Annotated in this window: 46 protein-coding genes and 1 pseudogene; 27 read left to right on the forward strand and 20 right to left on the reverse strand. The window is 60.1% G+C overall.

Annotated features, from left to right (window positions below; translation table 11 throughout):
- On the reverse strand, window positions 1-1,697 hold a 1,697-nt coding region (locus BBA01S_RS35300; protein ID WP_027820547.1), incomplete at its 3' end, for a P-loop NTPase fold protein.
- 294 nt (window positions 1,698-1,991) lie between these two features.
- On the reverse strand, window positions 1,992-2,885 hold the full coding sequence (locus tag BBA01S_RS35305; RefSeq protein WP_027820548.1) for a LysR family transcriptional regulator: 894 nt from the start codon (window positions 2,883-2,885) through the stop codon (window positions 1,992-1,994).
- Between the two features lie 209 nt (window positions 2,886-3,094).
- Here BBA01S_RS35305 and BBA01S_RS35310 point away from each other — a divergent pair, with 209 nt between their 5' ends.
- The 6 genes and pseudogenes from BBA01S_RS35310 to BBA01S_RS45380 all read left to right on the forward strand — a co-directional run bounded on the left by BBA01S_RS35310 (window position 3,095) and on the right by BBA01S_RS45380 (window position 8,405).
- The gene (locus BBA01S_RS35310) at window positions 3,095-4,222 is read left to right on the forward strand and encodes an MFS transporter (protein ID WP_218004273.1); all 1,128 of its coding nucleotides are present in this window, start codon (window positions 3,095-3,097) and stop codon (window positions 4,220-4,222) included.
- Between the two features lie 140 nt (window positions 4,223-4,362).
- On the forward strand, window positions 4,363-5,379 hold the full coding sequence (locus BBA01S_RS35315; protein WP_027820550.1) for an alpha/beta hydrolase: 1,017 nt from the start codon (window positions 4,363-4,365) through the stop codon (window positions 5,377-5,379).
- 15 nt (window positions 5,380-5,394) lie between these two features.
- A pseudogene (locus BBA01S_RS44195) lies at window positions 5,395-5,798 on the forward strand ((R)-mandelonitrile lyase).
- Window positions 5,795-6,538 carry an SDR family oxidoreductase gene (locus BBA01S_RS35325; RefSeq protein WP_027820551.1) on the forward strand — a complete coding sequence of 248 codons (744 nt, stop codon included), beginning with the start codon at window positions 5,795-5,797 and terminating at the stop codon, window positions 6,536-6,538. The pseudogene BBA01S_RS44195 and the gene BBA01S_RS35325 overlap by 4 nt, the downstream one beginning before the upstream one ends.
- Window positions 6,539-6,564: 26 nt before the next feature.
- On the forward strand, window positions 6,565-7,020 hold the full coding sequence (locus BBA01S_RS35330; RefSeq protein ID WP_245641685.1) for a cyclophilin-like fold protein: 456 nt from the start codon (window positions 6,565-6,567) through the stop codon (window positions 7,018-7,020).
- Between the two features lie 155 nt (window positions 7,021-7,175).
- Window positions 7,176-8,405 (forward strand): hypothetical protein, encoded by a 1,230-nt coding sequence (locus tag BBA01S_RS45380; RefSeq protein ID WP_245641686.1) that lies wholly within the window; start codon window positions 7,176-7,178, stop codon window positions 8,403-8,405.
- Between the two features lie 293 nt (window positions 8,406-8,698).
- Here the strand turns inward: BBA01S_RS45380 and BBA01S_RS48295 are convergent, their stop codons facing one another.
- Window positions 8,699-8,842: an H-NS family nucleoid-associated regulatory protein gene (locus BBA01S_RS48295; protein WP_167336077.1), complete on the reverse strand. Its 144-nt coding sequence runs from the start codon at window positions 8,840-8,842 to the stop codon at window positions 8,699-8,701.
- 195 nt (window positions 8,843-9,037) lie between these two features.
- Window positions 9,038-10,231: a lysozyme inhibitor LprI family protein gene (locus tag BBA01S_RS35340; RefSeq protein WP_156966190.1), complete on the reverse strand. Its 1,194-nt coding sequence runs from the start codon at window positions 10,229-10,231 to the stop codon at window positions 9,038-9,040.
- 585 nt (window positions 10,232-10,816) lie between these two features.
- Between BBA01S_RS35340 and BBA01S_RS35350 the strand changes: the two genes are divergently transcribed.
- Window positions 10,817-11,842, forward strand: a complete 1,026-nt coding sequence (locus BBA01S_RS35350) for an IS110 family RNA-guided transposase (RefSeq protein ID WP_027820556.1) — start codon at window positions 10,817-10,819, stop codon at window positions 11,840-11,842.
- A 524-nt stretch (window positions 11,843-12,366) separates the two neighbouring features.
- Here BBA01S_RS35350 and BBA01S_RS35355 read toward each other — a convergent pair.
- Together BBA01S_RS35355 and BBA01S_RS35360 are read right to left on the reverse strand one after the other, a co-directional pair.
- Complete coding sequence (locus BBA01S_RS35355) at window positions 12,367-12,972, reverse strand: TetR/AcrR family transcriptional regulator (RefSeq protein WP_027820557.1); 606 nt, start codon at window positions 12,970-12,972, stop codon at window positions 12,367-12,369.
- A gap of 476 nt (window positions 12,973-13,448) precedes the next feature.
- Entirely contained in the window at window positions 13,449-14,288 is an 840-nt protein-coding gene (locus BBA01S_RS35360; RefSeq protein WP_027820558.1) for an alpha/beta fold hydrolase, read from the reverse strand.
- A gap of 867 nt (window positions 14,289-15,155) precedes the next feature.
- Between BBA01S_RS35360 and BBA01S_RS35365 the strand changes: the two genes are divergently transcribed.
- The 8 genes from BBA01S_RS35365 (at window position 15,156) to BBA01S_RS35400 (ending at window position 22,825) form a co-directional block, all read left to right on the forward strand.
- Window positions 15,156-16,625 (forward strand): catalase, encoded by a 1,470-nt coding sequence (locus tag BBA01S_RS35365; protein WP_027820559.1) that lies wholly within the window; start codon window positions 15,156-15,158, stop codon window positions 16,623-16,625.
- Window positions 16,626-16,691: 66 nt separating this feature from the next.
- Window positions 16,692-17,333: an HD domain-containing protein gene (locus tag BBA01S_RS35370; RefSeq protein WP_027820560.1), complete on the forward strand. Its 642-nt coding sequence runs from the start codon at window positions 16,692-16,694 to the stop codon at window positions 17,331-17,333.
- A gap of 171 nt (window positions 17,334-17,504) precedes the next feature.
- Window positions 17,505-18,251, forward strand: a complete 747-nt coding sequence (locus BBA01S_RS35375) for a glucose 1-dehydrogenase (protein ID WP_027820561.1) — start codon at window positions 17,505-17,507, stop codon at window positions 18,249-18,251.
- A gap of 990 nt (window positions 18,252-19,241) precedes the next feature.
- Window positions 19,242-19,556 (forward strand): helix-turn-helix transcriptional regulator, encoded by a 315-nt coding sequence (locus BBA01S_RS48690; protein WP_407668365.1) that lies wholly within the window; start codon window positions 19,242-19,244, stop codon window positions 19,554-19,556.
- A 236-nt stretch (window positions 19,557-19,792) separates the two neighbouring features.
- The gene (locus tag BBA01S_RS35390) at window positions 19,793-20,614 is read left to right on the forward strand and encodes an alpha/beta fold hydrolase (RefSeq protein ID WP_027820562.1); all 822 of its coding nucleotides are present in this window, start codon (window positions 19,793-19,795) and stop codon (window positions 20,612-20,614) included.
- Between the two features lie 195 nt (window positions 20,615-20,809).
- Window positions 20,810-21,142, forward strand: coding sequence for a DUF3331 domain-containing protein (locus tag BBA01S_RS48695; RefSeq protein ID WP_407668366.1), 333 nt, complete (start codon window positions 20,810-20,812; stop codon window positions 21,140-21,142).
- A 155-nt stretch (window positions 21,143-21,297) separates the two neighbouring features.
- Complete coding sequence (locus tag BBA01S_RS35395; protein ID WP_027820563.1) at window positions 21,298-22,221, forward strand: MBL fold metallo-hydrolase; 924 nt, start codon at window positions 21,298-21,300, stop codon at window positions 22,219-22,221.
- Window positions 22,222-22,273: 52 nt separating this feature from the next.
- Entirely contained in the window at window positions 22,274-22,825 is a 552-nt protein-coding gene (locus tag BBA01S_RS35400; RefSeq protein WP_027820564.1) for a carbonic anhydrase, read from the forward strand.
- Window positions 22,826-23,535: 710 nt separating this feature from the next.
- Here BBA01S_RS35400 and guaB read toward each other — a convergent pair.
- From guaB to BBA01S_RS35420, 4 genes are all read right to left on the reverse strand, one after another.
- Window positions 23,536-24,993, reverse strand: coding sequence for an IMP dehydrogenase (gene guaB, locus BBA01S_RS35405; RefSeq protein ID WP_027820565.1), 1,458 nt, complete (start codon window positions 24,991-24,993; stop codon window positions 23,536-23,538).
- Window positions 24,994-25,206: 213 nt separating this feature from the next.
- Window positions 25,207-28,311: an efflux RND transporter permease subunit gene (locus BBA01S_RS35410; RefSeq protein ID WP_027820566.1), complete on the reverse strand. Its 3,105-nt coding sequence runs from the start codon at window positions 28,309-28,311 to the stop codon at window positions 25,207-25,209.
- The gene (locus BBA01S_RS35415) at window positions 28,308-29,423 is read right to left on the reverse strand and encodes an efflux RND transporter periplasmic adaptor subunit (RefSeq protein ID WP_027820567.1); all 1,116 of its coding nucleotides are present in this window, start codon (window positions 29,421-29,423) and stop codon (window positions 28,308-28,310) included. Before BBA01S_RS35415 ends, BBA01S_RS35410 begins: the two co-directional genes overlap by 4 nt.
- A 78-nt stretch (window positions 29,424-29,501) precedes the next feature.
- The gene (locus tag BBA01S_RS35420) at window positions 29,502-30,119 is read right to left on the reverse strand and encodes a TetR/AcrR family transcriptional regulator (RefSeq protein WP_027820568.1); all 618 of its coding nucleotides are present in this window, start codon (window positions 30,117-30,119) and stop codon (window positions 29,502-29,504) included.
- A gap of 87 nt (window positions 30,120-30,206) precedes the next feature.
- On the opposite strand from BBA01S_RS35420, the gene BBA01S_RS35425 reads away from it, so the two are divergent.
- Together BBA01S_RS35425 and BBA01S_RS47245 are read left to right on the forward strand one after the other, a co-directional pair.
- Window positions 30,207-31,709, forward strand: coding sequence for an efflux transporter outer membrane subunit (locus BBA01S_RS35425; RefSeq protein WP_027820569.1), 1,503 nt, complete (start codon window positions 30,207-30,209; stop codon window positions 31,707-31,709).
- 163 nt (window positions 31,710-31,872) lie between these two features.
- Window positions 31,873-32,205 (forward strand): hypothetical protein, encoded by a 333-nt coding sequence (locus BBA01S_RS47245; protein ID WP_156966191.1) that lies wholly within the window; start codon window positions 31,873-31,875, stop codon window positions 32,203-32,205.
- Between the two features lie 124 nt (window positions 32,206-32,329).
- Here BBA01S_RS47245 and BBA01S_RS44215 read toward each other — a convergent pair whose 3' ends face one another.
- A complete protein-coding gene (locus BBA01S_RS44215) occupies window positions 32,330-33,016 on the reverse strand; it encodes a TetR/AcrR family transcriptional regulator (protein WP_052392034.1) in 687 nt (228 codons plus the stop codon).
- 304 nt (window positions 33,017-33,320) lie between these two features.
- Between BBA01S_RS44215 and BBA01S_RS35440 the strand changes: the two genes are divergently transcribed.
- The 3 genes from BBA01S_RS35440 (at window position 33,321) to BBA01S_RS47250 (ending at window position 35,311) form a co-directional block, all read left to right on the forward strand.
- Window positions 33,321-34,061, forward strand: a complete 741-nt coding sequence (locus BBA01S_RS35440; RefSeq protein ID WP_027820571.1) for an SDR family NAD(P)-dependent oxidoreductase — start codon at window positions 33,321-33,323, stop codon at window positions 34,059-34,061.
- A 33-nt stretch (window positions 34,062-34,094) separates the two neighbouring features.
- A complete protein-coding gene (locus BBA01S_RS35445) occupies window positions 34,095-34,910 on the forward strand; it encodes an oxidoreductase (RefSeq protein WP_042298423.1) in 816 nt (271 codons plus the stop codon).
- 146 nt (window positions 34,911-35,056) lie between these two features.
- Window positions 35,057-35,311, forward strand: coding sequence for a hypothetical protein (locus BBA01S_RS47250; RefSeq protein WP_156966192.1), 255 nt, complete (start codon window positions 35,057-35,059; stop codon window positions 35,309-35,311).
- A 266-nt stretch (window positions 35,312-35,577) separates the two neighbouring features.
- Here the strand turns inward: BBA01S_RS47250 and BBA01S_RS47255 are convergent, their stop codons facing one another.
- Entirely contained in the window at window positions 35,578-35,901 is a 324-nt protein-coding gene (locus tag BBA01S_RS47255) for a hypothetical protein (protein WP_156966193.1), read from the reverse strand.
- Between the two features lie 199 nt (window positions 35,902-36,100).
- Here BBA01S_RS47255 and BBA01S_RS35450 point away from each other — a divergent pair, with 199 nt between their 5' ends.
- From BBA01S_RS35450 to BBA01S_RS44230, 7 genes are all read left to right on the forward strand, one after another.
- On the forward strand, window positions 36,101-37,114 hold the full coding sequence (locus tag BBA01S_RS35450) for a CobW family GTP-binding protein (protein WP_052392035.1): 1,014 nt from the start codon (window positions 36,101-36,103) through the stop codon (window positions 37,112-37,114).
- A 42-nt stretch (window positions 37,115-37,156) separates the two neighbouring features.
- Complete coding sequence (locus BBA01S_RS35455; RefSeq protein ID WP_027820574.1) at window positions 37,157-37,660, forward strand: DUF1097 domain-containing protein; 504 nt, start codon at window positions 37,157-37,159, stop codon at window positions 37,658-37,660.
- Window positions 37,661-37,696: 36 nt separating this feature from the next.
- The gene (gene nthB / locus BBA01S_RS35460; RefSeq protein ID WP_027820575.1) at window positions 37,697-38,440 is read left to right on the forward strand and encodes a nitrile hydratase subunit beta; all 744 of its coding nucleotides are present in this window, start codon (window positions 37,697-37,699) and stop codon (window positions 38,438-38,440) included.
- Window positions 38,441-38,502: 62 nt separating this feature from the next.
- Window positions 38,503-39,141: a nitrile hydratase subunit alpha gene (gene nthA, locus BBA01S_RS35465; protein WP_027820576.1), complete on the forward strand. Its 639-nt coding sequence runs from the start codon at window positions 38,503-38,505 to the stop codon at window positions 39,139-39,141.
- A 2-nt stretch (window positions 39,142-39,143) separates the two neighbouring features.
- Window positions 39,144-39,530 carry a nitrile hydratase accessory protein gene (locus BBA01S_RS44220; protein ID WP_042298424.1) on the forward strand — a complete coding sequence of 129 codons (387 nt, stop codon included), beginning with the start codon at window positions 39,144-39,146 and terminating at the stop codon, window positions 39,528-39,530.
- Window positions 39,527-40,564, forward strand: coding sequence for a HoxN/HupN/NixA family nickel/cobalt transporter (locus BBA01S_RS44225; RefSeq protein WP_042298425.1), 1,038 nt, complete (start codon window positions 39,527-39,529; stop codon window positions 40,562-40,564). The genes BBA01S_RS44220 and BBA01S_RS44225 overlap by 4 nt, the downstream gene beginning before the upstream one ends.
- 31 nt (window positions 40,565-40,595) lie before the next feature.
- Window positions 40,596-41,624, forward strand: a complete 1,029-nt coding sequence (locus BBA01S_RS44230; RefSeq protein ID WP_042298426.1) for a GlxA family transcriptional regulator — start codon at window positions 40,596-40,598, stop codon at window positions 41,622-41,624.
- A gap of 622 nt (window positions 41,625-42,246) precedes the next feature.
- On the opposite strand, the gene BBA01S_RS35490 is transcribed toward BBA01S_RS44230, so the two are convergent.
- The 8 genes from BBA01S_RS35490 to BBA01S_RS35525 all read right to left on the reverse strand — a co-directional run bounded on the left by BBA01S_RS35490 (window position 42,247) and on the right by BBA01S_RS35525 (window position 52,718).
- Window positions 42,247-43,605, reverse strand: coding sequence for an MFS transporter (locus tag BBA01S_RS35490; RefSeq protein WP_027820579.1), 1,359 nt, complete (start codon window positions 43,603-43,605; stop codon window positions 42,247-42,249).
- 83 nt (window positions 43,606-43,688) lie between these two features.
- Complete coding sequence (locus BBA01S_RS35495; RefSeq protein ID WP_027820580.1) at window positions 43,689-45,263, reverse strand: AMP-binding protein; 1,575 nt, start codon at window positions 45,261-45,263, stop codon at window positions 43,689-43,691.
- A complete protein-coding gene (locus BBA01S_RS35500) occupies window positions 45,256-45,849 on the reverse strand; it encodes a (2Fe-2S)-binding protein (protein WP_407668364.1) in 594 nt (197 codons plus the stop codon). The genes BBA01S_RS35495 and BBA01S_RS35500 overlap by 8 nt, the downstream gene beginning before the upstream one ends.
- Complete coding sequence (locus BBA01S_RS35505; protein WP_027820582.1) at window positions 45,822-46,643, reverse strand: FAD binding domain-containing protein; 822 nt, start codon at window positions 46,641-46,643, stop codon at window positions 45,822-45,824. Before BBA01S_RS35505 ends, BBA01S_RS35500 begins: the two co-directional genes overlap by 28 nt.
- Window positions 46,640-49,666 carry a xanthine dehydrogenase family protein molybdopterin-binding subunit gene (locus BBA01S_RS35510; RefSeq protein WP_042298431.1) on the reverse strand — a complete coding sequence of 1,009 codons (3,027 nt, stop codon included), beginning with the start codon at window positions 49,664-49,666 and terminating at the stop codon, window positions 46,640-46,642. Before BBA01S_RS35510 ends, BBA01S_RS35505 begins: the two co-directional genes overlap by 4 nt.
- 258 nt (window positions 49,667-49,924) lie before the next feature.
- Window positions 49,925-50,932: an XdhC family protein gene (locus BBA01S_RS35515; RefSeq protein WP_027820584.1), complete on the reverse strand. Its 1,008-nt coding sequence runs from the start codon at window positions 50,930-50,932 to the stop codon at window positions 49,925-49,927.
- A gap of 24 nt (window positions 50,933-50,956) precedes the next feature.
- Window positions 50,957-51,769 (reverse strand): helix-turn-helix transcriptional regulator, encoded by an 813-nt coding sequence (locus tag BBA01S_RS35520; RefSeq protein WP_245641688.1) that lies wholly within the window; start codon window positions 51,767-51,769, stop codon window positions 50,957-50,959.
- 142 nt (window positions 51,770-51,911) lie between these two features.
- Window positions 51,912-52,718, reverse strand: coding sequence for an enoyl-CoA hydratase/isomerase family protein (locus BBA01S_RS35525; RefSeq protein ID WP_027820586.1), 807 nt, complete (start codon window positions 52,716-52,718; stop codon window positions 51,912-51,914).
- Between the last annotated feature and the right edge of the window lie 555 nt (window positions 52,719-53,273).

Consider the following 53,273-nt stretch of genomic DNA (forward strand, 5'->3'; position numbering starts at 1 on the left):
GGCGTTCCTGCCACGACTCGACGAATCAAGCGCGCGAGTCGATCGGAAGCCGGGGCGCTCAGGATCGCTCGACATGCATCCACGAATCGTTGGGTCGCGTTGCCGAAGTGAGAGTCGTAGTTTCGCCGCTCGTTTCGCATGCGAATCATGTGCCGCAAGAAAAAGCTGCGATCCTCCATATTTGCCCCGCGAATTGTCGCCTCGAAGTCAAGTGCGGTAGCCTTCCTCATCGCAAACTCTTCGTTTGCGCCCCACCCGCTCTGCTTGACGATACGTCGAACCACCTCAAGTAGCGACGCCGTTGCCCTCTCTGCTTGATGCGCTTGATGCGCTTGATCAGCCTTGATCTCCGCCACGATGGCCGGGTGAAGATTATCAAAATCGTCGTCGTAATTGCCTCTGGACTTCTCCCTCGTCCGGAATTCCTTTATCCAAGCCTGCACGAACGCCTCTCCCACCTCGTTGCCACCCTGCAGAGCCGCAAGTTCGTTGAAAAGAATGGTCACAAGGTAAGCATCCCAGTGCTTCGCATACGGGATCGATTTCCTAGCGTCGTCAACAAGCTGCTTCTCGCTGGCGTCGGCGTCCCAGTACAAGCGCCGACTTAACGCCTGTCCGGTCTCTTTCGCGAGCAACTGGTCGGCTTCTCGCTCGTAGCGGTCAAGAATCTTCGTCACCCCACTAGCGTCGAACTGACCATCTTTTAGGAAAGCGATCAGGAGCTCCTCGAACTCGTCGCAATTGTTGATGCCAAGCTCGCTTAGCAGCTCCCGCCACTTCGCACGCTGCGTTGCAATCGCGTTGCTTTTCCCCTCTCCTTTTTGCCTTTCGACCTCGTCTCTGACATCGTCCCAACTGCCCGTGTTCAACACAAAATCGAAGTCGGGAGCGTCGTCCATGCCGTGATAATGAATCGTACTCAGCAGCGCGATCGAGGGTATCGTGCGATGGAGGATTTCCGGCGCAAGTGCTCGTCCGGCCAAGACCCGGTTGACATTGCGAATGATCTTGCGGATGACGCGGATGTTGTCCACGCCCAGCGTGTCAACGGCCGACTTAGTGCGAGCCGCGTAGCCGTCCGGCGTTTTGGTCTGTGCCCGCGCGATCTCGAACGACTCTTGCGGCGTTGTGATCAGCCGTACCTCTTGATCGATGACCTTTTCTCGAAGCGTGGCCCAGGCGTCATTCGCAGCTTCGTCGAGCTTGTCATCGTTCAGAATCAGTACGAAGCGAGCATCATGCTGCTGCGTAAGTTCGTCGATAAAACCAAGGATTTCGTCAACCGATAGCTTTGGATGCTTCCGCTCAATGTCGTCAAGCACAACGATGCGGCCGCGGAGAAATTGCGGCGCCATCAATAGGGCCAGCTCATCGAGAGCGCCGAACGCCCGGTTGATCGATTTCAAAACCTCTGATCCTGCTTTCGCGATCCTGCGGATGCGCTCCGCCCAAGCCGAATTGTCAGCGGCTACAGGCACCGCCGCGCGCAACGCTTTGAGTTGTAGTTGATTGATATCCGAGACGCCGAAGACAGAGACATAAGCCGCGCGCCCGATCTCATCATCCTCACTATCCTCCTTGACGTCGCGCCATAAATGGCTCTTTCCAGTGCCCCATTTCCCCGACAGAGCAATGACACGGTTTTCTTGATCCTGCAACGCCGCAATCAAATGTTTCTTCGTGTCTTCCAGCGACATGCTTGCCTCGTATGTGTGTCTTGCAAACCGTCTATGATTATCGTAGACCGTATTAAAAGTGACACCGTTGCGACTATAAATGTGTCACAACGCGGCGGACACCCGGCCCGGTGCCGAAAGATTAGCTCTGAGGCGACCCCAGCAAGCACATCGCCGCTCTCTGCGAACTTCCGATATCGACCCTTCTGAGACAATCAACGCGCTGCTTGCTGGACGGCCGGTCAATTACGCGAACCGGCCGTTGTAGACGGACCGCAACCTACTGTCGCACTTCGTTTTTCGGGTTCGATGACATCACCCGCGAAAGCGCAATGCGTCCACGACTAACGAGAACGCCGGAGAAGGCTGCCGTCGACTCGGGTAATAGAGGTGGTATCCGGCAAATTTCGGGCACCAGTCTTCCAGCACGCGCACCAGCCGCCCGGCGCTGACATGTGGCATCACCTCGTCTTCGGGCAGCAGGGCGATGCCCAGGCCGGCGAGCGCCGCTTCCACTTGCGGCGGCGTGGTGTTGAAGACGAGGGGCCCGTCCACGCGCACGTTGAACTTGCGGCCGCGCCGTTCGAAGTCCCACACGTACAGGCCGCCGGAAGTCGGCATGCGCTGGTTGATGCAACGATGTTTCGTCAGGTCGCGGGGCTGCTTCGGCGCGGTGCAGGCTGCGAAATACCCAGGTGATGCGACCACCGCCAAGCGCAGCGCTGGCCCGATCGCGACTGCGATCATGTCCTTGTCGATCGTACTGCCAATGCGCACGCCGGCATCAAAGCGGTCGGCCACGATGTCACGGAACCCGTAGTTCACGTCGAACTCCACCGTGACGTCAGGATATTCCCGCAGCAAGGGCGCGAGCCGGGGCAGCAGGATGCTTTGCAGTACGTGATCGCCGCAGGTCATGCGGACCGTGCCGGCCGGCTTGTCCCGCAGTTCGGTCAATGCATCGAGTTCGGATTCAATCTCGTCAAAGCGCTGCCCGATCGCCAGCATCAGGCGCTCGCCGGCTGCCGTCGTTGACACGCTGCGCGTCGTCCGAGTCAACAGTCGGATCTGCAGTCGCTCCTCCAGCCCGCGGATGGATTGGCTCAACGCCGACTGTGTAACCCCCAGACTCGCCGCCGCGCGTGTGAAGCTGCCCTCGCGGGCGACGGTCACGAAGCCCAGCAGATCGTTCAGATTCCTCCTTGCCACGGTCCCATCCTCCCATTCATTAGCCAAGCTACTAAATGTATTCACGTTTCATTATCTAGTAGCGCCCGCGGGTCGTCACCATAATTTGAGGCATGACCAAAGCACCCTCGCCCATCTGCCCTCAACTTTGCAGCAAGCCGCTGTCAACGCAATCGCCTGCCGCTGCTGCGAGAGGCCCACAACCGAGCTACTGGAGTGGCGTGTTCGCCATGGCGCTGTGCGTCTTCGCACTGATTGCATCGGAGTTCATGCCGGTCAGCCTGCTCACGCCGATCGCGACGGACCTGCGCGTGAGCGAGGGCGTGGCTGGTCAGGCGATTGCCGTGTCCGGCGCCTTCGCTGTCTTGACTAGTCTCCTGCTTCCGGCGTTGGCGCGGCGGATAGATCGCAAGACCATCCTGCTCTGTATGACCGCTTCCATGGCCGTGTCCGGTGCCCTGATCGCTTCGGCGCAGGGTCTTGTGATGTACATGATGGGCCGCGTCCTGATCGGGGTGTCCGTCGGCGGCTTCTGGTCCATGTCCGCCGCTACGGCTATTCGGCTCGTGCCGGCGTCGAAGGTCCCGCGCGCGCTGGCGATCTTCAACGGCGGCAATGCGCTCGCCACGGTCATCGCCGCACCGCTGGGCAGTTTCATCGGCTCGCTGGTCGGATGGCGTGGTGCCTTCTTCGGTCTCGTGCCCGTCGCAGTGCTCGCCCTCGCCTGGCAATGGGCGAGCCTGCCGTCGATGCGGGGAGACGCACCAGTTCCCGGATCCCGCAACGCACTGCGCCTGCTGGCGGATCCGCTGGTGCTGCTGGGGATGTCTGCAGTCGGCCTTTTCTTCATGGGGCAGTTCGCGCTCTTCACCTATGTGCGCCCCTTCCTGGAAACGACGACGAACGCCAACGCCTCGACCCTCTCGCTGGTACTGCTCACGATTGGGGCGGCGGGCTTCATCGGCACCGTGGTCATCGGCTGGTTCCTCTCCCGCAACCTGTACCTGACCCTCGTCGCCATCCCGCTCGCGATGGCTGCGGTGGCCGCGGCGCTGGTTCTGTTCGGAGAGCAAACCGCCGCCGCCGTTGGGCTGCTTGCCGTGTGGGGGTTGCTCGCAACCGCCGCACCCGTCGGCTGGTGGAGCTGGCTGGCAACGACGCTGCCGGAAAGTGCCGAGGCAGGCGGCGGGCTGATGGTGGCCGTGGTCCAGTTGGCCATTGCACTGGGCTCGACGATCGGAGGGGTGCTATTCGATGCCAGCGGTTACGCCAGCACCTTCGGCTTTAGTGCACTCCTCCTCGTATCTGCGGCAGCCCTCGCATTGACGACGGCATATCGCAGCCGCCGGGTAGCGTGAACAACTCATCGAAAGGAAAGTACATGGATTTCTCGAATTCCCGTCGGCGTGCACTGCAAGGCGCCCTCGCTCTCGGAGCGGCCGCAGTGACGGCTGCGCCCGCACTGGCCAGCGATCGCAAACCTCCAGGCGGAGGTCGCATGGAATCGACCGGTCGATGGGACAAGGTGTTCGCGCAAAGCAATCGCGTGACCCATCGGAAGGTGACGTTCAGGAACCGCTTCGGGATCGTTCTCGCCGGCGACCTGTACAGGCCGAAGAATCCCGGCACCGGCAAGCTGCCAGCGCTGGTGCTAAGCGGCCCGTTTGGAGCGGTGAAGGAACAATCGTCCGGCCTTTACGCCCAGACGTTCGCGGAACGCGGCTTCGTCACGCTGGCATTCGATCCGTCGTTCACTGGCGAGAGCGGTGGCGAGGTGCGCAACGTGGCGTCGCCGGATATCTTCACCGAGGACTTCAGCGCCGCGGTCGATCAGATCGGCCTGTTGCCGGATGTGGACCGCGAGTGCATTGGCGCCATGGCGATCTGCGGCCTGAGCGGCATGGCGTTGACGGCCGCCGGCGGCGATTCGCGGATCAAGGCGGTGGCCACGGCTTCGATGTACGACATGTCCCGCAGCATGAGCCGCGGCTACAAGGACGGCTACACCCTCGAACAGCAGCACAAGGTGATCGAGTATCTGAGCCAGCAACGCTGGATCGATGCCGGGAAGGGAGCGTTCGCGCTGGGTTTTCACGAAGTGCCCTTCGACGCGAACGGCCAGCTCCTGAAGGGCAACCGAGTACTGCCGGAAAAGCTGCCGGCCAATCCCGACCCCGTGCTAGCCGCGTTCTTCGACTACTACCGTACGCCGCGCGGCTTCCATCAGCGCTCGATCAACTCCACCACGGCGTGGACGGCCACGACGCCGATGTCGTTTTTCGAGTTCCCGCTGGCCGCGAACATCGCCATGATCGCGCCACGACCGATCATGCTGGTCGCTGGCGCGAATGCCCACTCGAGGTACTACTCTGAAGACGCCTACAAGGCCGCATCCGGTCCGAAAGAGCTTGTGATCGTCCCGGACGCGGACCACGTCGACCTTTATGACCGCCTGGAGAAGATTCCTTTCGACAGGCTGGAAGCCTTCTTCAGGCAGAACCTGAAGCAGGCGTGATGTGAAGGAGCTGCCATGGAACTGAAACGCCCAAGAACGCAACCGTCCATCAAGGGGCCTGTCGAGTGATTTACGGGCAGCGTTCGCATTGATCCCTTGAGCAACCCTCCGGCACCCGCTCGTCACTCGTGCGCGCCGTGACTTTAGAGCCGGGGGCACGCACGAACTGGCACACGCACCCGCTCGGGCAGACGCTCAACTTCACAGCGGGATGCGGCTGGACGCAGTGCGAAGGCGAGGAAAAGGTGGAGATCGGTGCCGGCGACGTGATCTGGGGCCCACCGAACCACAAGCACTGGCACGGCCCCATGTCGACGACAGCAAGGACACACATCGCCGTTCACGAGGCACTCGACGGAAAGCCGGTGGAGTGGCTGGAGCCCGTTTCCGACAAACAGTATTTGGGAGAGAAGTCATGATCAGGGACAAGGTTGTCATCATCACGGGCGCATCGTCGGGCATCGGTGCAGCCACCGCAAGGCTGCTCGCGGCCAGGGGCGCCAAGGTGGTGCTGGGCGCCCGCCGCGAAAAGGAACTGAAGCAACTCGCGGACGAGATTGAGAAGGCTGGCGGCAAAGCCGTGTGTCACCCGCTCGACGTAACCAGCCAATCCGACAACGACGACATCGTCAACCTCGCGAAGCAGACGTTCGGGCGCGTCGATGTCATGTTCCTGAACGCCGGCCTCATGCCCAACTCGCCCCTCTCGGCGCTGAAAACAGACGACTGGCACCGCATGATCGATGTGAACGTCAAGGGCGTCCTCAACGGCGTGGCCGCCGTGTTGCCCTCGTTCATCGCACAGAAGTCCGGCCACGTCATCGCGACGTCGTCCGTGGCAGGCCTGAAGGCCTATCCCGGCGGGGCCGTGTACGGCGGCACCAAGTGGTTCGTGCGCGACTTCATGGAGGTTTTGCGCATGGAGTCTGCGATGGAGGGCACCAAAGTGCGGACGGCGACCATCTATCCGGCGGCCATCAACACCGAGTTGCTGGACACCATCAGCGACAAGGCGTCGGCCGACAGCATGCATGCCATCTACCGGCAATACGGCATCAGCGCGGACCGGGTCGCCGAGGTCGTGGCGTTCGCCATCGATCTGCCCGACGACACGACCGTCAACGAGTTTACTGTGGGGCCCTCCAACCAGCCCTGGTAAGACGGCGAAACACGAGGTGCGAGACCATGAAGATCAAATCCGTTGCGGCCGCTGCGCTTTGCATGAACCTGATGCACGCCTACGCCGTTCCGCCGGGAGCTGCTGCCGGTTCCAACGCGAACACCAAAGTCGAACGCCGCATCTGGATGGCGGTCGGTGAACGCCGCTTTTCGATCACGCTCGCAGACACCGAAGCGGCTCGTGCATTCGCGGCCCAGTTGCCGCTCACCTTGGACATGCCGGACCTGAACGGCAACGAGAAGCACGCAAAGCTTCCGAAGGCTCTGGCGGCCAGGGAAAGCCAACCCGGAACGATCCGCGTTGGCGATCTGATGCTGTGGCGCGCAGACACGCTGGTCGTCTTCTATCTCACGTTCAATTCGCCGTACTCGTACACGCGGCTGGGTAGCATTGACCAACCGGCGTCGCTCCCGGACGTGCTCGGCCGGGGGACGGTGCGGATCGTGTTCACGAGGGAGTAACTGCGACGGTAGGTTACGGCCGTGCGACCGGGGGACATTCCTTTCCCGCAATCGAAAGGCTGATTACGGGCGGGAAGCTGTCGCCAGAGTTCCGGATCGACGACGGACGCGAACGGCCGGTTGTGGCCGCACGCTGACGCTCGCGAACGTGCGACATGTCTTCGGTCTCTTCCCTATCACCGGAGATGGAAAAGCCGATCCATTCTTCTCAACGACTGCTTCGACTTGGCAACGTCGTCTGGCATGATGGTCGCTCAATAAAACAAGGTGGTGGGGATATAAAGGTGGAAGAGCACTACGAGGTCGTGACAGATGTCGCCGAAATCGCGCGATTGAACAAGCAACTTGCGAAGCACTTGCGCGCGGCTCTCCCCTACAAGGAGAGCCGTGAGATAACCTACCCATCCGGCCACCAAACCGGCATGGTGTACTTCGAGGCGCAGACTGGCACTCGTCTTCGAGCTTGGTCAGCGGGCTCCGATTCCGACAAGCTCATGAATTTATTGCTTTCCGCCGATCCGGGCAGCACAAAGTGGATCGAGATAGCAGTGCAATTGAATTTTCCGGCGGGTACCTATAACCGGCGCATAGCCGGCGCTTTTATCAGGGATGCCGACGGCGAGATTTTCGTGGCGCACCGGGGCAAGCTGACAAAAGGTCGGGCGGGACTTCCGAAGGACAAAGTGTTCCGCGAGTTTGCGGCCACGACCGTCGAAGCGGCTGATCATCGCAAGAAGACCTCGAGGGTCATCTTGATCGCCGGGCTAAACCACCCTGAACTGGTCGACCGGTTATGGGAATTCGCTGAGGAAGCCCGAGAAGTCGCGACCCGCCTAGGAGAAGAGTTGCATGGAGATGGCGAAAACGAGTCTGTCAGCACTGCACCTCGTGACCCCAACGGTCCTAACGGGTCAAACGGGGGAAAAGCGAGCGACCCAGCCCCCACTTCTCCCGCCGAGCGCCTTCTGAAACTGCGGGCCTATTTCGACGAGTATTCCGGCGAGGTGCGCACCAAGGGACATGGCGGCGGCAAACGCACCGTCGAGCACGGCGCGATTGTCCGAGCCCTGGAAGCACGACTGAGAGGCGGGGGGGATAGCCAGAAAGCGCAAGCCATTGATCTGGCTATCGTCGCGACGTCTAGTGTCGATCTATTCGAGGTCAAGACTTCGGCTTGGACGACGGATGTGTACACGGGTGTAGGGCAGTTGTTGATCCACGGCGAGTGCATTATGGACGAGCTCGGGATCGCAGTGAACCGCTACCTAGTCCTCCCGGAAAAGCCGAAGGCCAGTCATAGCAAAGCGATTTCAGGCAAGCCAGGTATCAAGGTCGTCACTTACCAGAAGGTCGGTTCAACGTACGAATTCAACGGTTTGAGCTGACTGACCGCGTCGCAGTCGCGTCGTAGGCAGAAATCTTTCCACCAACTTTCGCGAGTACGTGATTCAGCGAGTTCGGCCGCCGCCCCGTCCGGGAAAGCGCGTATCAGTAACGACTACATGAAAGGCCGCTCTTCGGCTGCAACTGCCGTTCGAACGGCCATGTGCTCACCGTTGCGAACGTCCCATAGTGGCATCGCCCGAGACCGGTCATTTTGCTCGCGCTGATCGAGCCGCTGGAATTCCGGGAAGCCCTGCTGAGATGCGACGGGGCCGCCTCATTCCTCGCCGAGCCACTAGGCCTGCGGTTGCGGCGCGTCGATCGAGTAGTCCTCCAGACGCTTGCCTACAAGCCAGCGCGGGCGTTTGCCCTTCCCAGACCACTTGCTGCCGGTGACCGGATCGTAGTAATTTCGCGGGCAGCCGGGCGGCCCGGTCATAACCCAGCGCGCGCCGCACTTCCTGTCCGCACCTGACGATCGCTACGCAGGCCGACACGGTCACGCTTTTGAAGCAGACAGCGGATGGCTGGGCTTGCGTCGATTGCGCCAATGTCGCTGGCCGCCACTAGGTGCGATGGGTCAGGGCCGACCAACTGCCGTTATCGCCGTGACCCCAACGCGAGGAATTGGCACTCAGGGCATCAGACGCAGCACTTCGCGCTCGGACGGACACACCTGATTGCGGCGTGACTCAATGGGCTTGGGCGGATGCTGCTTGTCGGCGGGGTTATTCGTGTAATAGCGCAATTCTGTGACATCGGCGGGCAGCTTTGGCGACGCTGCCTTCGCGGATGACGACCAGAGACCCACCCACAGGTGAGCGCTGGTGTCATAGATCACGACTGCCTTCATATCGCACGCGAGCCCCTGCACGAACGTATCGACGACAATCGTGCCCGGCGCGGTGGACTCCGAGGGACTCTCATTGACGGCTCCCGCCGTGGCGGCAAGCACATCGTAGTCGCTACCCAGCAGACTCCGAATCGCGCGGTCCTGTGCGCCGGTCTTGACAATACCTAACGTGACCAGATCAGGCTTTCGGTTAGGGGCGCGCGCCGCCCGCACATACGTACCGTCGTAAGTCACGCCCATGCCCGCGCCGCACGCAGAGAAGTCGCCTTGCTGCTCAATCTCGATGCGATTAACCGCGCGCCTGAAATTCAGCACGCAACGCTGCGAAGCATCGCCGCTGACGTAGTGCGCGACGCCGTTTGAATCGAATCGCGCCTTGCCGTCGAGTTCGCCTTGATTGGCACCCGCGCTCGCTTCGAGATGAAACCGCACCCCTTGGGCCGTTAAATCGCTCAGGCCGAGCTGCCCACCATATTGCCCGCTCGCGTCGACGCGCCACCATGTGCCCTGCCAATGAAACGGGCCAGCGCCATGCTCGAGCACCGTCACGCGCTCGTGATACGCGCCTTGCAGACAACTCGTATCGGAACACTGGTCACGCTTGCGCAGCCAGGCCCGCTGATCCGTGCGCCATGCATCGGCATCACTACCGGCTGTATGCTGTCGGAAAAGCACGCTTATCTGTTCGTCCAGCTTCTGCAATTCAGGCGAAGCGCAAATCTGCCGATCGGTCGCCGAAACGGCCTTGCTGCAATCGAATGATGCAGCCGATGCCATGCCCGACACACCAAGCGCGACGATCAAGGAAATTGAATGCACTCGCGGAATACGGAATATCGAAGGCATATTGATCTGAATGCGAACACCGCTAGAAAGAATCCGGCGCGACTGCGCCCAAGGACGCGAAACGCTATCGGACATCGCGAACGGCAAAATACACGTGTCCGGTTTTTTCGTCCAGCATGTATCCACCATGGATATTCTGGAGCGACCCACTGCGACCCAAACCATCAAACTCAAACGCGACGCAGAAGTATCGCTGGCTGCTTTTTTGCGCCTCGCTCCAGATGGCCAGACCCGGATCGAAATCCGAAGGCGCAATGCTGTGGTTGTCTCCCACGGGCACAGCCTTCGAAAGTCGATATATCTGACCGCGATAGATTAAAGCCGGAGCCGATTTGCTGAGCGCGTAGCCGGCATCCGAACGTCGATACGTGAACAGGTATTTCGCGTCGAACCCATGCTTGTATCAGTCCTTTGGAGACTCCTGAATCCAATGCGGCGTGGTGTGCCACGCCCGACGAGTCACTGATTAAAAGTTGCCTTCGCGCCGATTCAGTTGATCCAGCGGTGAGCTGGCGCGCACGCCTAACTTCGTCGCCATGCAGGTACAGTGATGTGGTGGCGATCGAGGCGTGACGCAGGTTGTCGCGCACCATCACCAGTTGCGCGGCGCTCGACGAAGGTTTTGAGGTCCGATAGACACAACTAATGACATGGTCCGCCCCGCCTCACCGGGTGGGGTACTCTGACCGAGCTCACTCGTAACTGGAGACCATCATGGATCATGCGACGCTCGTTGGGATTGATCTTGGCAAGCACAGTTTTCACGTCCACGGTCAGGACAGCAAGGGCAAGGCTGTATTTCGGAGGAAACTGGGGCGCAAGCAACTGATCGAGTTCTTCGCGACCTATGCTACCTGCACCGTCGTCATGGAGGCGTGTGCCGGTTCTCACTACATGGCACGCAAGCTGGCCACGTTCGGTCACGAAGTCAGACTGATCTCACCGCAATTTGTGCGGCCATTCGTCAAGTCAAACAAGAACGACTTCGTCGATGCCGAAGCAATCTGCGAAGCCGCATCGCGTCCGGCCATGCGGTTTGTGACACCGAAGACCGAGTCGCAGCAAACACTTTCGGTACTACATCGCGTTCGTGAAACGATGGTGCGGGATCGAACGAGAACGATCAACCAGATGCATGGTTTCCTGCTTGAGTTCGGCGTCAGCCTGCCGACCGGCAAGACCGGCGTTGTGCGACTGCCGGAGCTTCTCAGCTTCCACGCTTTGCCGCCCCGGCTTGTCGCTATCCTTGAGCGGCTGCACGAGCATTTCAAGTATCTCCAGCAGCAGATCACCGAGCTCGATCGCGAGCTGGCGCATCAGCTTGCCGATGACGACGTCGGGCAAAGACTGATGAGCATTCCCGGTATCGGGCCGATCACTGCAAGCGTACTTGCCTCAGAGATGGGCGACGGCAAGCAGTACAGATGCAGTCGCGATTTCGCGGCCTCGCTCGGTCTTGTTCCCCGCCAGTACAGTACGGGCGGTAGATCCAACCTTCTAGGAATCAGTCGGCGTGGCGACAAGAACATCCGAAGTCTCCTCGTCCAATGCGCCCGGGCCTACATGCGATGTCTGGAGAAGCGAACCGGTCATCTAGCGGACTGGACGCGTGCGCTTCTGACGCGGCGCCACTCGAACGTGGTGGCATGCGCGCTGGCTAACAAGCTGGCTCGCACCGCCTGGGCGATCGTTGCCCGTCATACCACCTTTGATTCAGGGCGTGCGACAGCGTCGGCTTGAACGAACGCGGACTCTCCATCCTCTTCTCTGCTTTTGCGACGACTGAAACGTGATGACGTGAACGGCATACCGGCCTGTGGAACACCCCGGCAAGCAAAGAGGCTCTTGAAGCCGCACAACTTTATGGGGACCGCAGGCGCGAACTTCATCGTGGCGCGGGGAGCAGTCCCCACTTCGACGCCGGATAGATTTGAGCAAGCCAACACTGCATCAAGCGTCAGGGGTTGCAAAACTGGGGCGGACCATAGATTTGCTTGAACTCGTTGCAAGCAATTTTGTATCCGATGGTCGTGGGAGCCGCGAGTATTCGGCCGTCTAGTGGTAACAAAATTCCTTGCGCCGACGGATGAGGCCTGCCGCCAGGTGCGGCTTAACTTCTCCCATCTGTGCTGTTCTTGCGTTGGTCTTTGCAGCCATGCCGCGGACTTGAACGGTTCGGTTCGCACAGGGGATATCGTACACGGTACCCATTTTATCCGGCGTCCCAAGCGGGGCCGATTTATGGAGTCAGGAGCTTCCCGCTGTTAGCCGATGCCTCCGTCGTGTTTACTTGGCATCGCGTCGGCCACATCGTCGAGCGCTCCGGCGAGACAGGTCCTCAAAATTTCGTGTGCAAGCGGATCGTTCGCCGGCACCGCGCGCGCCATTACGACAGCGCCCACCGCTTTCGCAAGCAGGTTCAGAGCAAGGGCGCGCCGGGCGTCGCGGGACTGCGGCGCGTGGTCACCGAGCGCGGCATCGTAGCTCCTGATCATTCCCTTGATGCCTTCGCCAAATGCATCTCTCACTTCCTCCGTCTGACGCGCAGCGTCGCTACCCAATGCAGCGGTCGGACAAGACCCGCCAAGATCCTTCAGATGCTCGTCCGACAAGTACTTGCTCAGAATTTTCTCGATGCCGTCGTCTGGTCCGACTTGTTCTCCACGGTGCCTGTAAGCGAAGTTCGCGGCCTTAACGGCCAACGCCTCCTTAGAAGGAAAATGGTTATAAAAGCCACCGTGCGTAAAGCCCGCGGTTTTCATCAACTCAGCTACGCCGACGCCGTCGAACCCTCGCTCTCGGAACAGACGCGCCGCAATCTCAACTACCCGATCATGATTTTCCTGTGCTTGCTCTTTGCTTATCTTCATCGCTTTTCCCTTTGTTTTCAGGATGAGTTCACCCCGCGCCGATATACACCGTAAATGCACCTTTTCCGAGCCTGAGACACGATCAAACTATTCATGTCGATCCGTGCCGCTGTAATCAACGGCCACACCGGCTGTGTAGACCGCGACGGTGAGCTGTGTGTAGAGGGAATGGAGACATTATCGTCAGCGGTGGGTGACGCATTATTCGGTCGACATCGTATCGGTTCTATACCTAAATCGGGGGGCTGCAGCCGCTGGGCGCGTTGACGTCCAGCGGCATGAGATAACACTGAAGCTGGTTGCGTTCGGGAAAGTCCAAGGACACCATAAATCATGCTCATCGGATAGTCATCCCAAAGTATGGAAACGGAGCGATTAGTTCAGCCCTGCCAACGTCAGCCCACCTGTGGATCAGATGATGCCTGATCCGACTTTGTCCTAGTTCTACGCCCCCTCGACCGGAGCTCTAATCCGTATTACTCATCGAGGAACTGGATTGCATGCTTGAGAAAGCGCTCCGGGTATTGAAAGTGCGCGCCGTGACCGGCGTCCGGATACAGGATGACCTGTGCATTCGGAATATTCTGTCCAAGATAGAGGGAGTTGACCGTGGCGATCATAATGTCTTCGATGCCATTCACGACCAAGGTCGGCTGTTTCAGGGCATTCAGGTGGGCGTACGGCTTATCGCTGCCCACCGGCACCATGTAAGCCTGATACAGTTCCCATTGGGCTTTGGCGACTTCGGGAGAAGTCGCCAGATCCTGGTCTTGGCGCAAGTGGCGACGTGCCCAGAATGCACGACCGGCCTGCTTTGCCTCTTCAGAGCGGCCAAAAAACAGGAACAGGAAATCGTCGACTCCCAATTCGGCCTTAGGAGCGACTTCGGCCATCTTGGGGTCAATCCACGGGTCGCCGCCACGCGGACCGGTGCCGAGCAGTATCACCTTACGCACCAGTACGGGGTGGCGCAGCGCCAATTCCTGAGCCTGGAAGCCACCGATTGAGAAGCCGACCACATCGATCTTGGGAATTCCCAGTGCGCGTACGACCGACGCGATGTCATCCGCCATATCTTCAGCGCGATTACGCGGAGTACCCGACGAACTCGCTACGCCGCGGCCGTCGATCAGGATTACTTCGCGGCCTTCTGCCAAGCCATCCGTCATGATTGGATCCCAATGGTCCATTCCGCCGCGATAGTGGATGATGAACACGAGCGGGATGCTGTTTTTCCTGCCCCAACGGCGATAGGCGTAGTTGACGCCGTCGACTTCGATGAACTGGGTGGGCGCGGTGGAATGCAAGTCAGACACGATTGAGCTCCTTCAGGAATGAATGGCCATGAGTACATGGCACAATGATGACGATCATCATCGTTGAGTTGTATAATGATGATGATCGTCATTGACGTCAAGGTTTTTTTTGCGCATCGCTGAAAGGCACTTTTCGCGAGGGTTTATGGAGCCGGATGGGCGGTGCCGCGCCAGACCGCACGGCGATCTGTGAGCGGGGAGATTTACAAAGATTGGCAGCGATCTTGACGTTCAAGGCGCTCGGCGGCGGCTGGGACCCGGCTTCGCCTCAGACGCCCACGTCGCTGTCCTTACGCTGACAACGTCGCCCAGTGCAGAAGGCAGCGACGAAATCTGCTCACATTCCGGGTTCGCGCAGACGGGTACCGCGCCATTTATGGCGAGTGACCGCCGCGACGGATACGTCCAGCACATAGCGACACTGATCAGTGTTTTCGCACCTCAAATGATGCGGGCCGAAAGATGGCGCCAGCAGAACCCATAGCGTCCGGCATGCTTGGGCGTCGTTATCGATGCATTGGCGCCTGCTCGATTTTTATCGGCACATAATTCGCCCGATTCCTCTGCCCTTCGCAAATCAGCGATTGCCTCTGGTTCACACAACCGCCCACGATTCGTCCATTGAATCGTTGTTTTATCCAAGATCGGTCTGACACCCAACAGGTACGCTCTCTTCACATCGACAAGTCGATGCCTCCGCCCCTCATCTCGCATTGATCGAGTGGCTATCGCAGCGCGGTGGCGGGCTTCGTCCGTCACGCCTGCAGAAAAAAACACACTGATTTGCCCATAAAGCCTCGCGCATCCACCAGCCCGGAACGCTACGGTGCTGCGCCGGTACCGCACAACCTTCCCTGGAGTCGTGGCATGACAAATCGCAATACGTCTACGCGTCTTGATCACGCAACGGGTGCACCCGTTGTCGACAACCTGAACATCGAAACGGCCGGGCCGCGCGGTCCCGCGCTGCTGCAGGATATCTGGCTGATAGAGAAACTCGCTCATTTTGACCGCGAGGTCATTCCCGAACGGCGCATGCACGCCAAAGGGTCGGGTGCCCACGGCACCTTCACGGTGACGCACGACATCACACGCTATACCAAAGCCAAGCTCTTTTCGGAAATCGGCAAGACCACGCCGGTATTCCTGCGCTTTTCGACCGTGGCAGGCGAGCGCGGCGCCGCCGATGCCGAGCGCGACATCCGGGGCTTCGCGGTGAAGTTCTACACCGAAGAAGGAAACTGGGACATCGTGGGCAATAACACGCCCGTGTTCTTTTTCCGCGATCCGCTGCGCTTTCCCGATCTCAACCATGCGATCAAACGCGACCCGCGCACGGGACTGCGCAGCGCGAACAGTAACTGGGACTTCTGGACGCTGTTGCCGGAAGCGCTGCATCAGGTCACGATCGTCATGAGCGATCGCGGCATTCCGCGCAGCTATCGCCACATGCACGGATTCGGCAGCCATACGTTCAGTCTTATCGATGCCGACAATCGCCGGACGTGGGTGAAGTTTCACCTTCGTACGCAGCAAGGCATCGAGAATCTGACCGATAGCGAGGCCGAACACCTCGTCGGAAAGGACCGTGAAACGCACGGCCGCGATCTTTACGAGAGCATCGAGCGCGGCGAGTTTCCGCGCTGGACGCTCTTCATTCAGGTGATGACCGACGATGAAGCCAGGTCGCTGCCATTCAATCCGTTCGATCTCACCAAGGTCTGGCCGAAACGCGATTTCCCGTTGATCGAGGTTGGCGTCCTCGAATTGAACCGCAATCCCGGCAATTTTTTCGCCGAGGTCGAGCAGGCAGCCTTCTCGCCCGCGAATGTGGTGCCCGGCATTGGCTTCTCGCCGGACAAGATGCTGCAGGCGCGCCTTTTCTCTTACGGCGACACGCAACGGTATCGGCTCGGCGTGAACTTCAATCACATTCCCGTCAATGCGCCGAAGTGCCCCGTGCACAGCTACCACCGGGACGGCGCCATGCGCACCGACGACAACCTTGGCGGCACGCCCTCTTACTACCCGAACAGTGCCGGCGAATGGGAAGTGCGGCCCGAGCTTCACGAGCCGCCGCTGCGCATCGAAGGCGACGCCGCTCATTGGGACCATCGCGTGGACGTGGATCACTTCGCTCAGCCGGGCGATCTGTTTCGTCTGATGAGCAAGGCGCAACAGCAAGTGCTGTTCGATAACACCGCTCGCCAGATGGCCTCCGTTCAGGCGTCTATCCAGGAACGCCACATTCTCAATTGCTCGAAGGCTGACCCCCTGTATGGCGCGGGCGTTCGCGAGGCGCTGGCCCGACTCGCGGCGACGACTGAAACGAAATAGCACGCCATTCGCGCGCGGCGTCTGCCTCGATGCCGACGCCCGCTCACCTCTCTATGGAGAAACGTCATGTCACAGTTCGTTCAGGATGTCGCCGTCCCCGATAGTCTGCTTGCACGGGAAATTACCGAGTTCGTGCGCGACACGTCCAGCCCGCTGCTCTTTCATCATTCGAGCCGCGTGTATTTGTTCGGTGCACTGGAGGGCGCGCGCCGCGGCCTGAAATTCGATCCTGAACTCCTGTACGCGGGCGCCATGTTTCATGACGTAGGCCTTGCCGGTGCGTACAGCAGCGCCACCGAACGATTCGAAGTCGACGGTGCCAATGCGGCCCGCGATTTTCTCTCGACGCGGGGCATTACCGCGGCCGACATCGATCTCGTCTGGACGGCCATCGCGTTGCACACCACGCCCGGCATTCCGCGCCATATGCACCCGATCGTCGCGCTGGTGACGGCCGGTGTCGAGATGGACGTGCTCGGCCTCTCCTACCACGATTTTTCCCACGAGGAACGCGAAGCCGTGACGCATGCGCATCCGCGCCCGCCACGCTTCAAGGAGGAGATCATTCAAGCCTTCTATGACGGCATCAAACACAAACCGGAGACCACCTTCGGCAACGTGAAAGCCGACGTGATCGCCGACAAGGAGCCGCATTTCCATCGCGGCAATTTTTGTTCCGTGATCCGCAATTCGCCGTGGCCGGGCTGAAGCAAAAGTCCTGCGGGACGATACGCGTCGATTCGTCGTGCGCCCGGCGATCGTCGCTCCGACTTCGCGACGGCGCACCAGCCCGGGGTGGCAGAAAGCATTGGCGATTGCATCGTGCGCGACGCGACGTCGGTTTCTATCAGCGGATTCACTCACACTGAGGTGAAAATCATGAGCAAACTTGCAGGGAAAGTGGCAGTCGTCACCGGCGCGTCGAAAGGCATCGGCGCGGCCATCGCGAAGGCACTTGCGGCAGAGGGCGCATCGGTTGTCGTGAACTATGCGAGCAGCAAGACCGGCGCGGACGCCGTTGTGTCCGTAATCACAGCAACCGGAGGCAAGGCGATTGCCGTGGGCGGCGACGTGTCGAAGGCCGCCGACGCAAAGGGCATCGTCGATGCGGCGATCGAAACCTATGGCCGCCTCGACATCCTCGTGAACAACTCCGGCGTCTACGAGTTCGCGCCCATCGACGCGTTCACGGAGGCGCAATACCGCAGGCAGTTCGACATCAACGTGCTTGGCGTTCTGCTCACCACGCAGGCGGCGCTCCAGCACCTTGGCGAGGGCGCCAGCATCATCAATGTCAGCTCGGTCGTTTCGACGCTCACGCCGGCAACGACCGCCGTTTATAGCGGCACGAAAGGCGCGGTCGATTCCATCACCGGCGCACTCGCTCGCGAACTCGGGCCGCGAAAGATTCGCGTGAACACGATCAATCCGGGCGTAATCGTGACCGAAGGCGCAGAGACCGCCGGGGTGATTGGATCGGAGTTCGAGAGTTCGGCGGTCAGCCAGACGCCGCTAGGGCGTGTAGGCAGACCTGACGATGTGGCGTCGATTGCGGTTTTCCTCTCCTCCGACGATGCAAAGTGGTTGACGGGTGAACATATCATCGCCAGTGGCGGAATGCGATAGTGGGGAATCGCGCCCGCATGATCAGCCACCTCGGGGCCCGTGAACAAACGTCATGATTGTTTCGGGTTTTCGGCGTCATAGTGTGCCGCTACGCCTAATTGAAGCGTGACAACCAGGCGTCACGAAGCAAATGGCCGTGCACGCACTTCTTCACGGTGACCCGCAGTCGCGGGTCATGCCTGTCCGCCTGGTCAATGATCGCAAACCTTGCAGCGACTTCCCGCGCCAACTGGCAACCATCGCAGATAACGATGGCCAGCGCGCGCAGCAGTAATAAAATTCAGTTAGATTTGCGATTCAGGCTTTTCCCCCCGGCCATCCGGCAAGGGTAGGACCATTGGAACGGCCCCTTCGCGAGCGAGATGAATGAACGAGAGAAGTCCCGTGGATCTGGACCTGCCGTCGCTGGAGGCAACGATCGCCAGGCAGTTCAACCTGCTGGAAGCACCGACCGTGCGCGCAGGTATTGTTTCGCAGGGTCCGCCAATCTCGTTCTCAAGGTTAACAAACGACCGGCCGCAACCTGGACGCTCTCTGGCGCCACGTCCCGAAGAAGCGTTTGTCTTCCAGATTCCGCTGATCATGTGTCCGGATTCCGACGTTCGTTATTCCGGGGGGCGTTTCAACGAACCGACATCGTGCATACCAGGCCATAGCTATCTTTTCGACCTGCGCACGGGTCCGACGCGTCGGCTGGATTTTCCGTTCGATAACATCCGGCTCTATCTTTCCCAAAGCACCCTCGAGGAATTTGCCTATCAAAAAGGGCGGCGGCGCATCGGAGGTCTCATGCAACGAGGCTTCGGCGCCAGCGATCCAGTCCTGTTCCGCCTTTCGCAAACATTGCAGACAGTACTGGAACAGTCAGAGACCGTTGGCTCATTGCTTGTCGATTACATTGCCCTCGCTTTCTGCGAGCATGTGGTCATGCGGTATGGCAACGCCAATACGCCCAATCGCGCTCGCCGAGCCGGACTCGCTCCATGGCAGATGCGACGCGTCAACGAGTTCTTCGAAGCTCATCTGCACGGCAATCCGTCCATTCTCGACCTCGCGGGCCAGTGCGGTCTTTCCTCAAGCTATTTTTCCGAGGCATTCAAACAGACCACCGGGCTCACGCCCCATCAGTGGTTGCTCAAGCAGAGAATCGAACGGGCTAAAACCCAATTACGTGAGACCGACGCGAGCCTTGCAACTATCGCGTCCAACTGTGGATTTTTCGATCAGAGCCATTTCTCGCGCGTGTTTTCGCGGCTGGAAGGGTGCGGGCCGAAAGATTGGCGTTTGCACAATCGTCGGCGCTAGCTTCACGCAAGCGTTGCCGTCGACGCTTCGAAACCTGATGCCTGCATCCTTGCAGCGAACGCCCATGATTTTTCCATCGTGCCGTTGCTTTGTCCAAGATCGCAATGGCTTCATGCGTTACGCTGGGAATCAAGAGTGCCAGTCCGGCAAACGAATCCCAAACGCCGTTCCAGTTTGATCGCCGCATGGCCCTTTCCGAAAAATTTCATCGAGAACCAATCAATCAGGAATCCATAATGAGCTACTTCAAGTCGACGGATGGTACTGAAATTTTCTACAAAGACTGGGGTACTGGAACGCCTGTCGTTTTTTCCCACGGATGGCCGCTCTGCGCCGACGCCTGGGATGCACAGATGCTGTTTCTAGGAACCCGGGGCTATCGCGTCATTGCGCATGATCGTCGCGGACACGGCCGCTCTGGCCAGCCGTGGGACGGCAACAACATGGATCAGTACGCCGACGACCTCGCAGCGCTTTTGAATCATCTCGATGTACAAGGGGCCGTACTGGTTGGACACTCAACCGGCGGTGGCGAGGTCGCCCATTACATTGGCCGACACGGAACCGGGCGCGTCGCAAAGGCGGTACTGATCGGCGCCGTCCCGCCGATCATGCTGAAAACCGCAGAGAATCCCGGTGGCTTGCCGCTGGAGGTATTCGATGGACTTCGCACAGGCGTGGTCAACAACCGCTCGCAGCTCTACAAGGATCTGGCGACTCCCTTCTACAACTTCAACCGGGCAAGCGCGGAAGTCTCGCAGGGTACGATCGACGCTTTCCAGGCTCAAGGGCTGATGGGTTCGATCAAAGGACAATTCGATTGCATCCGTGAATTCTCCGAGGTCGACTATACCGAAGATCTGAAAAAAATCGACGTGCCCCTGCTGATTCTGCATGGCGACGACGATCAGATCGTCCCCATCGACGCATCGGCGCGGCGTTCCGTCGAGATCGCACCGAATGCAAGGCTCAAGGTCTACCCCGGCGGCTCGCACGGCATGGCCACGATAAACGCGAATGCAATCAACCTGGATCTGCTCGATTTCCTGCAAAGCTGACAATGTGCCTGCAATTAGCCTGTATGCCGCTCCATGCAGGCGATCGGAAAAGGCGCACGCTCAGCAACGCTGTTTCCCCCGCTACGCTCCTTACCAAATGGCGGTAATCAAACTATGGAAAGCACTCCCCGTATCGAAGGCGTCACAAAGGCTGTCGATTGGCATCGCTGGGGCAGGATTCTCGACTCTCTACGAATGTCTCCACCTGTACCTCCCTTCCTACGAGGGGACGAGCGTTTCGCCAGTGACAACTTAAACCCCGAGATCGTCCACATAGTGATTCTTGACCGCCCGTCACCCGATACCGTGCTCGTCTCGTGGAGCAGTTCGATCGGGTGTCGATATGGGGAACAGACATGGCGGAAAGTCGTTGCCCGAAAAAGCGGAGTCTGCATACTGTCGGGCCACTTGATTGTACGGGGGGATCCGGTCTTTCGTCCAAAACGCACGCGAAACGCGATGTGCAGCAACTCGACGGCGATGATCAAGGCGTCATCTGTAGATCGGTCGCAGGACCGGGTCGGGTAGACATCAGTCAGGTTCGTCGCAGAATCAAATGTCCCACTGCAAAACCGGCTCCGCCATCGGGGCGCAGATGCTGTTGCTCCGGAGAACCGCATTCCGCTCAGGTATTCCTGAAGTGTGAATCAGAAACAGTCGTGGCAAGACAAAGGAGACGTCGCGTGGATCAACCACTCGAACACGCCATCGCGAACATTGTTCAGACCCGCGCTGGTCAATATCCGACTCCGATTATCCGTGCATTTTTTGATGAGGCCACGTTTAGCGCAAGCTATGTCGTTCATGATCCTGTCTCACTTGCGGCGGCGGTCATCGATCCTGTGCTCGACTTCGACGCGCCGACCTGCCGATATTCGTCGACGTCTGCCCAGGCCATCGTTGCGTATATTGAATCCGAGGGCCTCTCGACTGAATGGTTACTTGAGACCCATGCGCATGCAGACCACCTGACCGCCGCGCCTGTTCTGCAGGCGTACGTCGGCGGTAGGCTTGCAGTCGGGCGCGCCATAATGACGGTCCAGACAATTTTTGGTGAGCTGTTCAATGCCGGACCGGAGTTCCCGCGAGACGGCTCGCAGTTCGATCATCTGTTCGATGACGGGGAGGAATTCAAAATCGGCGCGATCGAGTGCAGGGTGCTAAACGCCCCTGGCCATACGCCAGCCGGTGTCGCCTATGTCATCGGCGACTCAGTGTTCTGCGGCAACACGATCTTCATGCCGGACTACGGGACTGCAAGGACCGACTTGCCCGGCGGAGACGCGCGGCAGCTTTACCGCTCCATACGGCGACTACTGCGCCTTCCCGACGAAGCAAGATTGTTCCTGAGCCACGACTACAAGGCCGCCGGGCGCGACACCTACGCCTGGGAAACAACCATCGGGGCCGAACGCACCGCGAACGTACATATTCGTGACGGTATAACGGAGAGCGCGTTTATAGCGGCGCGCACTGCGCGAGACCAGACACTGGCCTTACCGAAGCTGATTCTTCATGCGATGCAGGTGAACATGCGGGCCGGTGCCTTTCCACCGGCGGACGACAACGGCAAGTGCTACCTCAGAATCCCGCTGAACACGCTCTGATGCAGTCGCCTGATGCTCAAAAGCGTCATATTTCATTTGCGAGGAGAACGTCATGGACTACATCGATACGCTGATGCGTCGTAATGTCGAGTTTGCCGAAAATGGATTCGATCCGCGCCTTCGGATGATGCCGACAAGCAAAGCGTTAATCATTGGATGCGTGGACCCGCGCGTCGATCCCATGGATCTGTTCAAGCTCGCTTCCGGCGAGGCAGGAATCTTCCGTAACGTCGGCGGCCGCGTGAATCCTGCTGTCTTTGAAACGCTAGGTATTCTGCGCACAGTAGCGATTGCTGCAGGTGGAGACATCGGACCCGAGTGGAACCTCATCGTTTTGCACCATACCGACTGCGGCATCAAGCGGTGCTACTGTCATGAACCGCGCCTCCTGGCAAAACATATGGGAGTGACGCTAGCTGAACTCGACACCCTGGAATTCAACGACCCGTATAAAGCAGTCGCGCTCGACGTGGCGGCCCTGCGTGCGAACGCCGATATCGTCGGAGGTTATACGGTCTCGGGCCTGGTCTATGACGTTGAGACGGGCAACGTCGAGATGGTCGTTCCGCCTTCTAAAACACTTTCCAACGTGCTCTCAAGTTGATACAGAGTCGGCCCGTATCGGCTATCCGGGCTCACTCATGTACGTCTGCACATTCAGTTCCGGCGTGAGGCAAGTTCTCGCCACGCAGGCGCTCGTCAGTCGCTGTGAAGCGCGAGAGTTGCGCGCTGACGTCCCTGAGGAATCCACTCGAACAAGAAGGATCAGTGTCCCGGATTGCCCACGATAAGACAACCGCATTTACCCAAGCAGCTACCGTGGTCACCGCTGTCGCCTGGCCTTGGGCCTCACCGCCCGTCCCCAGCGTTTGGGCAATCAACCTCACATAGCGCTGGGGGCCGTCGCGGAAGGCTTCGTGCGTGCCGGCAGCTTATCGCCGTACGTCGCTTACGAGTGCCGCGTAGGTGCAGGCGCATTCGGGGTGGTCCCGGTGAGCATCAGACGGACGATTGGGATGCCTAGGACCCGAATGCCGGCTGTACGACTGGAGCCTTTGGCGCGCGCCTTTCATCAGGGAGCACTGTCTGCCCGACCGATGTTCGTATTTAGACACGCGGTCCTTGTACCTCGAACCCACAGCGACATACGCAACGTACGCCGGTCTTCGGATCGCCACCTTTCAACCGTGTCGCAGTCGGCCCGATAGGTTAGTGCTCGCTTAGATTGGGGAAGTCTTTGTAGAGAATACGAAGATGGCGGTCGACAAGGTCCACAAAGGCAACGGCCGCCTCTGGCTTCGGATATCGTTTCCGTTATCCCATCCGATAGTTCGGAGCCTCCTTGGTGATCTGAACATCATGTACATGAGACTCACGAAGTCCCGCGCCGGTTATGCTGACAAACTCAGCGTGCTTCTGGAATTCCGGGACATTTGCGCAGCCGCAGTAGCCCATGCTAGCCCGTAGGCCGCCCGCCATCTGGAACAGGATCGGCGCCACCGGACCTTTGTATGCAACGCGTGCCTCGATACCCTCAGGTACAAGCTTGTCGAGATTTGCAGAGTTATCCTGGAAGTACCGGTCTGCCGAGCCCTCCTTCATCGCACCGATAGAACCCATCCCGCGATACGCCTTGAATTGACGGCCTTCGTAAAGAAATACATCACCCGGGGACTCTTCTGTCCCCGCAATGAGGCTACCCATCATTACACTGTCCGCGCCTGCCGCCAATGCCTTGCTGGCATCGCCGGAATATCTGACTCCACCGTCGGAAATCACGGGAACGCCCGAGCCACGAATTGCGTCTGCCACCCACGACACAGCGGACACCTGGGGGACACCAACGCCTGCAACGACACGCGTAGTACAGATCGAGCCCGGCCCGATTCCCACCTTGACCGCATCGGCACCAGCATCCACCAGAGCCTTTGCAGCCGCAGCGGTAGCGATATTGCCAGCCACAACATCGACGTGTGCGTATTGACTCTTGACCCAGCGCAGCCTGTCAATAACACCTTTGGAATGACCGTGTGCCGTGTCGATAACTATCAGATCAACACCCGCCTCTACAAGGAGATCCACCCGGTCGATATCGGCGTCAGACACGCCAACCGCCGCACCCACACGGAGCCTTCCCTCAGAATCCTTCGTCGCGAGGGGGAAATCTCGCGTCAGCGAAAGATCCTTTGCTGTTACGAGGCCTCTCAGCTCAAATTCGCTCGAGACAACGAGGACGCGCTCAATCCGGTGCCAGCGCATCAGCTCAAACGCCACGCTGCTCTTCTCGTGCTCCTCCATTGTTACCAATGCCTCGCGGGGTGTCATGATCGCGCGCACCAGTTGCTCAGGCGCCGCGAATCGCAGGTCTCGATTCGTGACAATGCCTACCAGCTTGCCTTCATCCACAACCGGAAAGCCCGAGATGCCTAGCTGGTCTACCAAGGCCCTGATTTCTCCGACTGCACTCCCGGGCGCTACTGTTACGGGATCACGCACCACCCCGGCCTCATAGCGCTTCACCTTCCGGACCTCGTCGGCCTGATCACGTGCAGACAGATTCTTGTGAACGATTCCAAGACCGCCGAGTTGCGCCATGGCAATTGCAAGTCTGCTCTCGGTCACGGTATCCATCGCTGCCGACAGAAATGGCAGGTTGATATGGATTCTTCGAGAAAGCTTCGTGGAGATATCGACATCCTTCGGAACCACGTCCGAGTATCGAGGCACGAGCAGGACATCGTCGAAAGTAAATGCTTGCTGAAAGGTTTTCACGATACTCCCAATTCTTGGCGTGATATCTGGCAGACACGACTACCAGAAAGAGATGCGGTGCAAAACTGTCGGACCGCAAACGCAGCGGCGCACACGATGATCGGGCTGAGAGGCTTATCCAGATCGGCCCGGTCGCGCCCTCCCTCTTCGAAAACCCGCTCGCGGAATAGCCAGAATCGGCGCAACCACAAGCGGGAAATCTGGGGAGGCTGCTTACGGCTGGACGACCGCGCTAGCACTGTCCTCGTGAGCGGCCTGACCTTCACTGCCGTCCGGCCTGATCTTGAACCAGATGGAATACATCGCTGGCAGGAAAGCGAGCGTCAGGATCGTTCCCGCAAAGGTTCCCCCAATCAACGTGTAGGCCAGCGTGCCCCAGAACACCGAATGTGTCAGCGGGATGAAGGCCAGCATTGCAGCGACCGCAGTCAGGATAACTGGCCGGGATCGCTGGATCGTGGCTTCCACCACTGCGTGGAACGGCGTCATGCCTTCCCGCGCGTTTTGCTCGATCTGACCGATCAGGATCAGCGTATTGCGCATCAGGATGCCGGAGAGCGCAATGAGTCCCACGAGAGCGTTGATCCCGAACGGCTGGTTGAACAGCAGCAGTGTCGGCACTACGCCGATCAACCCCAGCGGGCTGGTCGCAAACACCATCATCGTGGCGGCGATCGACCGCGTCTGGAAGATGATGATCAGCAACGTGAGCGCAATCATGATCGGAAACAGTGGCACGAGAGCCTGATTCGCCTTGCCTGCCTCCTCAATTGCCCCGGCTTCCTCTATCCGGTACCCATCCGGCAACTGAGCGATGACCGGCTGCAGTTTTGCCAGCATTGCCGTCGATACATCAGGCGGCTGAAGGCCCTCGGCGATATCGCCCCGTACGGTAATGGTCGGCGTGCGGTCGCGCCGACGAAGAATCGGATCCTCCATCCGGACATCGACCTTGCCTACCTGCGACAGCGGCACGCGCTGACCCGCCGCGCCGACCAGGGTAAATCCGTTAATCCTTTCCGGATCGAGACGGATATCGCCAGCCGACCTCGCAACGACTTCGACAGATCGAATGTCCTCGCGCACGTTCGTGACAGGAATGCCGGTCAGCAGGAACTGCAACTGTTGCGCAACCGCACTGGACGTCAGACCGACAGCCCCGAGCCGGTCCTGATCCAGCGTGAAGTGCAGGGTGGGAACCACGGGGCCCCAGTCCGTATTGACCGTTCTCATCATCGGGCTGGCACTCATGACGCCCTCGACCTGCGCGGCAATGGCGCGAAGCTTTTGCGGATCCGGGCCCATGACGCGGAACGCAACCGGATACGGCGAATAAGGACCGAACACGAGCTGGGTGACGCGAACCTGCGCTCCAGGCACCAGACCTTGCGCGATGACCGCGCGCAGACGGAACTTGAGGGTTTCCCGCTGCTTCTCATCGTTCGTGTTTATCACGATCTTCGCGAAGGACGGATCCGGGAGTTCCGGAGACATCGCCAGATAGAAACGCGGTGCACCTTGCCCAATGTACGACGTCACGATCTTCGCTTCGGGCTGTTTCGCGAGCCATGCCTCGACTTTTTCCGTTGCCGCCGAAGTCTGTTCGATGGATGAGCCATACGGCATCTGCACCTCAACGAGAACTTCCGGGCGATCCGAGGTCGGGAAGAACTGCTTCTTCACCACACCCATTCCCATCACCGCAATCACGAACGACACGACGACAGCCCCTGCGACCATCCACTTGCGCTGGACTACACGTACCAGGAACTTCCGGAAGCGCTGGTAATTGGGGGTGTTATAGATCGCCGCATGCCCGCCCTCGATTTTGGGAATGTCGGGCAGCAGCTTGACACCCAGATACGGAGTGAAGACAACCGCAACGATCCATGATGTGATCAGCGCGATACCAACGATCCAGAACATGTTGCTGGTATATTCCCCCGCCGTCGAGCGCGCAAAGCCATTCGGCATGAACCCGACTGCCGTTACCAGCGTGCCTGAAAGCATCGGGGCGGCCGTGTGGCTCCAGGCATAGGCCGATGCCTGAACACGGCTATACCCCTCCTCCATTTTCACGACCATCATCTCGATGGCGATAATGGCATCGTCGACAAGCAGCCCGAGCGCGAGGATCAGCGAGCCGAGTGTAATGCGGTCAAAATTCTTGCCTGTTGCCGCCATGACGACGAAGACGCCCGCGAGTGTCAGCGGCACGGCTGCCGACACCACGATGCCGACGCGCCACCCCATGCTGGCGAAGCTCACGACCATCACCACGAGCAGTGCGACAAAGAACTTGACCATGAACTCGTCGATGGCCGAGTGGATATTAACGGCCTGGTCGGTCACCTTGGTAAGACGCATCCCCAAAGGCAACCCGGCATTGATCGAAGTCACTTCCTTGTCAAGTGCCTGTCCGAGGTTCAGGCCGTTCCACCCGTCGCGCATGACAACGCCAAGAAGCAACGCCGGTTCGCCGTCGTTGCGAATCTGGAAGGTGGCCGGATCTTCGTAACCACGCTCGACGGTGGCCACATCCGAGAGCTTGAGCGTGCGGCCCTGAACGACGATGGGCGTGTCGCGAATTCTCTGCAACTTGTCGAACGCCCCCTCGACGCGAATAAACACCTGCGCGCCCGCCGTATCGATTGACCCGGCCGGTGTCAGAACATTCTGTCCGTTAAGCGCCGCAAAGATGTCCTGCGGCGTTACGCCAAGTGTCGCGAGCCGGTCGTGCGAGAACGAGATATAAATCCGTTCGGCCTGCTCGCCGACAATGTTCACCTTCTTGACGCCCGGCACGTGAAGCAGCCGCTGACGCAGATCCTCCGCATCGCGCACGAGCAGGCGCTCGGGTTGCCCCTTTGCCTTCAGCGCGAACAGCGCAAACGTTACGTCGGAGTACTCATCATTGACAAGCGGACCGATTACGCCATGGGGCAGATTCGCCGCCTCATCGGAGAGCTTCTTGCGGGCCTGATAGAACTGCTCGGGCACCTCGGCGGGCGGCGTACTGTCCAGTAAAGTCACGGTCGTGAACGCCAGCCCCGGACGGGTGTAGGTTTCAGTGCGGTCGTACCAGCGCAGCTCCTGCATGCGCTTTTCAAGCGGTTCGGCGACCTGATCCTGCATTTCCTGCGCCGTGGCACCGGGCCAGGCGGTGATGACCGTCATCGACTTGACGGTAAAGGGCGGGTCTTCCGCCCGTCCGAGTTTTAAGAACGCGACGATCCCGGCAACAGAAATCAGGATGATCAGAAACAGGGTGACCGAGCGCTCGCGCACCGCAAGTGCCGAGAGATTAAAGCCGCTCATCGAGTCTCTCCTTCCCGCGCGACCGAAGCCGTCGACATACTGTCGTCGGCGAGGCGCACCTTTTCGCCAACGTGAAGCAACTGGGCCCCAAGCGCCACTACTCGCTCCCCTTCGTGAAGATCGCCGGTGACAGTTGCCGTCTCGTTGCCCAATGCCGCGATGTGAACCTTGCGCCAGGACGCATGCGCTGGCGATCCCTCGATCGTCCAGACACCCGTGCCGGTTCCCGGATCAAACAATGCGCCCGCAGGTACCTCAAGTGCGCCCTGCCGCTGTCCCCCTGGCAGGTTGACAGTCACGGTGGCACCAAGCGGCGCATCGGACAGTGCGCCCGTGAGGACGTACCTGGCCTCGTAAGTGCGCGTCAGACGATCGGCGGAGTCCGAGAGCTGCCGCAACGTGGCAGGGACACTCTTCTTGTCCGCGCCGTAGAGTGTCGCCTGCACAACCGAACCGGGAGCGGGGCGAAGTGTTTCGGGCAGATGTACGATGGCTTCGCGCGGGCCGGCGTGCGCAAGACGCACGACAATCTGCCCCTGGGAGACGACCTGGCCCGGTTCGGCCAGTGTCTCCACGACCACGCCGTCCGCATCCGCCACGAGAACGGCATACCCCGAGGCGTTGTTCGCCAGATCAGCCTGCGCCTTTGCGGCAACGAGCTGTGCCCTGGCTGAATCGGCAGCCGCCTTGAGCTGCTCATACGTCGATGCTGACACCGCACCCGCAGCCACGAGATCGCGATACCTGGCTTCGTCGTCTGCGGTCTGGCTAGCGCGAGCCTGCGCCGCATTAACCAGTTCCTGCTGCGAGTGTGCCTGCAGCCCCAGATCGATCGGGTCAATGCGCATCAACGGCTGGCCACGCTTGACTGTTTGCCCCGCGTCTACCAGACGCTCGATGACCTTTCCCTGAACCCGGAAGCCAAGATCGCTCTGGACGCGGGCGCCAACCACACCCGTGAACGAGCGGCTCGCCCCCGGTGCATTTTGGACAACGCTTGTGCGTACGAGCGGAGCCTCGGTACGCGGATCGGAAACATGCCGGTCACCGCATGCCGCGAGGGCAAGCGACGCCAGGCTCACTGAGAAAACAAAGTAACGATGCCGGAACATGAGGTCGCTCCTTGCGACGGATAGGAGACCTCATTCTGATACCGGTGACCAAATCAGTCAATAGTCACAATTGAAAATTTATGGTGCCAGGCTTCTGAGCACCAGGCCCGCGAGCTGGAGCGCCGCTTCCTCCGCTCCATCGAGGTTGTATTGCAGCAGCAAGGGATTGAAGTAAGGCTTCATCACCAGGAGGATCGCATTCACCGCCTCATCCAGCGGCGTCTTGCGCTCAAATTCGCCCGTTTCCCGTCCGAGAAGCACAATTTCGGACAAAAGTTGCCGGATCCGCTCCTCGTAGCCCCTTGCTGAGGGCCATGGCGAGGCGGCAGCAACAGCGGCGATATCGTAAAGCTTGCGATCCTGGAAGAAGAGCTGACTGCCTGAGGCGAGTAACGCCTTGAACATCCGACGAAATTTCTCGGTTGCGCTGTGGGCGTCTTCGACGGCGGCGTTCACTGTCGTGATGATGGCAGCAAGGCGGTTAGAGCAGATTACCTCGCCTATGGCCTGCTTCGAGTCAAAAAACTTATAGATATACGCTTTCGAAAAACCAATTTCCTTAGCGAGGTCGGAAACCGTAGTCTTCTCGTATCCGTAACGACTGAAATATTCAGTCGCTGCTTCGACGATCTGGGCGCGAACCTCGTGTTCCGAGGGGCCGCGGGACGGGGGGCGGGGGGTGATGGGCGTGTTCATGTCTCAAGCTTAGCCTCTCAGAGAGTCATTGACAACCAGTGACCATATTGTATATTGGTCACTGACCTACCACTTTCCGAGATCATCATGCATTCGTTTCGTCCCCTTCTTCTCCTGATTAGCGCCGCTGCCCTTTCTGCCTGCGCCGTGGGTCCCGACTACCACCGGCCGGATGCACCGCTCGCGCAGAGCTATATGACGCAGCCGCCGGCCGCAAAGGCCGCAACTGCTACCCCAGCAGATCTGTCAGCCTGGTGGGAGGGTTTCAATGATCCACTGCTGACCCGCTACGTTTCCCTGGCGCTTGCCCAGAACCTGGACCTCGCCCAGGCCGTCGCTCGGATCGACCAGGCCCGGGCACGCCTGGGTGGCGCTGATGCAGCACTGCTCCCTTCGGCCACGGTCTCGGGCTCAGCGTCCCGGGCCTACCAGTCGGTCGATACGCCAGTCGGTCAACTGCTCAACGCGCAGCCCGGCTATAACCGTTGGGGCAGCGAGTACGAAGTCAACCTGGAAGCAAGCTGGGAGATCGACATTTTCGGCGGCCTGCGCAGGCAGCGTGAAGCGGCGCTCGCGAACTATTCAGCCACTCAGGCAGCGGCTGTCGCCACCCGGCTTGCTGTCGCAGCTCAGACCGCAGACATCTACGTTACGATACGTGGCCTGCAGACCCGCCTGGATATCGCAAACCGGCAGGTAAAAACACAGGAAGAACTGCTCGCTGATGTGAAGCTCCTTTACTCGAAGGGCGCAGCTGCTGACTATCAGGTTCAGCAAGCACAAGGATCGCTCGACCAGGTTAAGGCAACGGTCCCCGTCCTGAATGCGGGACTGGACGCGGCGCTGAACTCACTTGACGTCATGCTCGGCTCCCCTCCGGGTACCCACCGGACAGAGCTCACAGCCGCAGGTCCAATCCCCGCGGCCCCTTCCATCTCGGAAATGGGCACACCCGCAGACCTGCTGCAACGGCGACCGGATCTGATTGCCGCGGAACGTCACCTCGCGGCGTCCAATGCCCGCATTGGCGCGGCAATCAGCGAGTACTATCCTACGGTCTCGCTGAGCGCATTCCTGGGCAGTGCAACCGCCGCGGCCACCGGCACGCTGTTCACGGGCGGTGCCAGCCAGATGGCAGGTCTCGTCGGGTTACGCTGGCGCCTGTTCGACTTTGGGCGCATCAACGCGGACGTCAAGGAAGCAAAGGGTGCGGATGCGGAAGCCCTTGCAGCCTATCGCCAGGCCGTCCTTCGCGCGACTGAGGATGTTGAAAACTCGCTCTCGTCGCTGGTGAACCGCGGGGCGCAGGCCGACACACTTTCGCACGCAGAATCCTCACTATCGAAAGCGCGAGATTCCTCGATGGCCGCTTACCGGGGGGGCGCCGCAAGCTTCATCGATGTACTGCACGCCGACGAAACCCTTCTGCAGGCCTCTGACGCGAGGGCACAGGCGCAAACGGAAACGGCTCGCGCGGCTATCGCGACGTTCAAGGCACTCGGCGGTGGATGGAATCCGGATTCACTTCAACCACAGCAATCGCAATCTGCACGCTCCGTCGGGAAGAATGCGGTCCCGGGCGGCGCGTAATCTCCGCATGCCAGACGCTGGTCGCATCGCCAGACGGATACCCGCAGCCGTGCTGCGCGCCCCCGCATTTCCACTGTCAGAGGCCTGCAAGGCGGCGTCGATTGCCCGAAACCGCTCCGGAAAGAGTGGCAACCATGACGCCGGCCAAACGAGGGCCGAAGGCTTGACGAATGTCTTTTATGGCCATTCGCCCGGGTTGTGGGTTCCCGGGCTGATCGCACTTTTCGCGAACAGGAAGCTGCAAGCGCTTGCCTTGCATCTCCTTCAAGGCTCGCGGCATTATGCCTGGCTGATCGGTTTTCTGCGCAACCTGCTTCAGCGTGACCTCACCAAGGCGCAGACAGTGGACTACTATGATTTTCCCGGGCCCGTGATCGACAGGAAAGTCAGACAACAACCTGGTGCAGCCGTCGCCTTCACGCAGATAACGTACCACCTGCCCGACGAGGTCGCCGCCAACCCGCGCCGCATTGCTGAATTCCGGCGCTACGGGTGAGCATCGTGCAGCACATCGATTCACAGGGGACGACCGGCTTGCTTTGTGCGATCGATACCGGGCATTGGCTTCAGATCGATGCCCAAGCGAAGCCACCCGGCTCCTGCTCGACGTGCACTGAACTTCATTTGCGCCGGCTCGAGGCGGCCCTCGCACCGCGTTTCGCCCGTAAGACCGGCCGCTCGGACACCGAGGATCCCGCACGTGCATCCGTAGCGCGCGAAGAGTCGTTGTCGCCGGCATGCTCGCGCTCTTCGGTGAATCGCACGAGCTCAATGCCCACATCGTTAAGAATTTCGTCGGAATATGCCAGATCGACATCCTTTATCGCCCGCGACAGGGCAACCGCCCCGACCATCGCGGCAAGCATCGTCACAGCCGTGGCCCTATCCTGCGCTTCATCTTCGGTCTCGAGCAGCTTCGCAATCAATTGTACGTAGCGCTTTACGCCGTCGTGAAACGCTTCGCGCGTGGCGACAGACTGTCGCCAGACCTCACTCACGAGTGCCGCGTTGGGACAACCGAACTGGGGGTGATCGCGGTGAGCAGCAGACAGATAGCGCTGAAAAAACTCCGTCGCCGAAAGTCCGGCAAATGCTTCCAGCGTGTCCTGGAAAGCGCGGTTTGTCGCAGCAGTTGCCAGCGCCTCCTTAGACCCGTAGTGGCTGTAAAGCGCGCCATGTGTCAGACCCGCCGCCGCCGCGACCGCGCCAACGCTCGTCTGGTCAAACCCTCGCTCCCGCACCAGGGCGGCCGCGGCTTTCTCGATTGCTTCACGGTTTTCAGTCGCCTGTGCCTTCGTGACCTTCATGCTGTCCTCCAGAAAACCCAGGCACGACGACCGACGACGGCCCGGCTGGATTTATTGATTGCGAACGTAATTTTACGGCCTCGCACCGGCGGGTCAAGCGCTCCGGCATGCCGAGCGCTACCGGTCGCATAGAAAAACGACGGTTCCGGTTGAGACTTCCTGCCTGCGATGGTTGCGGCGCATTCGAAATACCTTCCTGGAAATCGCTTGACTTTATTCATTGCATTCGTAATCATTGTATTCATTGTATTCGCAATGATAAATTGTTGCTACCGCCCGACCTCTTACCCTCCTGGAGTTAAACATGATCATCGAAGGTTCCGTCGTACTGCTGACCGGCGCGAACGGCGGTATTGGCCGTGCTTTTGTCAAAACATTGCTCGATCGTGGCGCGGCAAAGATCTATCTGGGCGTGCGAAACCCGGCGTCCGTGCAGGACCTGATTGCCAGCTCGGACCGTCTTGTCGCCGTAGAACTGGATCTTGCCCGTCCTGAGCAGATTGCGGCCACCGCGAAAACCGCTACCGATATCACTCTGCTGATCAACAACGCAGGCACAGCCGCCTTTACCGGTGTACTGTCTGCCAGCGACACCACCGGCGCACGCACAGAGATGGAAGTCAACTACTTCGGCGTTCTCGCCCTCTCGCAGGCTTTGCGCGACACCCCGGCATTTCGCGCGGGCGGAGCCGTCGTCAACATTCTCTCGGTTCTCTCACATATCACGTTGCCCGTCGCTGGAACGTACTCGGCGTCGAAAGCGGCGGCATTGCATCTCACCCGGACCTTGCGGGCCGAACTGAAGTCGCGAGGCGTTCAGGTTCTTGCCGTCTTGCCAGCACAAACGGACACAGCTATGGGCGCAGCTTTGCCGGAACCGAAACTGACGCCCGAGCAAGTCGCCGCTGGAACACTGGACGCCCTCGCTGAAGAACTGGATGAAGTATTTCCCGGCGAACTCTCGCAAACCACGGCAAAGGCGTTCAGGAATGATCCGGACGGCATCCAGGCTCACATGGCGCAACTCGTTCACACCATTTCCTGACACACGTTATTCCATATAGCAGGAATACTTCTCATGACCAGAAAAGTCGTTTTGATTACCGGCGCGTCGTCCGGCATCGGAGACGCAACCGCACGAACGCTGTCAGATGCGGGATATCGTGTTTTCGGTGGCGTGCGCAGACTGGATACCGTAGCTGGGGCGCCTGGCGTCGAGTACGTTCAGATGGATGTGCAGAACGAGACGTCAGTGACCTCGGCGGTGAACTTCGTACTGGAGAAAGCCGGGCGCATCGATATCCTTATCAACAATGCTGGTGTCTCCCTGGTTGGTCCAGTAGAGGCAACCAGTGACGCCGAAGCCAAAGCATTGTTCGACGTCAATGTCTTCGGTGTCCTGCGTGTAGTGCGCGCCGTCCTGCCCTCGATGCGACAGAATCGCACCGGACTCGTGGTGAACATCAGTTCGGTTCTGGGTTTCCTGCCAGCCCCTTTCATGGGGATCTATGCAAGCAGCAAGCACGCGCTCGAAGGACTGTCCGAATCGCTGGACCATGAGGTTCGAGCGTTGGGCGTCCGTGTCGTGCTCGTGGAGCCGAGCTTTACGCGAACGAAGCTGGACACGAACGCAACGCGAACGCTGGCCGTCATCCAGGACTATGCCGCCGCATTGGCGAGCAGCGTCAACGCGGTTCAGCAACAAGTGAATACTGCCCCCCCTCCGGGCGTAGTCGCGAAGAAGGTCCTTTCAATCATCGGGGGCGCACGGCAGCTCAGGCAGCCAGCGGACGGACGCGCGAAGCTTCTCAGCTTTTTACGTCGCTTTGCGCCGTTCGCCCAGGTCGACAAGAGCCTCCGGCGCGCGTTTGGACTTCAGGGCACGACAACCTGACCAGACGATGGTTTAGAAATTTTGCGCGTCTTTATGTGCATATGCACTTTAATGACGGGTGCTTGAGAAGCGTTTACATGTATGCCCGATTTCGATACCGGGACGTCCGCTTCGTATGGCCCGCCTGATTAAATCGGATGAAACTCATGAATATGCTTCAAAAAATCCTCGTTGCAACAGTCATTGCAATTCCGGGTGTGGCTTTGGCACAAAGCGATGCATCGGCAATCCACTTCGATACGTCGGCTAATCCGTCTTCCTGGTCCATCGGGAAAACAGACTACACCGTGTTGAGGCAGCCAACCGAAGCTAGCGCAAAATATGAGAAGCAGCGGCCAGAACAGCGCAGTGACGTTGTTTTGAGCACCTATTCCCCGCCAATTTATGTTGTAAAACAGTAATCACCGCCTCTTGCGGACTATCGATTTAACCCGTTGACGCAACACTCCAGAATCCGCGTGAGTGGCGGCGAGGACTATAGCCGCCTGACTCACCCTCTCGCCTGCACTTGCGAGAGTCTCGTACCCAACCTTTGCCCGGCGAACTCCTCGCCAGCATGCCTGTCTTGACTTCCCTCTGCCAGACCCCGGTGGGGGCGACTACCGCTGCAAATCAGCAGCGACAGTTGCCCTCTGTTAAAAGCAGTGGACATAAGTGGGCGCTAAGATCACGAGACCCGTACATCCCTTCTCGCCGCGCTCACGATGGCTATCCCGCTCCTCACCCGGCGGGCTCCGGTGAATGAAGCTATCGTCCTTGGAAGATCAGCATCATGGAAATGGTATTGATCCGCTTTAACTTCGGCGATCGCGCCTTTCACCTGCGTGCGCAGGATGCAGCAGTTTGGATGGAGTGCCGCAGCCATCTGCACGCGTAGCAGTTCCCTGCATAGCCAAAGGCCTTTCCAGAACCAACCGCCTTCAAAGCGACGCACCGCTTTGGGGTGGAAATGTGCGCCCACGGCACCATCCATGTGTGAACAGCGGCTCATATGGTGCACTCCCTTGTGCAATTTCTGGATGCGATCCGCACCGGGCAACGCAGATCGACGTCTCTTTTGGTTAGTTCGGGCCATTCGTGACACGCTACCCGACGCCGCAAGACAGCATTGGGTCCACGCGCGCCAGGCCTTGACTCTTGGCCCGCTCCTCGCTGTTCTCAGGGACGTTCGCTCATCCAGAGGCCATTAAATGTCCGCGCAGACCCCGCATCTCATTCGCAAGCTCCCTGTCACTGTGATCTCCGGCTTTCTCGGCGCCGGCAAAACAACGCTGGTCAATCATCTGTTGCACTCGTATGTGGGTCGTATTGGAATAGTTGTCAACGAGTTCGGCGAAGTGGGTATCGACGGCGAACTAATTGAGGCCGAGGAGCAAGCGCTTGTCGAAATTAACAATGGGTGTGTGTGCTGTACCGTTCGCGCTGATCTGGTCTCAAGCCTGAAAACTCTGCTCGCTTGTCAAAACGAGCTGGGAGCCACGCCCATCGACAGACTGATTGTCGAGACATCTGGCCTTGCGGACCCGGCGCCCGTGCTCCAGACATTCCTGGCGGATCCAGACCTGCGCGAGGCTTTGGATCTCGAGTCCGTCGCGACGGTCGTCGACGCCTGTAACTTGCCGCGCCAGCTAGGCGACGAAATTGCGCGCGAGCAGATTGCGTTCGCGGACGTCGTCATCGTCAACAAAATCGATCTCGTCGACAGCAAGGAGCGCGATCAGATCGAGCGGTCCATACGAACGCTGAACCCCATTGCCACGCTCATGTCCTCCAGTCACGGCCGGATTGCCGCCGACTCATTACTTGGCGTACGCCGTTTTGCACTACCCACCGTACTTGAGCTCGAGCCAGACCTGCTCGATGCAGACGCCCCGCACGATCACGAGCACGACACATCGATTCGTACGTGCTCCGTGACCGACACGCGGCCACTCGATGCCGCGCGCTTCACGCGTTGGGTCAATCAGCTGGTGCAGCGTGAAGGCGCTCAACTCATGCGTATGAAGGGCATCCTCAACTTTGATGGCGAACCGCGCCGCTTTAATTTCCATAGCGTGCATATGTTGCTCGAAGGCGGCCCCGGTGCAGCGTGGCGCGTCGGCGAGGAGCGCACAAGCCGCCTCGTGTTCATTGGCCGAGATCTCGACGAAAAACGTCTGAGCGCAGCGTTCGCAGACTGCGTCGCCAACTGCGTGTCCGCTTAACCCGCACCTCCCGCAGTCCACTTCCTACAACTGGAGTCCGTCATGAAGAAGATCGAAGCGCTTACCGTGAGCATTGGATTGCTCGCGTTCGTCGACACGTTTGTCACCGCCACAGCGCTACCCGTGCCTGTGTGGGTGACGTTTATTGCATGGGCATCGTTCTTCGTGGTCGGCGGCGGCCCGCACGGTTTCCTGCAAAGTCTCACATCAAACCTCGTCGGCGCCTGCATCGCCTCGCTGTCGCTGCTCGCAATTGCTAGTACCGACGGCACGCCTTTCGCGGCTGCGCTCGCAGTCGGTGTCGGCAGCGCCGCGATGGTTCAGGCCTCGAAGCTCAAACTGCTGAACATCCTGCCGGCTGTCGTCTGGGGTTTCGCTTCGACGGTAGGCACGACGATCGCGACCGGCCATCCAATCACAACACCTGGTCTGCACAACCCCTTGCTGGTGGCTGCCGTGGCACTCGCGACCGGTGCGGTGTTTGGCATTGTCTCCGAGGCGTTTGCAGCGCTACTTACGCGCAAGTCTCAACCGAGCTTCCAGTAACCGTCTGACGTCCCCTATTCAATAGGAAAATCAACGATGAAACTTCAGCACCACCTCGGCGGCATCGCAAATCTCGGCCCCGTCAATCTTGATACCCGCGTATTCGTGCAGGACTGGGAACGCCGGATTTTTGGTATCCACACCGTCATGATGGCAACCAGCACCCATCTTGTTGATTCATTGCCCCACTACCCGGTCGACAAACTGCCCACCGCCTTCCGCGATACATGGACTTGGGCTTCGCTTCGCACAGGTGCCGAAGCCATGCAGCCGTTCGAATACTTCAAGTACCGCTACTACGAGAAGTGGCTCATGGGCATTTCGCAGTTCTATATCGATCGCGGCTACATCACCGCCGGGGAGCTTGCGCAACGCACAGCCGAATACCAAGCCCATCCGGATGCCCCGCTTCCCGACCAGCCGAACGCAGCGATCGACTCGCAAGTCGACGCCTACCTGACACAGGGTGATTCGGGAATGAATCCGCGCAAGTCGGAGCCCCGTTTCGTAGCCGGTGCTACGGTGCGTGTCGCCGACCCGGATGCGGTGGACCATACGCGCCTGCCGGGCTACCTGCGCAATAAGCCTGGTGTCATCGATCACGTCTATCCAGGAGCGTTCTCGTACTTCGTGTCGACCGGCGTTGATGGGATCGGCGCCCCGATGCCCGTCTACCGGGTCGCCTTCGATATAGCGGATATCTGGGGCACCGAAAAGAGCGAACCGAATACAACGCTATACGCGGACCTTTTCGAAGCGTACCTCGTCGACAGCCACTGACCGCGACGAAGCAAATGGCGCCGGATTTCGCGCGCCGACAAACACCCTACAAGGAACCAACGATGCAAGACCTGTTTAGTTACGAAGACGACCGCGAATCCGCAAGCGCCGCAAAGGTTCGTGCACTTGAAGCCCTTCTCATCGAGAAAGGCGTGCTTGGCAGTAATTCCGTCGATACAGTGCTCGGCCACTTCGAAACGATTGCGGGACCATTCAACGGCGCAAAGATTGTCGCCCGCGCCTGGCTGGACGCCGATTTCAAGGCGCGCCTGCTAGCCGATACGCCGGCCGCGATCGCTGAACTCGACTTGCCGTCCGGCATGGACGGCGCAGAAGGCGAACATATGGCCGCCGTCGCGAACGGCACTGGCGTACACAACCTGGTCATTTGTACGCTGTGTTCTTGCTATCCGTGGCCAGTTCTTGGCCTGCCGCCTTACTGGTACAAGGATCCGGTCTTCCGGGCACGCGGTGTACGAGAACCCCGCGCGGTGCTGCGAGAATTCGGCGTGACTATCGACGAAAACGTTCAGGTGAAGGTGTGGGACAGCAGCGCACAGATTCGCTGGTTCGTCGTGCCGGAGCGACCGGAAGGCACTGACGCCATGACTGAAGAGGAACTCGCAGCACTCGTCACGCCGGAGTCGATGATGGGCGTGGCGCTGGTCCCGCCACCGCACGTCACCCACGGAGGCACCTGATCATGTTTACGCGCTTCGAGGAATTCGCGGCTGCGGAAATGCTCGGTCAGCCCGACTCGCCGCCACGTCTACAGGGCAAGCTACGCTTTGACCGGCCTTGGGAACGGCAGGTCTTCGGCCTCGCGATGGCTTTGTCAAAGGCGGGATGTTTCGAGTGGGAAGCGTTTCGCCAGAATCTGATTCGCTCGATCGCCTCATGGGAATCCCAACCGTGTTCGGGGCAGCCGCCGTGGGACTACTACGAACGCTTCCTGATTGCATTGGACGAGACAATGCTTGAAGCAGGCACACTTACGCGAACCGAGATTGCTGCCTGCCTGCCGCAACTGCCCACTCAACGATCGCCAGCCGATACACCGCCTCTCGCCTCAGCAGGAGCCGTAGAATGATTCGACAACTGTCCGACGTACTGACTGGGGCCAACCCCGTCGTCAAGCGCCGTCTGCTCGGTACCTATGGGCTCCTCATCGCGTTCAATCTGCTCTCGTGGGCGTGGGCTGCGATCGCGTTCTGGCAGCATCCCGTGCTGCTCGGGACGGCACTCATTGCCTATGGACTTGGCCTTCGTCATGCCGTGGATGCCGATCATATTGCGGCGATTGACAACTCGACACGCAAGTTGATGCAGGAAGGTCAGCGCCCCGTCGCGGTGGGACTCTTCTTTTCGATGGGTCATTCTACGATCATTGTGTTCGCCTCATTGGGCGTCGCTCTGGTCTCGACCGCGCTGAACAGCCGGTTCGCTACATACAAAGACCTTGGCGCAACGGTCAGCACGCTTGTCTCGACCGGATTTCTGTTCGCGATTGCCATCCTGAACCTGTTCGTCTTGAAGTCAATCGTGAAGGCATGGCGTCGCCGCCGTTCCGGCGCTGAGTCCGAAACGCCGCCACCGTTCGGGCCGTTGACGCGCCTCCTGCGGCCCCTGTTTCTGCTCGTTTCGCGCAGTTGGCATTTGTTCCCGCTCGGCTTCCTCTTTGGCCTCGGATTCGATACCGCAACCGAAGTGAGTCTCCTCGGGATGTCCGCGACCCAGGCAGCTCACGGCATATCGCCCTGGAGCGTGCTGGTATTTCCCGCACTTTTCAGTGCCGGGATGTCGCTCATCGACACACTGGACGGACATCTGATGCTGGGCGCGTACGGCTGGGCGTACATGAAGCCGGAGCGCAAGCTGGCCTATAACTTCGCCATCACCGCGACTTCAGTTGCTGTCGCGCTCATCGTCGGGACGATCGAGGTGCTGGGCCTACTGCAGGCCCGCTACGCGCTGCACGGCGTCTTCTGGAACACGGCAAGCGCGCTGGGCGACAATTTTGGCATGCTAGGCTACGCGATCATCGGCATCTTCTCGGCCTGCTGGGTCATCTCGATGCTGCTACACCGCGCACGGCGCCCTGCCTCGCCAAAGGTGGCCGTCTGAACGCATCTCGTTGCCCTCAACAAGGCTCCCAATGCGCAAGATAACCGTAGCGATGCTGCTATTCCCTGGCTTCCAGTTGTTGGATATCGCTGGACCACGCGACGCCTTTGCCGAAGTGAGCCTTGTCTCCGAACGTGCGGCTGAATACGAAATGCTGACCGTCGGTACGACGCGAGGTGCGATCAAATCCTCAAGCGGTTTGACGGTTCAGCCCGACCGAACGATCTTCGACCCGTGCCCTCAGTTCGACACGGTCATAGTGCCAGGCGGTCTCGGGGTCTTCGACGTGCTCGAGGACACGACGATCACCGACTGGCTGCGCACCCAGCAACGCCAAACACGTCGACTCGCTGCAATCTGCAACGGTGCATTCGCGTTCGGCGCCGCCGGTCTGCTTGATGGCCGCACTGTCGCGACCCACTGGATGGACGTGGCAAGGCTTTCGTCGATGTTTCCCAAGGCGAATGTCGAACCGGACTTGATTTACGTCAAGGACGATAACCTCTACACGACTGCGGGGGTGACCGCCGGCATTGATCTCGCGCTGGCCATGATAGAGGAAGACTTTGGCCGCGAAATCGCGCTGCGCGTTGCAAAATATCTGATCGTCTACGTTCGTCGTGCAGGGGGGCAGTCGCAATTTAGCCCCCTGCTTGAGACCCAGGTTTCAGATAACACACACGTCCAGGAAGTTCAGCAGTACATGCTGGACCATCTGGACGTAGACCATAGCGTCGAAGCACTCGCACAGCGTGTCCATATGAGCCCCCGCAATCTCTCCAGGATTTTCAGCCGAGAATGCGGGGTGGGCCTGATCGCGTTCCTGAATCACGCACGCATCGACGCAGCGCGTACCTTGCTCGAAAGTACGCAGCGTACGGTCGCTGAGATTGCGCGCCGCTGTGGATTCGACAGCGCTGACTCGCTACGTCGCGCCTTCATTCGCCGCCTTGGCCTCAGCCCAGTTGAGTATCGACACCGCTTCAGGTCGACTGCCAGCGGAGCTTCCGGGCGCGCCCGTGCTCACTTCGAGGAGCAAGAGGACGACTCGCTAACCTGAACCACGAACGCATCGCCAAGCGAGAAGATGGCTCGCCGGATTTTCAATTCATCGGTTTTGTTTCGGGACTGGATGATGCCCGCGCCGCGTATTGCGTCGTGTGCCCCGTTCTCGAATCGACGAAGCAGGCCCGCGTCTGAGCAAAAATCCCTCTAAAAATCAAATATTCATCCGCTGGAGTATTAGCGCGGGACAGGGAGCGCAGTCGTCACAAGAGCCAGTTATCTTCTCAGGAGCCCGAATCCCCACTCGCATCGGCACGGAAGCCGCAGTTTGAGGGAATCATGGGCAAGCGCGAGGACGCTCCGTACCGACCAGGGCGCAGCGCGGACTTGATCAAGCTCAAATGCGGGCTGCGGTAGACTGTATTCGTGTCACCGTGCCCCGGACACGCGTCCCGGTGTCGCGAGAGTGGCGCTGAGACGCGGCTACGGAAAGCACGTCTTCGCCTGCGAACTGCCAATCGACCCACAACTATCCTTCAACCCGGCGCGCGCCCAATGGCCGGTTCCAGATCTGGTGGGTCGCTGGATGCGGCAGCTGAAATCGTGGCACCTACGTCACCACGCGTGGAACAAATGCCCGTATCAGCGCACCCGCACACCTCGCGTGGCGGGTCCGATCAGGTATTGTGCGTAAGGTTGTCTCGAGTCTCCGGGATAACGAACGCACCGAACAGGTAGAGCACGCTCACGGCTGCCAAACACACGGCTAGCACAATCGGCAGATCAGCAGGCGTTCGGGCAAGAACAGAGACCAGCGTAGGCATCATGCCGCCGATGGCGAAGCCCATGTTCCACGAAAGACCGGTGCCCGATGCCCGGATTGCGGTCGGAAAGCGCTCGTTGAGGAAGATGAGGATCGGTGCGTAACTGGCGCTTCCCAATACACTCAGCAGCACCGCGCAGCCGCCAATCATGACGACGTTGCTCGTCTGTGCCATCGCGATGACGAGCAACGGGAAGCAGATGAGCCGCGCCACGCCGAGCCAGATGAAACTACGCTTGCGCCCGATGATCGTGCTCAGATGGCCGGCCGCCGTCGTTGCGACAATCACGGCTACGCTCGATATCATGAGAATGAGACCTGCAACGCTGCTGGGCGTTTGATTCACGACCTTGAGGAAGGTGGGCAGAAATCCCGAGGTCAGGTAGTAGCCGCTTCCGCCACCGATCGTCAGCAACAGGTTCATAAGCAGGATGCCGCGGTACTGCTTCGAAAACAGCAACCGGACTGGCGAGTCGACAGGCTTTTGCGCGTCACGCCCGGTGGCCGGTGCGGCCTTGCGCTTTTCGGCGGCAAGCGCAACCCATACAGGAGACTCCTCCAGACTGTTGAATACGAATACACCCAGAAACGAGCTGATAATGCCAGCGAAGAACATGCATCGCCATCCCCATACTTCGAATTGTGAGCCAGGAAACGATGCCGATGTCGCCAGATAGACCAGAGACGCGAGCAGCGCGCCAAGTCCCGCACCGCCTCCGCCGACGAATCCGGAAACGGCCCCGCGATACTTTGGACTCACCGTTTCCGTGCCAATGGTATGCGTCGACGCGACCACGCCGCCAACAAACACACCTTGCACCAGACGCAGCACCAGAAACAGAACCGGCGCAATGACGCCCACCTGCACAACGGTCGGCAGCAAGCCGAACGCCGCAGTCGAGAGGCCGACGCCGACGACCGAAATGATCATCGACCGCTTGCGTCCGTGCCGGTCGGCCAGCGAGCCAAAAATCGCGGAACCGAGCGGCCGCAACAGCAGCGTGACGGCGAAGGACGCATACACCGCCGCGAGGGACAACATAGAACTCGTCGAAGGAAAGAACAGCTTTCCGATCACTGGCGCGACAAACAGCACGACGAACAGGTCGAACAAATCCAGTGCCCAACCCAGACACGAGGCCGCGACGGCCGCGAGAATCTGCCTGCTGCCCACGCCAGTGACCATGCGGTCATTGCGCAACGCCTCTTCCATGATGATCTCCATCCAATGTTCTGTCTAATTAGGATTACTAGTTTTTAATGTCGCACTGTGTTTTTGTTCTTTGCGCGTGCGCGTCACGTTTTCCTGTTCTCACTCGCCACGTTCACGACGCCGTTCTCGTGCACGCATTCGCCGCTGGAAAGCTTGCGTCTCAGGATTTTGCCCACCGGGGACTTGGGTATCGCGTCCACGAAAACGTATTCGCGCGGCCGCTTGAAATTCACCAGATCCGAGGTACGGCAGAATTCATCGAGCGCTGTCGCGTCGACGCTGCATGAGCATTTGATGAAGGCCACCACCTTTTGGCCCCAGCGCTCGTCTTTCAGGCCGACCACGGCGACTTCATCAACGGCGGGATGCAGCGAGAGAATCGATTCGATATCGACGGGAGAAATGTTCTCGCCGCCGCTGATGATCATGTCGTCGACGCGACCCGTCACATAGAGATCGCCGTCCGCGTCCAGATAGCCCGTGTCGCCCGTAAAGTACCAGCCTTCCCTGATCGATCTGGCATCGGCGTCGGGACGCTTCCAGTAGCCTTCGAAGGCTTCGTCGCCGGCCAGTTCGGCGATGATCTGTCCTTCCTCCCCTGCGCGCGCAAGCGCACGCGGACTCGATCCGTCGAGATCGACGACCCGCAGACGCGTATTGATGCCCGCGCGTCCCGCACTACCCGGCTTGCGCGTGGCGTCCTGATCGACGCTGAAGGTGTACACCTCGGAAGAGCCGTAGTGATTCACGAACAGTTCGGGGTTGAACGCGGCCGCGCAGCGCTTGAGTAGGCCGTCGTTCATGGGTGCGCCGGCGAAACCGAGCTTCGTGATCGAGCCGATATCCGTTTGCGCGAACTCGGGCGCCGCAAGCAGATCGTGATAGAGCGTCGGCACCAGATACAGGCAGGTGATCGCGTGTTTTGCGATGGATTGCAGCGCATACCCTGCATTCCAGCGGCGCACGCACACGAACACACCGTCGACCATCGCCATGGCGAGCAACGAGCGGACGCCCATGGTGTGATAAAGCGGCATCACGCCCAGCGTCCGTTCACCGCGCCGGTACAGGTTCTGCGCAACATGTGCGAGCGCCGCCGCGCGCTCATGCCGATGCCGGCGCGGAACACCCTTGGCGAGACCCGTCGTGCCGGACGTATAGAGCATCACCGAGTAATCGTCCGCCGATGCGGCAGGCTGCGGCGCGAGCGCTGCGGTGCTCCCGGTCTGCTTCTCAATCAACGCTTCGAAGCCGCACGTCGCACCATCGGTGCCGTCCAGGCCGACACGTGTCACCGTTCGGGCCAGTTCGCTTGCCGTGACGGCGTCCTTCGATGCCGGTTCGTAGATCACGACTTTCGCGCCCGCATCGCCAATCGTGTGATCCAGCTCTTCGGGTTTGGCGCGCCAGTTGACCGGCACGATCACGATGCCCGTGAACTGACAGGCCCAATGCACCGTCGCCATTTCCCAGCGGTTTTGCAGCACGACGATCAGGCGGTCGCCGCGTTCGAGCCCGAGGCTTTGCAGCGCCGCGGCTACGTCCCCAATTCGGGCGTACCACTGCGCATACGTGAGTTCCACATCGCCGTCGATGACGGCCAGCGCGTTTGGATTGCGCTCGACCGCCTGCAGAAACGTGCGCCCAAGATCAAGCATGACTCACCTCCATCGCGTGCTCATGCCCGCTTTCGTTTTCGTTCTGGCGGCGCAAGGCTGCCACTTCGAGGACGGCCTTCACAATGGGCGTATAGCCGGTACAGCGGCAGATGTGCCCCGAGAGCATTTCGCGCACCTCTTCTTCGCTAGGATTCGTCACGCGTTGCAGATAGTCGGCGCATGACATCAGGATGCCCGCCGTGCAGAATCCGCACTGAAGCGCATGGTTGCGCTGGAACGCCGCCTGCAGATCGCTCAGCGTATTGCCGGCGGCCAGCCCTTCGACCGTGTCGATACGCCGCCCGTCCGCCTGCACGGCGAGCATCAGACACGAGCGGGACGCCACGCCGTCCACATGCACCGTGCAGGCGCCACATACGCCGTGCTCGCAGCCGACATGCGTGCCGGTCGCGCCCAATTCGTGCCTGATGAAATCGGAAAGCAGTTCGCGCGGCTCGCATGCACCGCTTCGCGACCTGCCGTTCAGATTCACCGTAATGCTGCGCAACACGCCTGACTGATGAGCGTCGCGCAGCGGACTACTGTCGTTGCCCTTCTTCACATTGCCTCCTGTATCACTTTCCATCCGAGATGCCGAACGAGATGTCTGCGATGGCTCGCGCTCACGTGCGCGTCGTCCTGAGCGCCCAGCTTCCACGCAAAATCGTTGAGCGCCGCTCGCAGATCGTCGCCGGTCAGTCTGGGAAGCTGTTCGACCACGGGCCGGTCGGCCACACCGCCCACGCCGATCCGGATCGAGTCGTTGGTCACGACAGCCGCGCATGCCACCAGCGCAAAGTCACCGTGCCGCGCCGAGAATTCCGTGAACGCGAAGCGCTCACCGGGTTTCCTGAGAGGAAAACGCACGGCCTCGACGAGTTCGTCCGGTTCGCGTGCGGTCATTAGCATTCCCTGGAAAAACGCGTCGGTGGGCAGCGTGCGTTTCTTCTTTTTCGAGCGCAGCATCACGTCTCCGCCGAGCGTCGCGAGAACGAGCGGCAGTTCGGCGCTCGGATCCGCATGAGCGACCGATCCGCATACCGTGCCCCGGTTTCTGATCTGAAAGTGCGAAATGTAGGGAAAGGTGTGGCGCAGCAACGGCACTTCCTGTTCGAGCGTCGTTCGCCACTCCACGCTGCCTTGTGTCGCCGCGGCCTTGACGACGAGGTAGCCGCCCTTCGTGTCGACTTCCACGACGTTCAGATCGTCCGTGCGCGACACATCGACAATCCAGCGGGGCTGCGACAACCGCATGTTCAGGACGGCCATCAACGACTGGCCGCCGGCCATGATGCGGGCATCCGCACCACCGTGATGCAGCGCCTCGAGCGCGTGCTGGGTGCTTTCCGCGCGCAGATAACTGAATTGCGAGGGTTTCATGACTTTCTCCGGAACCGGGCGAGCAGCCTGTGCAACCACGACCCACCGCCACCGCCCACGGGCCTGCCCCCGGCCTGCCGGCCGAGCGATTCGAACAGCTGGGTCAGCACCACCTTTGCCGCGCCGTCCAGCATTCGGGCGCCGACGGCGGCGACCTTGCCCGAGACCTGTGCTTCGTAGTCGTACGACAGCGACGTGCCTTTGGCGGTGGGTGTGAGTTCGACGAGCCCCTCGCCCTTGGCCGTGCCGAGCGGCGATATACCCGCGCCAGCGAGCCGAAGCCTGCGTGGTGCTTCAATATCGGAGAGACCAATTCGCGCCTCGAAGCGCGCCTTGATCATGCCGACGCCGACCGTGACGTCCGCGCGATACTGGTTTGGCCCGGTCGTTTCGAGCGCATTGCAGCCCGGCACCACCTTGGCGAGCGCAACCGGATCCATCAGCACCGCGAACACGGCCTCCGGCGTCGCCTCCAGTTCGACCGTGCCTTGCGCCGTCAGCGCCTTGCCCCCAGCCGCCGGTTTTTTCTTGGGCGCAGCCTCGCGATATTCGGGCCGCGACGGCTCCGGATCGTCGATGCCGATGAGCACCAGCACCTTCGCGGGCGTGAGCGGCAGACGCACGTCCTCGATGCCCAATGCATCCGCAACCGCATTGCCGATGCACGGCGGCGTGCTCATGTTGTTGCCCTCGCCGAGTCCCTTCGCCCCGAGCGGCGTGAAGGGCGACGGCGTTTCCAGATGCAGGATCAGCGGGTCCGGGACCTCGCAGGTCGTCGGCATCAGATAGTCCGCGAGCGTGCCCGACTGAAAGCTGCCGTCCGCACCGTACCTGAACTCTTCGAGCAGCGACGCGCCGATCCCCTGCGCGAACGCGCCGCGAATCTGCCCGTCCGCGAGCGCGGGATTCAGCAACGTGCCGGCATCGTGGGCGGTCACGTAACGGTCAATCCGGATACGGCCGGTCACGCGATCGATTTCCACGCCGCACATGTCGAACGCGAATCCGTAGCAGGCGGATGTATTGATGCGGTCCTGCTCGTCCGGCGGCTCCATGTTCGGCGGCGTCCAGAACACCGTTTCGCGCAGGCCGGGCTCTTCTCCTTCGGGCAGAAGCGCGGGCGCCCAATGTGGCGCGTTGCTTGCGGCGCGGCTGAACGGCAACGCTTTTTCTTCGTCGCCCATCGGCACGATGCGGCCGCTCTCAAACGTGATCTGCTCCGGTGCGCAGCTGAACTGCGCCGCGACGATGCGCGCGAGCTTGTCCTTCACCCGCATGGCGGCCAGATGAACGGTTCCCGCCACGGCGCCCGCAAAGCGGCTCGAGTAGTTTCCCGACGCCACCGACCACGCGTCCTTGTGCGTGTCGAATTCGACATTGACGACGACATCGACGGGGTCGAGACCGAGCACATCGGCCACCACCTGCGCGCATACCGTCATGTGCCCCTGCCCGGCCGGCGTGGACGCCACTGTGACGACCACGCCGCCCAGCAGATCGACGCTGACGGTTGCGCTGGCGATTGCGCCGTTCTTCGGGCCGGCCTTGCGCCGCGCTTCGGCGGGCAGAACGGTCGAGATATAGCCCATGTTCGAGACCGACGGCTCGATGATTGACGCAAAGCCGATGCCGTAGAGACGGCCCTCGCCGCGCGCGGTTTCACGGCGCGCCGCCAGTTCGTCGTAGCCGCCGTCCGACAGCGCGCGCCGCAACGCTTCCTGATAGTTGCCCGAGTCGTAGAGCGCGCCCGACGGCGTGCGATACGGAAACGCATCGGCGGCGATAAAGTTGCGCCGGTAGACCTCCACGATATCGAGCTTCAATTCGATCGAAATGCGCTGCATGAGCCTTTCGAGCGCGAAGTAGACCTGTGGCCCGCCGAATCCGCGCACGAGGCCGGTCGGTGTCTTTGTGGTGAGCGCCACGCGGTTGCGCACGAGCAGATTGGGAATCGCATACGCGCCCGTGAGGCAGCCGTGCATCCGGTAGAACGTGGCCGGCTCCGGTGCACGAAGATAGCCGCCGCAGTCCTCGATCTGGTCGTAGGAAAGCGCGGTGATGCGGCCGTCTTTTTCGACAGCGGCCTCGAGCTTCGTCAGACGCGCCGTCGCGGATGTGGCGGCGCTCAGATGTTCGAGCCGGTCCTCGACCCACTTGACCGGCGCACCCGCCTTGCGGGACGCGAGACACATCAGCACCACATAAGGAAATACCGACTGCTTGACGCCGAAGCTGCCGCCCGAATCGCGCGGTGCCTTGTGCCGCAAGCGGTTGGCGGGAAGCTTGAGCGCCATCGCCATGACCGCGTGCAGCGAAAACGGCCCCATGAAATTCGACGTGACCTCGTAGCCTTCATTCCCGGCCAGAAACTCCGCGACCACCACGGCGCATTCGATCGGCGTGCAGGTATTGCGCGGGTAGTGCGCTTCGAGCGTCACGCGATGCGGGGCCTTTGCGAAGGCCGCTTCGGGGTCGCCGTAACGAAAGTGACGGTCGCTCACCACGTTCGTGCCGACCTTCGGATGCAGCACGGGCGCGTCGTCGGCAATGGCTGCCTCGATCGACGTGACTGGCGGCAACGGCTTGTATTCCACCTTGATAGATTCAAGCCCGTCTTCGGCCAGCGCCCGCGATTCCGCAACGACCACGGCCACGGGTTCGCCGCTGTAACGCACGCGGTCGATCGCGAGCGACCAATGCTCCATCGGCGATTTAACGCCTACGACGAAGGGCCGCGACCACTCGCGCACATCGTCGCCGGTCAATACGGCATGCACGCCTTTCTGCGCGAGCGCGCCCGTAATGTCGATGCCGATTATTTCGGCGTGCGGATGAGGCGATCTGAGTACAGCCGCATGCAGCGTGCCGGGCTTCACCGCGATATCGTCGCCGTAGCGGCCATGTCCCGTCAGGATGGCCGCATCTTCGAGACGCTCCATGGGCCGTCCGACATGGCGACGCGAGCGCCGCTCGGCGTCCGATTGAACGACGGTTGGTTCTGGGCGAGCTTCCTGCTCGACCAGGAGCTCGGTTCCGGCTTCGCTCACGGGTGTCTCCTGCATGAATGAGTGGCGCGGTGGACTTTCGCTGCCGACGCATAAGGCCGCAGGCGCAAGGAATCTATCCACACATGAATGCCGATGCTTTGCTTGCGGCCCGGTTCGGGGCAAGTCAGCATGCTTCGTTGACTACAATGTAAAGGCGCTTATGCGGAATCGCTTTACCCGGTGATCGTGCGATTTACCCTGGAGTCTGATGCTTTTCGCCGATCGTCGGCCGGATCAGGCGACCGCTACGTACATCGAATCAGCTTCGCGCGTTGCACGCATCGAATGACGCTGAAGAACGGGGACGTGGCGGCGAATCGCCGTCATTTCGGCCACGATGGACACCGCGATTTCCGGCGGAGTTTGCGCGCCGATATAAAGGCCAACGGGTGCATGAAGCCGCGCTATCTGCTGTTCGCTCAGATCGAAGAGCCTGAGACGCGCCTTGCGCCGCTCGCTGTTTGCGCGCGAACCAATCGCGCCAATATAAAAAGCCTCGGTAGTCAGCGCCTCGAGCAGCGCCATATCGTCGAGCTTCGGATCGTGTGTCAACGTCACGATCGCCGTATTGCAGTCGACGCCGATGCGCAGCAACAGATCGTCCGGCATTTCCCGGTTGAATTCCGTGCGGGGCACGTCCCAGACGGTTTGATACTCTTCTCGCGGATCGCACACAATGACCGTATATCCCAGCGGAACAGCCAGCCGCGCGACGTACTCGGCCAACTGACTGGCGCCGATCAACACGACGCGCAATTGCGGACCGTAGACCGATTGCAGATACCGGCCATCGAACGTGCCGGGAAGCCACGCATCCAGATGTTCCAACCTCACCTTTCCTGTCAGCGCGTCGAGCGTCCGCATCACGGTCTTGCCACTCAACGTACTGTCCAGTACGTCGGCGAGCTTCGATTCCGGGCGGAGCGGCTCGACAACAAGTTCGAGCGTGCCTCCGCACGGCAGACCGAACCGATGTGCTTCATCTGCTGTCACGCCATATCGGAGTACTTCCGGCCTGCGCTCCGAGAACGAGCCGCCTCTCGCACGCTCCGCGAGATCGTCTTCGACGCAACCGCCGGAAACCGATCCTTTCATGGCGCCGTCCGCGCGAACGGCCAGCATCGAGCCGACGGGACGGGGCGCGGAGCCCCACGTCCGCACGACCGTAACGACAAACACAACCGCGCCGCGACGCTGCCAATCCAGCGCCGCTTCCAGCACTTCGACATCAACTCGGTTCACTTTTGTCTCCGTTCGGCGCGATGCCTAGATCTCCACGTCTCCGCGATCGTCGTAAAGCTCGACGACGCGGCGGTATTCACTCGGGGTGATGCCCTGATGCTGACGAAAAAAACGCGTGAAATGCCCTGGGGCCGAGAATCCGAGATCGTAGGAGATGTCCGTCAACGAAGTCTTCCCTGACGCCAGCTCGCGGATCGCGCTTTCCATGCGCAACACGTTGAGATACACGTTCGGCGTGACACCGGTGCAGCGATGAAACAAGGCGAAAAAATGCGCTCGCGACAGGCCGCAGTGTTCCGCGAGCCGATGCATATCCGGGTCGCCTCGCGTGTTTTCGCGAAGCCACACGATTGCTTTGCGAATGCGCGGATCGCTCGGTCGGCGGCTGGCTATTTCCATTTGCCGTGACAGGTCTTGCCAGCTCCGGTCCGGGTCGATCACCGAGATCATCAGTTCGCAAAGAAGCCCTTCGAGCCTCTCGGACGCAATGCTGTCCGACCACCACATTTCCAGCGACAGTTCCTCTGCCAGCTTGCGGGCCCGCGGCGACAACTGCACACAGGGTTGCGGAAAAAACTGCGGATGCCCGCTACCGGCTAGCGGGTGCCGAATCTGTGCCAGCCAGTCCGGCTCGATGTACATCGCCAGAATGACCGTGCGCTGCTCCGAGTTGCCATTGTGCGTGTACGCGTGCGGTTCCCACGGATTGACAAGAACCGCCGTGTCGGCTGACAGCGGCTGCATTTCGTCATGCACTGCGAAGAACGTGTCGGGCCCCGCCGCCTTGATGAGCAGATGACAGTGGTGATGGGCATGGTGAACGAGCGGCGCATCCATATCTAGCAGTGCGACCCGCCCAAACCTGCCCTGGTAGATTTTTATCGCGCTTGACACTCGTTCGGTCTCCCACAAAATATTTCTCGCTCGATGGACTTCCCCGAGCTCAGTCGTCCTCAGCTCTTACGCGGCTGGATTGACGTCACTTACCCTTGAAGGTTGCTTTGCGCTTCTCATGAAACGCGTCGACGCCCTCGCGGAAGTCTTCCGAACTCCGAAGCCGGCTGTAGTTGAGTCCTTCCAGTTCGATTGCAACTGAAAGCGGTGCGTCTTCCGTGTCGTTCAGCAGCTTTTTCGCAGTGCGCTGAGCCAGCGGAGAAAACGCAATCAGCTCGCGAACGAGCGTGTCGGTTGCCGTTTCGAGGTCGCTGTCGGCAACGCATTCGGTCGCGATACCCCAATCGTACGCCTGCTCGCCAGGAATGCGGCGCGACCGCATGACGATGTCCTTGGTCCGCCCGATGCCGACCATTTTTTGCAGACGCGCGGAACCGCCCGAGCCGGGAATTTGGCCAAGCTTCTGTTCGGGAAGCGCGTACAGGGTGGTGTGCGTGGCAATGCGGAAATCGCAGGCAAGCGATAGCTCGAAGCCGACGCCGAAGCAGTAGCCGCGATTGGCGGCAATCACGGGCTTGCTGCAGCGCGCTGGCGAGGCCACGTTCCAGGCAAGCTTCGATACATGCTCCGGTGATGACTCGATGAAGCCCTTGATGTCGCCGCCGCTCGAAAAATGCTCGCCCACGGCGCGCAAAACGATGACGCGCACCCTGGGATCGTCGTCCAGCGCTTCGAACACGACGCGGATTTGTTCGCGCTGCAGCATAGACACGATATTGAACGGAGGGCGGTCAAGAATAATATCGGCACGCGAATCTGCCTCGCGAATTTCGACCCGAAACCCATCAGGTTCCGCGAGCAAGGCTTTCGCTTTATGGACGAGCTGATTCATGAATGTTCCTCTTTGCGGCTAGATTGAGCGGGGTTATCACGGATCCGAACCGATGTTTCAGACCACGCGATTAGTCAATGGGTGGCTTACGCCGGGACGCGCGGTGATTGGGGTTTTATCGTTGATTCAAGTATCAAGCAATGGGCGCCTTCGCGCTTACCCGCGGTTCCAGCCACTTACCCAGAAGTCTGATTTTCCGCATGTTCGACGCACGCCTAGTTGTATCGGTTGCCAGCGACATCGCGCCGGGATCAGCCATAGGACACATCTGTTCGAGTGCTACTATGGCAGTGCAGTTTGCTGCCGTGACCACTCATAGCAGTGTCCGCCCTGACACCCCTACTTCGAAGCTCGAAATGGCGCTGGCTGAGGACGCACAGGCACGCGGCTGGGCGAACGAGCAGGCGCGGCATCGGTCAATTGCGGATCGGGTCACACGGCTTCTGACCGATCTGGGAGAGCCTGACGGTGCCCATCTCTCCCGCTGATTCGGCTGAGCACACGCCGATTGATGCCGAACACGGATTGATCAAAAGCGCAACTTGTCCATATAAA

This window comes from Paraburkholderia bannensis NBRC 103871 (assembly GCF_000685015.1).
In the GTDB taxonomy this organism is placed as follows: Bacteria; Pseudomonadota; Gammaproteobacteria; order Burkholderiales; family Burkholderiaceae; genus Paraburkholderia; species Paraburkholderia bannensis.

Excerpts from the sequence above, each read along its gene's own strand:
- BBA01S_RS35310 (WP_218004273.1), top strand. The coding sequence starts at position 3,095 with ATGGCGCTGTGCGTCTTCGCACTGATTGCATCGGAGTTCATGCCGGTC.
- BBA01S_RS35315 (WP_027820550.1), top strand. The coding sequence starts at position 4,363 with ATGGAATCGACCGGTCGATGGGACAAGGTGTTCGCGCAAAGCAATCGC.
- BBA01S_RS35325 (WP_027820551.1), top strand. The coding sequence starts at position 5,795 with ATGATCAGGGACAAGGTTGTCATCATCACGGGCGCATCGTCGGGCATC.
- BBA01S_RS35330 (WP_245641685.1), top strand. The coding sequence starts at position 6,565 with ATGAAGATCAAATCCGTTGCGGCCGCTGCGCTTTGCATGAACCTGATG.
- BBA01S_RS45380 (WP_245641686.1), top strand. The coding sequence starts at position 7,176 with ATGTCTTCGGTCTCTTCCCTATCACCGGAGATGGAAAAGCCGATCCAT.
- BBA01S_RS48295 (WP_167336077.1), bottom strand. The coding sequence starts at position 8,842 with ATGACCGGGCCGCCCGGCTGCCCGCGAAATTACTACGATCCGGTCACC.
- BBA01S_RS35340 (WP_156966190.1), bottom strand. The coding sequence starts at position 10,231 with ATGGTGGATACATGCTGGACGAAAAAACCGGACACGTGTATTTTGCCG.
- BBA01S_RS35350 (WP_027820556.1), top strand. The coding sequence starts at position 10,817 with ATGGATCATGCGACGCTCGTTGGGATTGATCTTGGCAAGCACAGTTTT.
- BBA01S_RS35355 (WP_027820557.1), bottom strand. The coding sequence starts at position 12,972 with ATGAAGATAAGCAAAGAGCAAGCACAGGAAAATCATGATCGGGTAGTT.
- BBA01S_RS35365 (WP_027820559.1), top strand. The coding sequence starts at position 15,156 with ATGACAAATCGCAATACGTCTACGCGTCTTGATCACGCAACGGGTGCA.
- BBA01S_RS35370 (WP_027820560.1), top strand. The coding sequence starts at position 16,692 with ATGTCACAGTTCGTTCAGGATGTCGCCGTCCCCGATAGTCTGCTTGCA.
- BBA01S_RS35375 (WP_027820561.1), top strand. The coding sequence starts at position 17,505 with ATGAGCAAACTTGCAGGGAAAGTGGCAGTCGTCACCGGCGCGTCGAAA.
- BBA01S_RS48690 (WP_407668365.1), top strand. The coding sequence starts at position 19,242 with ATGCGACGCGTCAACGAGTTCTTCGAAGCTCATCTGCACGGCAATCCG.
- BBA01S_RS35390 (WP_027820562.1), top strand. The coding sequence starts at position 19,793 with ATGAGCTACTTCAAGTCGACGGATGGTACTGAAATTTTCTACAAAGAC.
- BBA01S_RS48695 (WP_407668366.1), top strand. The coding sequence starts at position 20,810 with ATGTCTCCACCTGTACCTCCCTTCCTACGAGGGGACGAGCGTTTCGCC.
- BBA01S_RS35400 (WP_027820564.1), top strand. The coding sequence starts at position 22,274 with ATGGACTACATCGATACGCTGATGCGTCGTAATGTCGAGTTTGCCGAA.
- BBA01S_RS35410 (WP_027820566.1), bottom strand. The coding sequence starts at position 28,311 with ATGAGCGGCTTTAATCTCTCGGCACTTGCGGTGCGCGAGCGCTCGGTC.
- BBA01S_RS35415 (WP_027820567.1), bottom strand. The coding sequence starts at position 29,423 with ATGTTCCGGCATCGTTACTTTGTTTTCTCAGTGAGCCTGGCGTCGCTT.
- BBA01S_RS35420 (WP_027820568.1), bottom strand. The coding sequence starts at position 30,119 with ATGAACACGCCCATCACCCCCCGCCCCCCGTCCCGCGGCCCCTCGGAA.
- BBA01S_RS35425 (WP_027820569.1), top strand. The coding sequence starts at position 30,207 with ATGCATTCGTTTCGTCCCCTTCTTCTCCTGATTAGCGCCGCTGCCCTT.
- BBA01S_RS44215 (WP_052392034.1), bottom strand. The coding sequence starts at position 33,016 with ATGAAGGTCACGAAGGCACAGGCGACTGAAAACCGTGAAGCAATCGAG.
- BBA01S_RS35440 (WP_027820571.1), top strand. The coding sequence starts at position 33,321 with ATGATCATCGAAGGTTCCGTCGTACTGCTGACCGGCGCGAACGGCGGT.
- BBA01S_RS35445 (WP_042298423.1), top strand. The coding sequence starts at position 34,095 with ATGACCAGAAAAGTCGTTTTGATTACCGGCGCGTCGTCCGGCATCGGA.
- BBA01S_RS47250 (WP_156966192.1), top strand. The coding sequence starts at position 35,057 with ATGAATATGCTTCAAAAAATCCTCGTTGCAACAGTCATTGCAATTCCG.
- BBA01S_RS47255 (WP_156966193.1), bottom strand. The coding sequence starts at position 35,901 with ATGAGCCGCTGTTCACACATGGATGGTGCCGTGGGCGCACATTTCCAC.
- BBA01S_RS35450 (WP_052392035.1), top strand. The coding sequence starts at position 36,101 with ATGTCCGCGCAGACCCCGCATCTCATTCGCAAGCTCCCTGTCACTGTG.
- BBA01S_RS35455 (WP_027820574.1), top strand. The coding sequence starts at position 37,157 with ATGAAGAAGATCGAAGCGCTTACCGTGAGCATTGGATTGCTCGCGTTC.
- nthB (WP_027820575.1), top strand. The coding sequence starts at position 37,697 with ATGAAACTTCAGCACCACCTCGGCGGCATCGCAAATCTCGGCCCCGTC.
- nthA (WP_027820576.1), top strand. The coding sequence starts at position 38,503 with ATGCAAGACCTGTTTAGTTACGAAGACGACCGCGAATCCGCAAGCGCC.
- BBA01S_RS44220 (WP_042298424.1), top strand. The coding sequence starts at position 39,144 with ATGTTTACGCGCTTCGAGGAATTCGCGGCTGCGGAAATGCTCGGTCAG.
- BBA01S_RS44225 (WP_042298425.1), top strand. The coding sequence starts at position 39,527 with ATGATTCGACAACTGTCCGACGTACTGACTGGGGCCAACCCCGTCGTC.
- BBA01S_RS44230 (WP_042298426.1), top strand. The coding sequence starts at position 40,596 with ATGCGCAAGATAACCGTAGCGATGCTGCTATTCCCTGGCTTCCAGTTG.
- BBA01S_RS35490 (WP_027820579.1), bottom strand. The coding sequence starts at position 43,605 with ATGGAAGAGGCGTTGCGCAATGACCGCATGGTCACTGGCGTGGGCAGC.
- BBA01S_RS35495 (WP_027820580.1), bottom strand. The coding sequence starts at position 45,263 with ATGCTTGATCTTGGGCGCACGTTTCTGCAGGCGGTCGAGCGCAATCCA.
- BBA01S_RS35500 (WP_407668364.1), bottom strand. The coding sequence starts at position 45,849 with ATGGAAAGTGATACAGGAGGCAATGTGAAGAAGGGCAACGACAGTAGT.
- BBA01S_RS35505 (WP_027820582.1), bottom strand. The coding sequence starts at position 46,643 with ATGAAACCCTCGCAATTCAGTTATCTGCGCGCGGAAAGCACCCAGCAC.
- BBA01S_RS35520 (WP_245641688.1), bottom strand. The coding sequence starts at position 51,769 with ATGGATGCGCCGCTCGTTCACCATGCCCATCACCACTGTCATCTGCTC.
- BBA01S_RS35525 (WP_027820586.1), bottom strand. The coding sequence starts at position 52,718 with ATGAATCAGCTCGTCCATAAAGCGAAAGCCTTGCTCGCGGAACCTGAT.